Below are 55,486 nucleotides of genomic sequence, written 5' to 3'. Positions count from 1 at the left end.
CAGCCCGCTGCATGCGCGGCTTCTACCGGTGCCGGATCGGCATGTTCGATCGATTCCGAAAAAAATTTGGCGATCATGCCAACCGAATGTAAGCCTAGGGCTAAAACACCCGGCAATGCGCCGAAGCCAACGGCTGCCACGAACAGGATGCCCATGATCAGTTCGGGTATCGATCGCAAAGCGTTTAACAGGCCGCGTGTGGCTTGATACACGAGTGGATGAGGGCTAGTATTCCGCGCGGCGAGCACTCCTAAGGGAATGGATAGCAATACCGCGATTGCCGTGCCGGCGATACTCATGGCCAAGGTATCCAGTACCGGTTTGACCCAGGTGCCAGCCTGCGAGAAGTTCGGTGGGAACATCTCGCCGGCAATTTTTACCAGGCTTGGCATGCCATCCTTCAATCGCTCGGCATCAAATAGGCCGACGTAATACCAGCAACCGATCACAATCGCCAGCACAACGGCAAACTGCAGTATCGTGCGGTTCCATACGCGCTGGCGCTCGGCCAGAATCAAACCAAAATCAGCTTGCATGCTGTCGCTCACTTAGAACTTCGACAGATCGAGCTTGAGCAGTGTGCCAAGGCTGCGCACCACGTCATAGTCTTTGTCGCTGATCGGGCCGAAACCATCGGCTTTGAAAGGTTTCAGGACTTCCGGATCTTTGAGATTCAAGAAGGCTGCACGGATCTTTTCCTTCAGTTCCGGCTTCAGATTGCTGCGCATGGTCCACGGGTATTGCGGATATGGCTTCGATTCGGCAAGAACTTTTACTTTGTTGGGATCGACCAGTCCGCGCTGAACCAGGGATTCAAAAATCGGCTTACTCAAGCCGCCAGCCTGCGCGTGACCGTTTTGCACGGCCATGGCCACCGCGTCATGCGCACCGACAAAGTGTTCGCGATAGTTTTCGCCGGCTTTCAAACCGTTTTCCGCCAATATCGACTTCGGAATCAAATGGCTGGAGGTGGATGCCTTATCACCGTAAGCGACATTCTTGTTGACGATATCACTGATTTTGGCGATGCCGGCGCCAGTATTGGCGATCAATACGGACTGGTAGGTAGTGCTACCCTTTTGCTTCATCGCTGCGAATGGCTCGATGTCGCTCTTTTGCTTAGCCAGCACATACGACAAGGGGCCAAAATATGCCATGTCGATACGGCCGTGACGCATGGCTTCGATCATTGACGAGTAATCAGTGGTAACCACCAGCTCAATTTTCTTTCCCAGCTCTTTTTCCAGATAGATTTCGAGCGGCTTGTTGTTTTTAATTACGGTCGATGCGTTTTCGTCCGGCAGCAGCGCAACTTTGAGCGTTTCTGGATCGGGATTGGATGATGCATGGCCAATGCTGCAGACGGCGGCAAGCAAGACAGACATTAATGCGGATGCGAGTTTTTTCATAATCAATCCTTTACGGTAGCAAGTTGCATGGGAAATGAAGTATCGATAAGCCGTTCCTCTCGAGCGTCTTGTGGAACGCTCAAAGAAGAACGGGGTACTTGTTCATACAGCGTGTCGTAACTGGCTTGATCCAAAGTCTGCGGGGCGGCATCAAAAATGACTCGGCCATGGGACAGGCCAATAATACGGTCGGCATAACGTTGAGCGAGGTCTACCTGATGCAGGCTGACGACCGCCGAAATCCCGTCCTCTTTACAAATGCGGTGCAGCAGACTTAGCACTCGCTCTGCAGTAGCAGGATCGAGGCTGGCTACCGGTTCATCAGCCAACACCAGTTTAGGTTGCTGAGCCAGAGCCCGGGCAATACCGATGCGTTGCTGCTGGCCGCCGCTCAATGCGTCGACACGGCTTAAGGCTTTGTGCAATAAGCCGACTCGGTCCAGACTTTGCAGGCATATGGATTGATCCTTCGCCGGGAGGGGGAATAGACTGCGTAATGCCGTGTGGTAGCCCATTCGGCCCATCGAAACGTTTTGCAAAGCCGTCAGTCGGCCAATCAATTGATGCTGTTGAAACACCATGCCAGTCTGTCGGCGATGCATGCGCAATGCACGCGAGTTCGCCAAATTTCCTAAGCCGGCGACAATGGTGGCGCCGCGCTGCGACGCATGCAGCGAATTAATACAGCGAAGTAGCGTGGATTTTCCAGCGCCGGAAGATCCGAGCAATACGGTGAACTGTCCCTGATGGAGTTTGAGAGTGGTGGGATACAGTGCAATCGCATCACCATAACTGACTGAGACATTCTGTAGTTCGATCATGACACCTCCGGCAGATTTGAATTCGTAATCAAAAATGATGAATTGATTACGAATCTGAATTGCAGCGATGGTAATGTCGTGATATGACACCCTGATGACATCGTTGATGTCATTTTTGTGACATGGTCGCGGGTGCCTGTGAGGGAAATAAGTTGTGCTATCTATGCCAAATATAGACGTCTGCTATCGGCCACGACCGGTCGTTTGCTTACGACAGCTATCGGGTAGGCTGTCGGAAGGAGAAAACAAGACAATGGCACAAGACGCACTTCGGCTCGCTGTACTCATCGACGCGGACAACGCCAGCGCAGCGGTTATCAAGGAGCTGCTGGAGGAGGTCGCGAAGTACGGGGTCGCGACTGTGAAGCGCTCCTACGGTGACTGGACTACGCAAAACCTGGTGGGTTGGAAGGATCACCTCCACCGCCATGCAATCCAACCGATGCAGCAGTTCGCCTACACCAAGGGCAAGAACAGCACGGACAGCGCCTGCATCATCGACGCCATGGACTTGTTGTACGGAGGCAATGTAGATGGCTTCTGTCTCGTCAGCAGCGACAGCGATTTCACTCGACTTGCCACTCGCCTACGGGAGGCCGGCAAGGTCGTTTATGGGTTCGGGGAACGCAAGACTCCAGACGCTTTCATCGCGGCTTGCGACAAGTTCGTCTTCGTTGAGGTGTTGAAACAACCTGCCACAGGCGTAGACCCTGGGTTACCCGTACAGGTGAAAGACGTTCCGCCCCTTCACGGTCTGCTGTCGCACGCAGTGAAAGAGACACAGCGTGACACGGGCTGGTCGTCGCTCTCAGCCGTAGGCTCCTTCATCAGCAAAAACCACGCATCATTTGATCCGCGGAACTACGGCTTCAGCAAGCTCAGCGACCTGGTGCGCAAGCAACACCACTACCTGGAAGTCAAGGAGACCACAGATGCTGCAGGCTTAAATCACTTGCACATCAAGCTGAAGTAGTCCCATTTGGATGACCCAGCCTCCTCATGCGCGCGTGAGTGCTTCCGGGAGGTCAAATCACGCAACTCGCTGGCGGCATTGGGTCGAAAGTGTTAGTTCAACTTTGGACAGTATCGTGCAGTACTAGTTTCTGGGCAGCCCAGCCGTTGGGCAAGGGGCGGCGCATCACCTTCTCCAGCACGGCATCGGGCGAGCCCACCAGCCGTTCCACGACCTCCGGGGCCAGGAGCGTCAGCCGCATGACCCGGCGCACCTGCGTCACGTCCATGCCTTCGGCCTCGGCGATCTCGGCTACTGATGCCGCCCGCTGCTCATCCAGAAGGCGTTGCCAGTGGTGCGCCAGTCCGAGCGCCCGCATCAACGCGGTGTCCTGCGCGGCCGACCGGGCTTCCCGCTCCCGGGTGGCCTCGGACAGGAATTCCTGTGGAGCGTCCAGGGGCGTGATGACCTGCTTCTTCAGCCCCCGCTTCACCAGCGTCCAGGGCACGAAGGTTTCCAGTTGCACGCCGCCTGCTGGACTCGGCAGTTGATAGGTGACCGGATCACCCTTGAACCGGCCCCGGTGCTTCTTGCTCATGCGTCCTCCTCAAAGCGCTTCACGATCTGGCGTTGCGCCTCCCAATCCACCGGCAGCGGGTTGCGCTGGAACCAGATCAGGTTCATCCGGCGAGGCTGCCGCCCGGCCATCAGCAGTTCGAGGATGTCGGGCGCGAGCAGGCTCAGGCGCATCAGTTCGTTGGTGACCGATGGGTGTAAGCCTTCGGCCCGGGCGATCTCCGAGCCACTCTTCATCTCGCCGGTGTCCACGAGGTGCTGCCAGTAGAAACCGCGTGCCACCCCCTCCAGCAACGTCACATCGTGAACATGGCGGTCGTCGGCGGCCACGCGCCGCGCGCCCCGGCGGCGGAATGTCAGTGGCACGAAGGTTTCCAGTGTGTCGTTCATCAGGCCTCCACCTCCACCAGTTCCGCGCCGATGCCTCTCCGGGCGAACTCGCCGATCAGGGCGTCCCAGCCCAGTTCCCGCCACTTCACCTTGATGCCCTGAACCTCGCCGATGTGGACGAGGTCGATGCGCTCGATCATCAGGTTGGCGATGCGGTGGCGCTCGACCGGGAACAGTTGATCCCACACGTCGTTGAGCCGTCCCATCGCCATCACCGTGGTGGCTTCATCGACTTGTCCGCCATTGCGCTGGATATGACGCACCACCGATGCGATGGATTCCGGGCTGGTCAGCACGGTGCGGATCTGGGCCACCACTGCCGCCTCGATCTCCGGCGCAGGTAATCGCTCGTAGCTCTTGCCCGGTGCTCCGAACCGGCTTTCCGACTTGGACACGTAGTAGTGGTACTTGCGCCCGTTCTTGCGTGAGTAGGTCGGGTACATCCGTTCGCCCGAGGGGGCGTACAGCAGGCCGCGCAGCAAGGCGTCGGTGCGCGACCGGATCTTGGTTTCCACCGACCGGGCGTGTCCATCCCTGGCCAGCACCGTGTGGACCTTGTCCCAAAGCTCCTGGTCGATGATCGGCGGGTGAGCGCCGGGGTACCAGTTCCCCTTGTGCGACAACTCGCCCAGGTAGATGCGGTTGCGCAGCAGCTTGTGCAGGTACTTTTTGTCGATGCGCGTGCCCTTGCGGGTCTGGCCCTCCTGCGTCGTCCAGGCCTTGGTAGTGATGCCGTCGGCGGTGAGATTGACGGCGATCTGGGTTGGAGAACCAATGGTCAGCATCTCCTCGAAAATGCGACGCACCACCGCCGCCTCGGCCTCGTTGATGACCAGCAGGCGGTTGTCGACGTCGTAGCCCAGGGGCGGGACGCCACCCATCCACATCCCCTTGCGCTTGGCGGCGGCGATCTTGTCGCGGATGCGCTCGCCGGTGACCTCGCGCTCAAACTGGGCGAAGGACAGCAGGACGTTGAGCATCAGCCGACCCATCGAGGTGGTGGTGTTGAACTGCTGGGTGACCGACACAAAGGACACCCCGTGGCGTTCGAACACTTCAACCATCTTGGAGAAGTCGGCCAAGCTGCGCGTCAGGCGGTCGATCTTGTAGACCACCACGATGTCGATCTGGCCGCGCTCGATGTCCGCCATCAGGCGTTTCAGCCCCGGCCGATCCGTGTTGCCGCCAGAGAAGCCGGGGTCATCGTAGTCGTCGGCCACCGGAATCCAGCCCTCGGATCGCTGACTGGCGACGTAGGCGTGGCCCGCCTCCTTCTGCGCGTCGATGGAGTTGAACTCCTGGTCAAGTCGTTCATCCGAGGACACCCGGCAGTAGACGGCGCAGCGCTTGCGGGCCTTGGTGCTGGCAATATCGCTCATCGCGCACCTCCCTTGCTCAGGCCAAAGAACAGCGGCCCCGACCAGTGCGCGCCCGTGATGTGGCGGGCCACCGCCGTCAGGCTCCTGAAGTTGCGCCCCTGGTACTCAAACAGCCCCTCGGCGGTGACTGTCACCCGATGTTCGCGCTCGCCCCATTCGCGCAGCAGGATCGTGCCCGGCGCGAAATCGAACTCGCGCGGCTTGGCCCGCAGCTTGATCTTGGAGTGTTTTGCGCCGATGGCTTCCAGGCGCTGCTTGGTCTCGGGCGCAAGGCCACCGAAGGCTTCCTCCTGCAGCTTGTAGGCGAGACGGGACTCGACGTGCGTGCGGTTGGGGTAGTCCGGGCGACGCGGGAAATACTGATCCCACACCGTCCAGAGCTCGGACATCGGCAGGCAAGCCAGCTCCGCAATCCGCGCGGCGACGGATGCTTGTTTCTCGTTCATCACAACTTCTCCTCTTGATAGGGGGTTGTATGAACGCGCTGGTCGGGCAGGAAGCCAAGGCCAACTGCTCTCTGTTTTGGCTCATCCGCGACGAGGGTCCGGACGATGGCGGCCGCAAGGATGGCGGCGATTTCGCCAGCACGGGCGCTGGCGCTCATCTCTGGGGGAGATGCGAGTTCGAGGTTCTTCATGACGGCTCCGAGGAATTGCAACCGTCAGGGATAGTGAGCCCGATTTTCCGAAGTAAATCTCAACGCTGATTAATCGGCGCGGCTCGATGGCCGGGCGCTGGTCGCTACGCTTTGACGAATGGCGACAGCACCTGATGCAGAAGATGGCGTGGCGGCGCCTCAGCCAAAATCGGTGCAAGCAAGGCTGACAGTGGCTGCTGATCGACACCCGCCTGCGTGCTCGCCTGCTGCAAGGCATGGGCTGTGTCCAGGATGTCTGCGCCGGTGATCTCATAACCGTGGCCACGCGCAATCCAGCGCAGCGCTGACAGAGCGGCATGGATGGCGAACTGCGGTTGGTCGACTGCGAAGTCTCTGGCGGCGCGGGTCAAGGTCCGGGGATCAGTAGGACTTTGATTGGCGAGTTCAGCGGCGAGCGCAAACAGGCCCGCATCCTTGGCCGCAGCGAACCATTTGCCTTCTGTGCCGGGCGTGCTGGCGACCAGATCCCGCAGTATGAGCTCCGGTGGAACGTGGCTGTACTTCTTGGCGATGGCACGAAAGGTGGCCAGGTTCGTGGTGCCTTGGTTGGCCTCGATGGCATAGCGCCGGTAGGCTTCATCGGCCAAGCCTGACGACAGCAGGATGGCCTCGCAGGCCTCAGCGATCTGCCAGCCCGGATCGTTGAGTCCGCGTGAGTCCTCGGCATAACGGATCGCCTCGGCTTTCTTGCCCATCGCGGCCAAGGCCTTCACCCCCCAGCGTCGGTCGTGCCACCACTTGAACCGCGCCTTGTCGATCAGGGCCAGCAACTCGTCATGACGACCTGCCGCGAACAGCGCGGACAGACAGGCGCTGGTGCCCTTGAAGTAGCCATGCCCAGATGCGCTCGGACTCCACACGCTTTCAACGACAGGGATGAACTCATCGGCCCAGCGCGAGGCCATGTCCGGCGTCACACACAGTTCACCCCAGTGGTCGCCCAGCAGTTCGATGTAGGGTATTTCATCGTCCTGCAACGCCTGCCACAACCGATCCAGCCAGCGTTGCCGCTGTTTGGGCTCGACGTTGGCCTTGACGATGAGGGGCACCAGGGTCTCGATGGCTTTGTTCACGGCGGAGCCCAGCGCCCCGGAGGAGCTGTCTACCTGCTCCAGTGCGGGCGAGATCTTCTCCAGCAAGGTAACGGCACCCTCGGCGGCCAGCACCGGCTCCTTGCGGGCCACCTGCTTGATCTCGGCCAAGGCCTCCTTGATGCGCTGGATGGGCGTGTCCGAACGCCAGCCGAAGGCATGCCGCCGAAACCGTGATGCGAACTGCCATTTGTACGCGACGCCGGTCATGCATCCTCCATGACTTCGGAGGCGGCTTCTGGCTGGTCATCGTCCTCGACAGGGGCGTCAACGGTCGGCAGATTCAATTGCCAGGCATGCGAGCCTTTGACCCGAACGAGGTAGTTGCGCCACGGTGAGTTTTTACTGGTGAACAGGTTGGATGGCGAAGCGCAGCCCGTGTCCTCCATCAGCTTCTTGGTGTTCACGTGCGGCGAGCCCGCTGCATGGGCATCGACCAAACGCTGCAGCACCATGATCTTGGCTTTGTTCGTCACCTTCCACGGTGCTTGTCCAGGGAGGTATAGCGTGGCGGCATACCCATCCGGAGAGAGCTTCAGCGCAACCGAGGTGCCGCCCATGGCAGCCAGTTGCCCGTGGCGATAGGCCAGCTTCAACTGCGCCAAGTCGATGGCCGTCGTTGCACCAGCAGCAGACAGCACGTCCTCGATGGGTATCACCACGTTAGTTCCGGCAAACGGAAAGGGTTCCGATGCCGTGGTCAGCAGGATGCCGGGGACGCTGCGTGGACGCAGGCGCAAGGCGGTATCGACCTTGGCGTACTGGCGCTCGCTGGACATCTTGGCCGCGAAGTACAGCGCAATGTCATGGCCATCGATATCAAGCTCCCCCAGAAAAATCGGCTCTTCGTCCTGGTGCGTGCCACGCACACTCTGCAGTGCAGTGCCCAGCGCCGTGATGATCTCCTCGCGCAGCCAGTTCAGGTGCACCTTCCAGCGCCGGGCGTGCTTGGCGGGCAGCACCACATCCGCCCCCGTCAGTGGATCGCGGTAACGTACCTGATTGCCATCGGCACAGCGCTCCAGTTTGACGCTGGTGTGCTCACCGTTTGCCAGTTCGACGACCTTCTCGATGATCCGGTCACCCTCCGTGATGATGCCCTCGTCCTCGAAGCGGTCGATGTCGATACCAAGTTGCGCCAGGGCGAAGCCGTCCATCGTGTTGGTGGCGTACTCCAGCAGGCGTGCGACCTGCACCACCAGTTTCGGGTCATCGATTCCTGACCCCGGGTGCAGGGGCTTGAGCACGCCCAAGGCTTCGAGCAACTGCGTCCCAGCCTGCCGCAAGCGTGCGTCTTTCTCGCCTTGCAGACTGCATCGGCCGGGCTCGGCCAGCACGATGGACAGCGGCGTTTCAGCCGTTTCGCCATCGAACACCAAGTCGGCCACCAGGGTCACGCCAAGGATGGCACCGGGTTGCGAGAACGGGTGGTTGCTCCAATGTTCATGGATGACTTCGTGCAGTTCCGCGCAGCTGTCGATGTGCAGCGAGACGGTATCGGTCGCGTGCCCGAGCAAGGCCTTCGCTTCAGTGAGATAAAGGCGCTCGACGCGCACGCCATCGAGTTTGGGTTTCGTGTCTTTCAGTGGCAGCGCGAAGCGGGACAGGTCATACCGTGAGCGATTGAGCGGTCGGCTCGACAGCGGAGCCTTGAAACCGTGTTTGGACAGCACATTGGCCAGTGGGGCCCGTGTCGACAGGGTGTGCGCATAGACCTCCACCACCTTGCGGTCAGGGGCGTAGACAAGGGTCGCGTCCCGCGCAGGGAAGTAGCAGAAGCTCTTGCGGCTGCGGTTGAGCATCTGCACAGCCGTGACCTGGTCACCCGCAAAACGCACCACCAGGTAATGCGTCAGCTGGGTGTCGCCGTTTTTCTTTTCTTCGGCCATCTGCACATGGATGACCTCGCAGGGCTCGGCCAGCCGCATGGTGCTGGTGAGCTGCGACTCCAGATCCTTCTTGATGGCGTCGTTCCAGATGAACGGTGGTGCGTCATCGCAGGGGATGTCAAAGGCATCAAAAAGGCGCTTGTTGCCCCGGATGTCGCCGGTGTTCAGGATCGATTCGGCAACATCAAACAGTCGCGCCGCGTCATCGGAGTGGGTGCGCATCCAGACCGAACGACCGATTTCGCCGCCGTCTTCGGCCAGAAAGGCAGCGATCAGCTCGTTGTCGTGCAATTGGTCTGCGACGGTGGTGAGAATCTGCGCACCTCTGGGCGAAGCCAGGCGCAGGATGCGCAGTGCCTCGCGTTCGGCGGGGTCACGTTGCTCTTTGCGAAGGTGCCGGACGTGCTCGATCAGTGCGGTGGGGAGTGTCTCCGCGTCTTGCGACCAGTCAAATCCTCGGGCCAGTGCCTGACACTCCTGCAGACCGCTGAAGCGCTTGAGGTTGGTCACATGCGCCTTCTCGATCAGTTCGAGCAGGCAGTGCGCGTTGGTCAGGGTCTTCTTGCCCATTGATTCTCCCTTCGGCCGTTTACATGGCCACAGTCCATTGGCGCATGACCGCCACCGATTGAGTCAGGCCCTGCGCCTGCAGGGTGTCCAGGTATTCATCTGCTGTCTTGGGCGGGTTCTTGAGTGAGCGCCGATGGTGAGCTACGGCCTCCAACACACCCGCCGGGAACAGATCCAGCAAGTCGACGATGAAGTCGTCGGGGTGTTGGGCCACGAGGTTGTAGGGTTTGAGCGCCTCAGGCGGGAAGTCCTTGAGGTTGAAGGTCACGATCAGGCTCGCGCCCGAGTGAATCGCGGCGGCCACCACATGACGGTCGTCCGCGTCGGGCAGTTGGATCGACGGGATCAGGTACTCAAACCCGGTGACCAGGCTGTCGCGGACATGGCTGTTCATCAGCTGGCGTGTTCGGTTCAACTGCTCGGCTGTGAGATCGGGCCGACTGGCCAGCACGTTGCGCGTCCACTCGTCGTGGATCGTGTCACTCCAGCGCGCCCGGTACAGATCCGACAGCGCCAGATGCATCAACAGATCGCGCAACGGTGCCGGGTAGAGCACGCAGGCGTCATAGACGACGGTGAAGTGCGAACTCATCCAGTCAGTACCCCATGCCGAGTTCCTGGGCCTGGGCCGCCAACTCATCCAGCGCCTTGCGGCGTTCCGCATCGATGCGGTTCTTGTAGGCGATCACATCCTGGTAACGCACGCGGCGATGGGTGCCGATCTTGTGGAACGGGATGTCACCTTTCTCCAGCAACTGGACAAGGAAAGGCCGGGAGACGTTGAGCACGTCGGCGGCTTCCTGCGTCGTCAGCTCCGCATGGATCGGAATGATGGATACGGCGTTGCCCTGGCCGATCTCGGTCAGCACATCAAGCAGCAGGCGCAGGGCCGACGTCGGGATCGACACGGTGTGCACTGCGCCCTGGTCGTCATGGAAGTCGATCTGCTGGGTATCAGCACGGGTCTTGAGGACGGTCGACAGCGCCCGGCCGGACTCTCGGGCCAGGGCAATGTCTTCGGCAGAAGGCAGGGTTTTGGGGATGGCGGGAGCGTTCATAAGGGGTCTCCTCGTCGGGTCAAGGTACGCATTGAAGCCATTATAAACGAAATAACCGAAATCGCAATATCCGAAACAGAGGCGAAGATTCAATATAGATCAACAACTTACAAGAATTGCCGCACGGATCATGCGACGGCTGCTTGCCAGTCAAAGCCAAAAACGGACATGCGCAAGCCCAAGACATGGAGGAATTGAATAGGAACTCCCAAACAAAAGGAGTTCCACCATGCAAAAACACCCTGCACCTGTTCAATCCGCGCGGACCTTCTTTCCGCCGCTGCCAGAGGGTGAGCCACTGCTCGCGCTCAACGAGTTCGAACTCGCCGCCCGCTGGCGTCTGTCCGTCCACACCTTGCGTCGGTGGCGTCAAGACCAGCTGGGCCCGATCTTCTGCAAGGTCGGCTCGCGCGTCACCTACCTGATCTCCGAGATCGAGGCCTTCGAGCGGCGTGTTGCGCGCTACTCGACCTTCGCCCGTGCGTATCAGTGAGGAGGACGGCCATGAGCGATCTGACTATCTTCCCCGCCGACATCGCCGAGATGTCCGTCAGCCAACTGGCCGCACTGCCGCCCGAGCAGAAGCGCGAGATCGACAAAAACCTCGACGCGGCTATCGACTGGCTCAAGAAGGCGCGCACCAAGTTCGATGCGGCGCTCGACGCCGCCTACGGGGAGCAGGCCCGCGCCGCGCTGCGCGAATCCGGCCGCGATTTCGGCACCGCCCACATCAGCGATGGCCCGCTGCGGCTCAAGTTCGAGTTGCCCAAGAAGGTCAGCTGGAACCAGCAGCAATTGACCGAAATCGCCGAACGCATCGTGGCGTCAGGCGAGAAAGTCGAGGGCTACCTCGACATCAAGTTGTCCGTCTCCGAATCCCGCTTCACGAACTGGCCGCCTGCCTTGCAGCAGCAGTTCGCTGCCGCTCGCACCGTGGATTCCGGCAAGCCGTCTTTCACTCTTTCCCTTGATTCGGAGTAATGGCCATGAGTGCAATCATTCCCTTCCAGTTTGAAGCGCACGCTGTGCGCGTTCAGGTCGACGACGCGGGCCAGCCGTGGTTCAACGCCGCCGACGTCTGCGCAGCTTTGGAACTGTCGAATCCGCGCGATGCTCTCGCCAAACACGTCGATTCGGATGATGTCGCAAAACGCGACGTCATCGACAACCTTGGACGCAACCAGCGCGCCAACCACGTCAACGAGTCGGGCCTCTACGCCCTGATCCTCGGCAGCACGAAGGATGCCGCCAAGCGCTTCAAGCGCTGGGTCACCCACGAGGTATTGCCCGCGATCCGCAAGACCGGCAGCTATACCGCTCCCGCTGCGCTGGGGGCCTTGCCTGCACCGACCCATGACCGTGTATCCGCGATTCTGCTGATCGGCGAGGCTGTGGCGAAGGTGCCGGGCGTCAAGCCGGGCATCGCAGCGGCGGCAACGCTCACCTGCATTCAGGAGAACACGGGCATCACCACCGAGGTGTTGCGCCGCGCACTGCCGTCGGCCAATGAGCCGATCTGCGCGCTCAACGCCACCCAGCTCGGAAAATTGCTCAACCGCTCGGCCAAGGCCACGAACCAGTCACTGGCGTCACACGGCTTCCAGTTCCGCAATGACCGTGACGAATGGGAGCTGACCGAGGCCGGTGAACCCAAACCGGCGTCCCTGTCTGACGTCGATGCCCCCACCGCAGAAGAAGGCCGACCGATTCCCGTCGTGTTCGGCACCGTGCTACTGCGTGGCTCCAACGTCGTCTGGTACGGCGATCTGGAAGCCGACCCGATCAAGAAGAAAGGTGGCAAGAAATGACCACTCAGACCGTCATCACCATCGATCACGTGCGCGCCGTGGGCCTGTGCGTGAACGGCACGCGCACTTGGTTTGCGCGTCACGATCTGGATTTCCGGGCCTTCCTGCGCGATGGCTGTGACGCCGAAACCTTGCTGGCCACCAGCGATGCAATGGCAAAACGTGTGGTCGAACACGCCCGCAATCAATCCAGCCAGCAGGAGCAAGACTGATGGGTGGCAGCAGCAAGAAGCAAACCGTCGGCTATCGCTACCGGATGGGGCTACATCTGGCCTTGTGCCAGGGACCCGTCGATGCCGTGCAGGAGATTCAGATGGGCGACCGTACCGCGTGGGGTGATGCCGACCGTGCGCCGCTGTCCAGCGGGCATGGCCTGACCAGCCTCTCGATCAACAAGCCCACGCTGTTTGGCGGCGACGAGCGCGAAGGCGGCGTGGTCGGAACCGTCGATGTGCTTTCTGGTCATGCCGGACAAGGACGCAACGACTACCTGATGAGTCGCCTCGGCAGTTCCATTCCGGCATTTCGGGGCGTGCTGTCCTTGGTGGCACGCAAGATCCTTTTCGCGGCCAACAACCCTTACATCAAGCCATGGGCGGTACGGGTGCGTCGCTTCACGGCGGGTTGGTTCGATGCTCCGTGGATGGAGTGGAACGCTGAAGTCCGCACCTGGGATGAGGACGAAGGCCATGAGATCAGCGTCGGAATGAACCCGGCACACATCCTGGTGCAGTGCCTCACCGATCCGCATTGGGGTATGGGCTATCCGCAGAGCACCATCGGTTGGAGTTTCTGGAACGCAGCGTGGGCCCTGTCGAGCGAGGGCTTCGGCCTCAATCTGATCTGGACGCGCCAGCAGCCCATCGAGAGCTTCATCGGCCAGGTCATCGACCACATTGGCGGCATCCTCTACACCGACCCGGAGCAAGGCACGTTTGAGCTCAAGCTGCTGCGCGACGACTATTGGATCGACAGCCTGCCGCAGTTGGGGCCTGACGAAATTGTGCGGCTGGAACGCTTCGAGCGCGCCCAGTGGGGCGAGCTGCCCAACGAATTAACGGTGGTCTACACCGACTGGCAGACCGGCGGTGATGCTGCCGTCACGGTCGAGAACCTGGCCGCCATCCAGTTGCAAGGCGGCGTGATCAATCAACGCCGCGACTACCCGGGCGTTAACTACGGGCCACTGGCCGCGCGGCTGGCCTTGCGTGACCTGCGTGCCTTGGGTTCACCACTGGCCCGGATGAGTCTGACAGTGGCACGCGACACGCTGGAACGTGCGCCATTGCCGGGTGACGTGTTCCTGCTGAACTGGCCGCGCTTGGGTGTGGATCAGATGGTGGTGCGCGTCACCGGCATCGACACCGGCACCTTGGGCGCGGCCGAGTGGCGCATCGAAGCCATGGAAGATGTGTTCGGGATGAGCAACACCGTGCTGTCGCCCCCGCCACCGCACGTCGAAGAGCCGACCATCGAACCTTTGCCGCCCGCCGTGGTGCTGGCCGTCGAGGTGCCGTATTGGGAACTGGCCCGGCGCTTGTCGCGCGCAGATCTGGCCTACCTGACCGACACGGACACCTATCTCGGTGCGCTGGCCGCCGCCGGTGGCAGCGGGCAGTTGAATTGGCAACTGGCTACCGGCGCGTCCGGCGGCGACCTCACTGCCGTGGTGGGCGAAGACTACGCACCACTGCTGACGCTTGATGCAGCCTTGACTGCCAGCGAGGTCGATGCCATCGGCATGCCGGTGACGGCCATCAGCCAGCCGGAGAGACTGGCCGAGGGCGACTACGCCTATCTGGTGGATGCCAGTGGGGCGATTGCAGAGGCAGTTGCCATCCTAGCCTTCGATGCCGCCGACGCGACCATCGATCTCGCACGCGGTGTGCTCGACACCACACCCCAAGCACATGCCTTGGGGAGTCGGCTGATCGGTGTCGGCGAATGGCTGGCATCGGAAGGTGCCGAACGCGCCCCGGGCGAATCGATGTTTGTGGGCGCGATTCCTCGCACATCGACCGATCAGGGCGATCCTGTGTTGGCCGCCAATGGGCAGCCGATGGTGCTGGCTGGTCGGCAGGCTTTGCCGTATCCACCCGGTCGTATCCGCCTCAATGGCCAGACTGAGCCTGCCGTTGTGGCCGGTGATCTCAACGTCGCGTGGGCACATCGCGACCGCACTCAGCAGACCGCCTAGTTGACGTAGCCGGCGGTGACACCCTCGTCCCACAGCGCAGGGTCGACATAGCCGCGTGCCGCGCGGGAAAGAAACGCCTGTGGGATGCTGAGATTGAGTTGCAGACGGCCAGCGTCGAAGTCCACCGCAGCCTGGTCCAGCAGGTGAGGTAGATCGAGGCAAGCCTCGCTGTTGACGTCCAGCGGCGGCGTGATGGCACTGAGGTTGACGCCGAAATCCTGCAGCATCTTGGCCGTCAGGCACGGCCGCAGCTTGGCGTTGTCGCCATCCTGGTAGAAATCGATGTCTCGACGGCCGACCAGATTGCCGTTGACCTCCACCTCCACACGATAGGTGCCTGGTGGCACGCTGCTGCCCGAGCTCAGCACGGCGCTCAGGTCGGCCGGGCGCCCTTGGCCGTGCAGGAAGCTCGTGTTGTAGGCCAGCAGCGTAGGATCGATCTGCGCAACCAGCGTCTCGCCCTCGGCGGCGCGCGCGCTGTTCATCATCGCCAGACACACAGCCAGATACAGCGGCGTCGCGCTCGGGCGTGCAGCAATTGCTTTTCCGTGGGTCTTTCTGGAGAACGCTTTGGGAGTCCGGCATCTAGACATCGCAATGCTCGCTTCTGGCTTGGTGAATCGGCGGGTGTCACATACGCAAGCTCCGCTACGGTGGGTGCGGGCTAAGCTAGCCCACGCGGGCTGGCACATCGGGTCAGTGGTCGTCGGCCCGATCAGTTACCAGTAGAGACCGGCGTGCTGGGCTGACTGCCGCGCAAGGTGACGCGGTAGCTTTGGCGGCCGCCGTAGTCATTGATGACGTCGTAGCGAAGCTCGGGCTGGGCGGCGCCGTTGCCCGGCAACTGCACCGGCAGCGCTACCGTGGAATGCGGCGCCACCATCTTTGCCTCGATGAGCGGCGCTTCTGCATTGCCCGCGTGCACCTTTGCATCGACCACGGTGACGTGGAACAGACTCGGGTTGCTCAGCCTCAGCATCGCCTTGCCGCCATCCTGGTTGAGTTGCCACTGCAGGCTTGAAGGAGCCTTCTGCGGGTCTGCGGTCAGACCGGCCGGCCGGTAGAACACCTTGATGCGCTGGCGGACAGCCAGTTGCAATACGTTCTCGTTTGGAGCCGCCTGCGGAACCTCCTGCACGTTCAGCCAGAAGGCCGACTCGCGGTCTGTCGGCATACCCACACCTTCGTACAGCACGCGCAAAAGCTGCTGCTGCTTCGCTGCCAGCTTCGCCAGGGGCGGCGTAATGGCAAACGGCAGGTGACCATTCGCGTTGTCCTCAAGCGGATCCAGCCAGGCCTGGATCAAGGCATCGGCACCATCGTTCGTGACGACGACGGACGTTTCCTTGTTGTTGCCGTCAAAGATCAGGCGCGTGGTGCTGAGGGAAATACTGGCGTGACTCGCGGACGCAGCCAACGCGCACGCCAACGCCGCGCCAGCGGCGCATCGTTTTGCTTTCATATCCGGGATGGCCTTTGAACAGATGGGCGGCAGCGGCGGGGGAATAACCGCTGACCGCCGCCGATTGAAGCCAGCCGTGAAGGCTGGCACCAGGCTTACTCGTAGGTGAGCGTGAAGGGCAGGCTGGCGTTGGCGATACCCGGCTTGATCTTGGTCGGGTCTGCGGCCACATACGCTGCAGCGAAACGCACGTTGACTGCGCCACCGGTCGACGGCACCGTCGTCTGTGCCAGCAGGTCGCCGCTGCTCAGGTCGTACGCGTTTGCGCCCGCGCCGGTACCTTCGTACACGGCAATGCCCACGCCCTGGGCGAAACCTGCGGCAGTGTTGCCGTTGTTCACGCGCAGCGTCTTCTTGTCTGCGCTCAGGTCGGCCGCCTTGCCTGCGAACTTCATGCTGACCTTGGCGCCGGTCTTGCAGACCACGTCAAAGTTGGCGGAGCCGGCACCACTCGTCAGACGCTTCGGTGCTGCAACCGTGCCGATGTCGTCGGCGGCGACCTTGCCCATGTCGACGTTGATGGTGCCCGCATCGCCGGTCACCGAAGACACCTTACAGGTGTCGCTCAGAATCGCGCCTTGGAAGTTGATAACGCCATCCACCGATGTGGGCGTCGTTTGCGCCATTGCAGCGGAGGACAGAGCAGACATGGCGACGCCAGCCAGGAACAGTTTTGCTTTCATTGACTTACCCTTAGATTGAATCCGCGGCACGAACGTGCGGGATTTGGTCGAGAACAAATGCCTATCGAAGAAGGCAGGCGCAAGTATTTCAAGCGAGGCGTGCGCGCCATATCGGACTGCTCCGAAAAGCAGGCGAGCCTTATCGATTGCGCGTCTTGCGCCCGGCCATGCGCAGGCTCTCTCGGGAGGAAACGAGCGGTAGATCGACCGGCCCATCGGGAGGTCGCCACCGGACGAGTACGAGGCTCCACGCGGGCGCAGGCACGCTGAACGGCGCCATGCGGGACGGCCGGGTCAGGGCAAGGGGCGCCCCGAGAGGAGGGATCACGCGGGGGCTGTGCCGGCCCCGTGCAAGGATTGGAGTTCTGCGACGAGCGCCTGGATGTCGGCCGTGATGTCGCCGGACGAGGACGCGAGATGGCGCTCGAGCTCGCTTGCCAGATTGTGCGTCGGCAGATCGTCCACCACGGCAGCCGCACCGGAAATGCGATGTGCCGCCCGACGTGCCTGCTCGATGTTTCGATGCACGATGCCCTCGTTCAGCATCTCGAGATCGGTTTTCATGGCCTGTCGATAGACCACGTGCACGTCCACCGTCCGCGCGAGGCCGTGCGCTTCCGGCGCGGCGCTGGCGCCAGAGTCGCCGTGGCCGCACCAGAGTTCGATCAGTTCGCGCAACGCGGCCAGGCGCAACGGCTTGCCGAGAACGCCGTCCATGCCGCTGTCGAAGCAGCGCGTGCGATGCGCATCGTCGGCCGCGGCCGAGATGGCGACGATCGGCGTGCGTTCGGTGCCGCGCTGGCGTTCGATCTCGCGCATGCGCTGCGCGACGGTGTAGCCGTCGATGCCCGGCAGGTTGCAGTCGAGCAGCACCATGTCAAACGCTGCTGAGGCGAACTGCTCGAGCGCCGCTTCGCCGGTGCCCGCGATGGCCGACCGGCAAGCGAGCGCGCTGAGTTGATGCTGGATCGCGTGTTGCACCGCCTCGTGATCGTCGACGACCAGGACGAGCGGCCCCTCGTTCGAATCCCGCGACAGCGGCTTGTGCACCCGAACCGGTGACACCGCCTGTGCCGCAGATGCGGGCGATTCGTCGGCGCCTGACTGCGGTGCCGGCTGCGCATGTGGTTCGCGCGTGGGCAACATGACGGTGAACACCGTGCCGATCTCCGGGCTGCTGCTGACCGTGATCACGCCTTTCATCAGGTCGACCAGTTCACGGCAGATCGACAAGCCCAGCCCACTCCCGCTGGCACCGCGATGGCCCGGGCTTTCCACACGCGCGTAAGGCTCGAAGATATGCCGCTGACGTTCCGGAGGAATGCCCATGCCAGTGTCGCGCACCTCGAGCACCAGCGTGCCCGTACCGCGCCGCCTGCCGGGCAGGTGGTCGACGCGCAGAACCACCTTGCCGGCCGCCGTGAACTTGATCGCGTTGACCAACAGGTTCAGAACGATCTGCCGAACGCGCATCGGGTCGATGTCCACGCTGAAATCTGGCGCGCACGCCACATCGAGGGACAACGCCAGGTTCTTCTCATCCGAGCGCCACCGCACCATATCGACGGTCTGCTGCGCCCACGGCCCGATCCGGGTCGGTTCGGGCGCGAGCGTCACGCTGTGCGATTCGAGGCGCGAGTATTCGAGAACATCGTCGAGCAGCGCCAGGAGGGTTTCCGATGCCGAGACCGCCGCATCGGCCCGGCTGGCCTGCTGACCTGTCAGGTGCGATCGCTGCAGCAGCTCGAGCGAGGCCAGGATAGTGTGCATCGGCGTGCGTATCTCGTGGCTGATGAAGGCGAGGAACATCGCCTTGTCGCGCTCACTGCGCACGGCCGCCGCGCGCGCACGCCACAGCACGTACGCCAGCACCGCAAAGGCGAGCACCACCACGCCAACGAGGGCAACCTGCCGCCCGCGGTAATGGAGGATCGATGCCAGCGACGGGGCGCCGTAGTCCGTGGTTTCGAGCCACCGGTAGCGGATGGCGTCAGCCTCGGGTGCCGGAATGGCGGTGAGCGATTTCTCGACGATGGATGCCAGTACCGGGTTGTCCTGACGCGTTGCCATCGTCAACGCATACGGCCGGTACCAAATGGTGCCCGAGAGGAACAGCCGGCCTTTGAACTGGCGGTGCAACTGCGGAAGGATCGACACGTCAGTGCCCAGCGCTGCGTCCGCCTCGTCATCGGCAACGGCCTGCAGCGCTTGGGCTTCATTCTGGAACGTCAGCAACGTCACCGGAACGCCGCTGTGACGAATCGCGTATTCCAGGCCGCCGCCGCCCCTGATCGCCAGCCGCTTGCCCTTCAGCTGGCGAATGTCTGCAAACAGGTTCTCGCTCTCAGCCGTGACGATCGCGATCGTGCCGACGTAGTACGGCGTGCTGGCAATAAAGCCGGAGCTGTGATGCGTCCGGTCGTCGCTTCTGCCCCAATCGGGCACCAGGTCGATCTCGCCGGACGTCAGCGCTTCGCGCGCTCCTCTCCGGCAGGCGCCATCCACGTATTCGAACCGCAAGCCGCTGATGCTGGAGACTTCGTCGAGAAACGATGGGACGATACCGGCCACTTTCCCGCCGGTGACAAATTCGAATGGGCGCCAATCCGAGTTGACGCAGGTGCGTATCACCGGATGCGCGGCGATCCACGCGCGCTCTTCCGGCGTGAACGGGGAAGGTGCAGCCGCGTGGCTGCCGCCGGACATCCAACACAGCCACACGCCCACGATCAGTGCGCGCACCGTCGCCGCCACCTTGCTCACATCGTCCCCTGTCGCCATATCGGAATCACCTGCTCGGCGCGTCGCGTTCGCCCTGTTGCCCACCATGCCAGTGCACAAGCTTAATTCAGTCCCGTGCCGGCGGCCTGGAAAGTTGATCAAAGGGTCAGAGGGCGTGGCCGGCGAAGGGGCGTCTTGTTGGCACAGAGAAAGAGAAGAGAAAGCCCGCGATGCTATCGCCGTCGCGGCTGCAGTCCTGGCATGCACTGCATGCCGGTCCGGCGCCGGACCGATACAGAATCGACAAAATTGACGTGGTTCTGTACCTGTCGGCCAGGCAACGGCCGGTGCTAGCCTGCAAGCTCCTATTTGCCACTTGCCCATTCCCGCCATGCCCACACTCACCAACCTGCTTACCTTTGCCCTGGTCGCGCTCGGCATGGTACTCACGCCCGGCCCGAACATGATCTACCTGATCTCGCGTTCGATCTGCCAGGGGCGCAATGCGGGGCTGGTCTCGCTGGCGGGCATCGCCACGGGCTTCGTGTTCTACATGCTGTGCGCGGCGTTCGGCATCACGGCGCTGCTGATGGCCGTGCCGTTTGCGTACGATGCGCTGCGCTTTGGCGGCGCCATCTATCTGTTGTATCTGGCGTGGCAGGCGCTGCGCCCCGGCGGCCGCGCGCCGTTCCAGGTGCGAGACCTGCCCGTGGACAGCCCGCGCAAGCTGTACACGATGGGGTTGCTGACGAGCCTGCTCAACCCGAAGGTGGCAGTGCTGTATCTGTCGCTGCTGCCGCAGTTCATCGAGCCCTCGCACGGCAGCGTGCTCGTGCAGTCGGTGTGCCTGGGTATCACCCAGATCTGCGTGAGCGTGACGGTCAATTCCATGATCGCCGCCACGGCCGGCAGCATTGCCGCGTTTCTCTCGCGCAAGCCGAGCTGGCTGTCGATCCAGCGTTACCTGATGGGCTCGGTGCTGACGAGCCTGGCGTTGCGCATGGCGATGGAAGCCCGCAAGTAGCACGCTGGGGATTCTGTAAACGACTGCGGGGCGATCCGGCAGCTTGCCGGATCGCCCCACTGTGTTTGGCGTACCGCGCTCAGAACTCTTCCACGGCCGGCGTCAGCGCCCCAGGCTCGCGGACACGCCTTCAGCGGCGGCGCATGTAAAACGTGAAGACCTTGTCGTGTTCGCTATGCTGGAGCAGTTCGTTGCCGGTCTGCTTGGCAAACGCCTGGAAATCACGCGTCGCCCCCGGATCGGTAGCGAGAATCTTCAGCACCTCGCCGCTCTGCATGTCGGCAAGCGCCTTCTTCGTGCGCAGGATGGGCAGCGGGCAGTTCAGGCCGCGTGCATCAACTTCCTTCTGGAACTCCATGGCTTCCTCTGTGGTGCGGGTGGGCGGCATCGTGCCACCCACGTCAATCATTCGGCTATTGTAGCGAGCCGCGTCGGCTGCCACCGGCGCGGCGGCGGCTCGGCGGGCTCGCCGGTGCGGATGTCGATGTAGCTGACGGGCAGGCCGCGCGCCGTCAGGAAATCGGCCACCGCATAGCCCGTGCCGGCCGTCCACGGGCGCACCTTCTCGAACGGCTTCAGGCGGTATTCGGCAAGCTCTTCCGACAGTGCGATCTCGCCATCGGCAACCACGTGGTACGCGATGATCAGCTCGTTCTTGCGGATGAACTCGTACACACCGATCAGCGAGATTGACTGCGCGTCCAGGTTCGTCTCTTCCTTCAACTCGCGCGCAATGCCCTGTTCCGGCGTTTCGCCATGCTCCATGAACCCGGTGACGAGCGCGAACATGCCCTCCGGCCACTGCGCGTTGCGCGCGAGGAACATCTGTCCGCGATACTCGACCACCGCCGCCAGCACCGGAAGCGGGTTGTTCCAGTGGACGAAACCGCAGGCCGGCGCGGGGCACGCAAGGCGCAGGCGGCCGGCCGTATGCTGCTCGACGAGCGGCGTGGCGCATTGCGGGCAGAAGCGGTAGTCGAAGCTCATGGCGGTGAGATGCTGAACTGGCGATTCAGGCGGCTTGCTCGCACGCTGTGCGAATGTCGGCGGCAAAGGCTTCGACGGTTTCGGGCCGCACGTCCCACGAGCACATCAGGCGGCAACCGCCCGCACCGATGAACGTGTAGAACTTCCAGCCGCGTGCGCGCAGCGCTTCGATGGCGGGCAAGGGAAGCTCCGCAAACACGGCATTCGATTCGGTGGGGAACATGATGCGCACCCCTGGCACATTGGCGATGCGTGCATGCAGCAACTGCGCCATCGCGTTGGCATGACGCGCGTTGCGCAGCCAGACGTCGTTCTCCGGCAAGCCGAGCCACGGTGCGGAGATGAAGCGCATCTTCGAAGCCAGCTGCCCGGCCTGCTTGACCCGATACGCAAAGTCTTCTGCGAGGCGCCGATCGAAGAAGACGACGGCTTCGCCCACCGGCAGCCCGTTCTTCGTGCCGCCGAAACACAGCACGTCCACGCCGGCGCGCCAGGTAATCTCCGACGGATGCACGCCAAGCGACGCCACGGCATTCGCAAAGCGCGCGCCGTCCATGTGCACGCGCAGCTGCCGGCGCTTGGCAATGGCGGCAATCGCACGCACCTCTTCCACCGTGTAGACGGTGCCGACTTCCGTCGATTGCGTGAGCGAAACGACCTTCGGCTTCGGGTAGTGGATATCGGAGCGGCGCGTGACCAGCGCTTCCACCGCATCGGGCGTGAGCTTGCCGTTCTCGCCCTTGGCGGTCAGCAGCTTGGAGCCGTTGGAGAAGAATTCCGGGCCGCCGCACTCATCGGTTTCGATATGCGCCAGCTCGTGGCAGATCACGGAGTGGTACGACTGGCACAGCGATGACAGCGCCAGCGAGTTCGCCGCCGTGCCGTTGAAGACGAAGAAGACTTCACAGTCGGTCTCGAACAGGTCGCGAATGCGGTCGCACACGCGCTGCGTCCAGGAGTCATCGCCATACGCGGGCTCGTGGCCGCTGCCGTTGGCTTCCAGGAAGTACTTCAGCGATTCGGGGCAGAACCCCGCGTAGTTGTCGGAGGCGAAATGCTGGGTGGGCTGCATGGCGGCCGTCATGAGGTGGGGCGCGTTCCTTCGTTACTTCTGTTCAGACCAGAGCACACCGCCCGTGGCCCAGTTCTCTCGCTTGACGTCGTTGATGATGATGTCGACTGCGGCTGGTGCGCAGCCCAGCGTTTCGCACGTCACGCGCGTCACTTCCTCGACGAGCTTTTTCTTCTGCTCAACGGTGCGGCCTTCAAACATCTCGATATGGAAAGTCGGCATGGGGTCTCCGGTCATCAGTCTCGGTAGGAAGCGTCGATTTTATCCAGTTTGCGCAGCAGCGCCGGCCACTCCATCACGCCTTCGATGGCGCCACCATCTTCGAGTTGTCCGGCAGCGCGATCGGCGACTTCCGGTGCGGGGAAGACCACCTCGCCGGCCGTGAGCGCCTGAATCTGGATCTCGCACGCCTTGATGAGCGTGGCCATCAGCACGTGCGCCTCGGCCACTGTGCGCCCGATGGTAAGTGTGCCGTGGTTGCGCAGCAGCATGGCGAACTGCGTGCCGAGCGAGGCCGTCAGCCGCGCGCCCTCTTCCGGCGTAAAGGCCAGGCCTTCGTAGTCGTGGTACGCGATGCGCCTGTGGAAGCGCAGCGCGTGCTGCGACAGCGGCAGCAGCCCATGCTTCTGCGCCGACACGGCAATGCCCGCCGTGTTGTGCAGATGGATCACGCAGTGTGCATCGGGCCGTGCGGCGTGCACGGCGGCATGCAGCGCAAAGCCCGTCACGTTCACGGATGGCCGCGTGGCCGCATCGGGCCAATCGCCGACGAGCTGGCCCGCACGGCTGATCTTGACGAGGTTGGACGCGGTGATTTCATCAAACGCCAGGCCGAACGCGTTGATGAGGAAGTGGTCCGGCTCACCCGGCACGGTGGCCGACAGGTGGGTATAGATCAGGTCGTCCCAGCCGTTGAGCGCGGCCAGTCGATAAGCGGCGGCAAGATCGACACGCACGGCGCGCTCGGCCTCGCTGATCTCGCCCCCGGGCACGACAGCGCCGGGGCGCAGGGCAAAAGACATGGGGCTCCTCCGATGGAGGGGCCATTCTAGAACGTGTGCGCCGAACGAGCACCATGCGTGTCGCAACTTGCGCTACAGGCTGCCGATCATCCACGTATGGGCGAGACGCGCTTGACGGCGAGGAACGTTGCCCCACCCACCAGCAGCGAGACCGCCGCCACGGCCAGCGACGTATGGAACCCGCCGGTGGCCGCAAACAGGCGATTTGCCAGCGGCGGCCCGACGATCTGGCCGATGCCGTAAGCCGCCGTCATCAGCCCCATCAGCCGGGGCGCCGCGTGCGGCCACAGGCGGCGCGCCTCGCGCATGGCAAACAGCGTGATCGCCGTGAACGGCAGGCCGAGCAGCGTGCTGGACAGTGCGAGCCCCGCCACCGTCGGCCAGACGATGCTGATGGTCACGGCCACCGCCTGCATGGCATAGGCGCTAGCGAGCAGCGAGCGGTTGTCGCGCGCCAGGCTGATCCGCGTGGAAAGGAACGCGCCGAGCGCCACGCCGGCGCCGAACATCGGCCAGAACAGGTCGGGCCACACCGACCCGGCCGGCAGCACCTTGCGCGCGATCACCGGCAGGAAGGTGGCGGTGATGATGTAGCCGAAACCGGCCAGGCCGTAGGCGAGCGTGACGGCCGCGGTGGGCGCGTCGAGCCCCGGCGACGCGTCCGACGGTGCCGATGGGGGGGCAGCCGCCGCACGTGCTTGTGGCCGGATGGTCGGCCACACCGCCGCCGACAGCAGCGCCGACAGCACGCCGAACGCCATCCAGGCCCAGGTGGCGTGCCAGCCCAGCGCGACCATGCCGCTGGCCATCAGGCCCGGGATGGCAATGCCCAGCCCCGGCCCACAGAAGATGATGCCGCCCAATGCCGCATGGCCCAGTTCGGTCAGCCGATGCAGGCACCAGCCTGCGGTGAACACGAACACCAGCGCGCTCGCCATGCCGGCTGCAAAGCGCAGCATGAACCACGCCGGCTGGCCTCGCAGCACGCCCATCCCCGCCGTCAGCAGAATCGTTGCCATCAGCCCGATGCGGATCAGCCGTGCCGCATCGCCGCGCACCGCCATGCAGGCCAACGCGCCGATGAAATAGCCGAGATAATTGCCCGTGGCAAGCCAGCTGCCCTGCGCCAGCGTGACGCTGCCGTCGTGCAGCAGCATCGGCAGGATCGGCGTGAAGGCGAACCGGCCGATGCCCATGGCAACGGACAGTGCCACCATGCCCGCAATGGCGACACGCCAGGCAGACACCCGCGCATCGTGCGCGGCGGACAAGGCAGATGAGGACGGCAGCGTGTGCTCCATGGGGACGCCCGGATGAGGAAATCGGCACGTGATCGTACGCAAGCCAGTCCATCCTGAAAAATGAATTATATTGAACAAACCCATTAGAATTTGAGATACATCATGGACCTGGCCTCGCTTGAGATTTTTCGCACGGTGGTACGCGAAGGCGGTGTGACGCGGGCGGCGCAGCATCTGAACCGCGTGCAGTCGAACGTAACCACGCGCATCCGCCAGCTGGAGACGTCGCTCGGGGTGCAACTGTTCGTGCGCGAGGGCAAGCGCATGGTGCTCACGCCCGCCGGCCAGACGCTGCTGACCTACGCCGACGACATCCTGCGGCTGGCCGCCGAGGCACGACAGGCCGTGCAGCCGCGCGAACCGCACGGCCGCCTGCGCATCGCCTCAATGGAAAGCACCGCAGCCAGCCGCCTGCCCGCATTGTTGGCCACGTTGCACCAGCGCTGGCCGCGCGTGCAGCTGGAGCTGGTGACGATGACGACGCGCCAGTCCCTCCAGGCGCTCTCCAACTTCGAGGTGGACTGCGCATTCGTGGCGGAAACCGCATGCATGGCGAACACGCGCGCCGCAGTGACCACGCTGCCCGCCTTTGCCGAAGAGCTCGTGCTGATCGCGCATCGCGCGCATCCGCCCATCCGCCGCGCCACCGACGTACAAACCCCTGCCCTGCTCGCCTTCGAGCCCGGCTGCGCGTATCGGCAATTGATCGAAGACTGGTTTGCAGCAGACGGCGTGGTGCCCGCACGCGTGCTCGAACTCGGCTCGTACCACGCCATCATCGCGTGCGCGGCAGCGGGGATCGGCGTGGCGCTTGTGCCGCGCTCGGTGCTGGAGCTGTACACGAACGCGCCGGAGATCAGCGTGCACGCGCTGCGCAAACCGGGCCGCGTCGACACCGTGCTTGCCTGGCACCGCGACATGGCCGGGCCCGCCCTGCAGGCGCTCGTGCAGGTGCTGCGCGAGCCGCACGCCGCGGCCGTCGAGCCCGCCACGCAGGCCATCGCTGCCTAAACTGAACTGGACGATGCGCTGAGTCCCACACCGACCGTGCCGCCGGTCCAGCGCAGTCGAGCGCGGCAATCACGACGGAGGCGCCATGCGACCGTCAATGCGGATTCGGCAGTGGACGGCCCGGCTGGCCGTAATGGCCGCTGCCGCCTGGAGCGGCCTTGCCACGGCGGCCGCGCCGGTGATGGTGCTGCCGCTGACCGGCGCCATCGGCCCGGCCAGCGCGGCGTACGTCATTCACGGCCTGCAGCAGGCGCGTACACAAGGCGCGCAACTCGTGGTACTGCAAATGGATACGCCGGGCGGGCTCGATGCATCGATGCGGCAGATCATCCAGGCGATCCTCGCCTCGCCGGTGCCGGTGGCGGGCTATGTGGCGCCCGGTGGGGCGCGCGCGGCGAGTGCGGGCACATACATCCTCTATGCCTGCCATGTCGCGGCGATGGCGCCTGCCACCAACCTTGGGGCCGCATCGCCAGTGGCCATCGGCATCGGCGGACATGCGCCCAGCCCCGGCGATGCCGCGAAGCCGTCCAGCGCGCCGTCTGCCGCTGCGAGCAACGAAGACACCCTCGCCCGCAAGCAGATGCACGATGCCGCCGCGTACATCCGCGGCCTGGCACAGCTGCGCGGCCGCAACGCCGACTGGGCGGAACGTGCCGTGCGCGAAGCCGTGAGCCTGGACGCGCCCGAAGCGGCCAGCCAGCACGTCATCGACCTCATCGGCAGCGACATACCCGACCTGCTCAGGCAGGTGGACGGCCGCGCGCTGCACACATCGGCGGGCCTCGTGACCCTGCATACCGCCGGCGCGCAGACCGTCACGCTGGAGCCCGACTGGCGCAACCGGTTTCTCGGCGTCATCACCGACCCGAGCCTCGCGCTGTTGCTGCTGACGGTGGGCGTGTACGCGCTGATCTTTGAATTCTCGACGCCGGGCATGGTGGTGCCGGGCATTCTCGGCGCGGTGTGCATCGTGGTGGCGCTGTACGGCTTGCAGATGCTGCCGATCAGCTATGCGGGACTGGCGCTGATTGCGCTCGGGCTCGGCTGCATGGTGGCCGAGGCGTTCCTGCCGACGTTCGGCGCGCTCGGCGTGGGCGGCATCGTTGCGTTCGTGCTCGGCGCCGTCATGTTGATCGACACGCAGACGCCCGGCTTTGGCGTGCCGCTGCCGTTGATCGTGTCGACGGCGCTGGTGAGCCTGGCGGTGATCCTGTTGCTCTCCAGCATGGCGATGCGCGCGCGGCGGCAGCCGAGCGTGGCTGGTGGCGACACGCTCATCGGCATGACCGGCGAATTGCTGGAACTGGACCCGACCGACCCCGACGACCCCGCCGCCGGCTGGGCACAGGTGCGCGGCGAACGCTGGCGCGTGCATTGCGATGGGCCCGTGGCGCGCGGCGACCGCATCCGCGTGACGGCGCGGCACGGCCTGACCCTCGACGTGGTGCCGGCGTCATCCTAAGGAGACGAACATGATCTACGGATTCTTCAGCGCGGGCGGCCTGATCTTTCTGGTCGTGCTGCTGGTGATCTCGTCGTTCCGGGTGCTGCGCGAATACGAGCGCGGCGTGGTGTTCATGCTCGGCCGGTTCTGGCGCGTGAAGGGGCCGGGGCTGGTGCTGATCATCCCGGCGGTGCAGCAGATGGTGCGCGTGGACTTGCGCACCGTGGTGATGGACGTGCCGCCGCAGGATGTGATCTCGCACGACAACGTGTCGGTCAAGGTCAACGCGGTGGTGTACTTCCGCGTGGTCGACCCCGAGCGCGCGATCATCCAGGTGGCGAACTTCCTGGAGGCCACGAGCCAGCTTGCGCAGACCACGCTGCGGGCGATTCTCGGCAAGCACGAGCTGGACGAGATGCTCGCAGAGCGCGAGAAGCTCAACCTTGACATCCAGAAGGTGCTCGATATCCAGACCGATCCGTGGGGCATCAAGATTGCCAACGTCGAGATCAAGCATGTGGATCTGAATGAATCGATGATCCGGGCGATTGCACGGCAGGCCGAGGCGGAGCGTGAACGGCGCGCGAAGGTCATTCACGCGGAAGGCGAGCTGCAGGCGTCCGAGAAATTGCTGGAGGCGGCGCGGATGCTGGCGCAGCAGCCTGAGGCGATCCAGCTGCGGTATCTGCAGACGTTGACGCAGATTGCCGGGGACAAGACGTCGACGATTGTGTTTCCGTTGCCGATGGATGTGTTGGGGGCGGTGAGGAGGGGGTAGGGCTTGGAGAAATCTCTCCCTCACAGGTCGATCTTCATGCCTAGCTTGAACACCCGCGGCGCGCCCATCGAGAGGCGGTTGTTGCCGACGCCTGCCCAGTAGCGCTTGCCGGTGAGGTTGTCGACGTTGAATTGCAGCGTGGTGCGCTTGCCCGAAATGCGCGTGACGTATCGCACGCCGGCCGAAAAGAGCGTGGTGCCGCCAAGCTCGGCCTGGTTGGCGTCGTTCACGGGACGTGGCCCGAGGTAGTACGCGCCGGCGTTGAGCGACGCCGAGCGCAGCATCGGCAGCGTGTACTCGGCGAACAGGCTGGCGGTGCTGCGCGGCGTGTTCTCGGGCGTCTTGCCGTCGAGGCCGTTGCCGACGCCGCGGAACGTGGCGTCGGTCCAGCCGGCGGACGCCAGCAGCGAGAGGTCGTTCGTCACGCGGCCCTGCGCGGTCAGTTCGACGCCGCGGATGCGCTCGCGGCCGTCCTGTACGAAGACGTTGGCATCGTTCGTGTACGCGGCGGCGCGATCGATGTCATACACGGCGGCCGCAAGCTGCGTGCCGGTTGGCGTTTCGTAGCGCACGCCAACTTCCTTCTGTTCGCTCAAGGCCGGCGGCATGGCCACGTTGGCGTTGACGGCCGTGTTGGGCGCGCGCTGGCCCGCCTCCAGACCTTGCGCGTACGACGCATAGGCCGACAGCGTGGGCGTGAACCTGTAGATGATCGCGCCCAGCGGCGTGGTCTTGCTGGCCTCGTAGCGGTTTGGCACCTGCTCGCTGGTGTAGCGCGTGTACCGCAGGCCGGCGATCACCTGCCAGTGCTGCGAAAGCGTCATGCGGTCCATCGCGTAGATGCCCGTGTCGACGGCACGCTGTTCGGCCGTGAAGCCGGTGCCGGTGGTCGGCAGCCAGCCGAGGTCGATCGGGTTGTACAGGTTCTGCGCACCGGAGAACCGGTCGGAGTACACCGCCGCCTGCCGCATGTCCGATCGCACCACGCCGAAGGTCAGGTCGTGCGTGATCCAGCCCGTCTTCTCGGTGCCGTTGATGTCGGCACGCACATGGCTCGTGTTCCAGCGGCCGTTCTGACGTTGTCCGCTCACCGTGCCCGCGCCCGTCGCCGGATTGCTCAGGCGGAACTCCGAAAACGCCCGCGAGCGCGCCGTCTCCGACATGCCGCCCTCCACCGTCAGCAGCCACGCATCGCTGAGTGCGTAGTCGGCCCGCAGCAGCGCGTTGGTGTTGTTGCCGTCAAAGTCGGCCCAACCCGGAGCGATGCGCCTGGTCGGGTCCGGCATGGCCGGTAGCGTGATGACGCCATTGCGTGCTGCGGGCAGCGTCACCACGGATTGCTCGGTGATGGCCTTGCGCGAATATTCGAGGTCGGCCTTCAGGCTCAGGCGGCTGTTGACCTTCCAGTCGAACGCCATGGCCGCCAGCTGCCGCGTCCCGTCGATGCCGCTGGTGGGCGATTGCAGCGAACCACCTGCGGCGTTGAAGCGGATGCCGTATTGGTTGTCTTCACCAAAGCGGCGGCCCACGTCGACGGTGCCGATGGCCGTGCCGTTGCTGTCGAGCTGCACGCCCAGCGTGGTGACGGGCGTGTTGCCCGCGCGCTTGGTCACCAGGTTCACGACGCCGCCCGGCGTGGTGTAGCCGTAATACAGCGCCGACACACCCTTGAGCACCTCCACGCGCTCCTTGTCCTCGAGCGGGATGGCGGTCAGCGCGGGAATCGGCATGGAACCGTTGAAGCGGAAGTTGGTGCGGTTCTCCATCGTCACGCCCCGGATGGCGAGGTTGTCGAACGTCTCGCCGGAAAGCTGCTGGCGCGTGACGCCTGCCGTATTGCGCAGCGCGTCGTACAGCGACGTGTCTTGCTGCGCGTCGAGCGCCTCCCGCGTGACGACGTTGACGGTGGCCGGGATGTCACGCAATGCCATGCCGCGGAATGCACCCACCTCTGCCGTGCTGGCTGCAAAGCCGCGCTGGCTGCGCGCGGTCACTGTGGTTTCGTCCAGGTCGATCTTTGCCTGGGTGGCAGGGTGGGTTTCGTCGGCGTGGGCCAACGTGGACGCGGCAAGAGGCATGGCGGCGAGCGCGCAGGACAACGCGCGGGCCGTGAGACGACGGGGCATCGCGGACACAGGATTCGAGCAGGATTGACGGAACCGGACGCCCCGGGAACGGCGGCGGAGGACAAAAAAACGCGCCGCAACAGCAAGTGCGGCGCGTCGTCCGTCGGCTGGCAGGTCAGCACCCGCTGGCTCGCCCGGCAACAGCGATGGCCAGCGATCAGGCCAGATGCCCGCTGCCGCCCATCAATTGAGAATGATTATCATTATACGTTTTGAAATCCCGTGTAAGCAACCATCAATTCGAAGGCACCCCCTGCTTCCACTGCGGCCAGCGCTGCACGATATCGTCGAGCAACGGCTTGGCCGCGTTGACGAGGTTGTGCGTGGCCGGCACGAAGCCGCCCTGCTGCGCGTAGTTGATCAAGCCGTCGGAGGCGCTCTGGCCGTCGTACGGACGGTCAAAGTCCGAGCCCGCACGCAGCAGCGCCACGCGGCTGAAGTCGATCTTGCCGGCACGGGCGCCACGTGTAAGGACTTCGAGCGTGGCGTTGTCTTCCTGTGCGGTGGTGCAGTAAGTGCCCTTGTTGTCGGTCATGGTCTTCACCCAGTCACGCGCGCGTTGGCCCAGGTTGCGGCCGGCCCACCAGGTATCGGCGGAAGCCACATCGCACTGGATGACGCCGGGCGGCTGGTTGGCCGGGGCATACGCGTAGTTCTTGCGGAAGGCGATGGCCTCGGGGCTGTCTTCCAGCGTGGCCGATTTCGACAGCGTGTACGCCTTCTGCAGCAGCGTCTCGTTGAGCTGGAACACCTCGGTGCGGTAGTCCATCGGCGGCTTCTGACCGGGGCCCTTGGTGCCGATGCCGAAGTAGCCATACGGCCAGGCGGCCGGCATCTCGCGCGCATCGATCTCATGCGAGAGGCCGTAGTCCACCGCATAGCGCGCCCACGCCACAGACCCGACCGTGCCCTGGGCAGGATCGATGCCGGCAATGCCGGCAATCACGAAGTACGTGTGCGTCAGGTCCAGTTTGCTGCGATAGAGCAGCGCCGAGAGCGTCGCCGCCGCATTGGCGTAGCCCATCCCCGTGGTGATCTGGCAGATGCCGTCGTAGTTGCACAGCATGTTCGGCGCGTCGGGCGACAGGCCGGAGATGTAGACCTTCTCCTTCAGGTCATAACGGTCGATGAAGGGTTGCGCTTCTCCCTCGAACATGTTGATGACGATGACCTTCACGCCGTCGTACGCACAGCTGTTCAAGGTCAGTGCTGCCGCGCCTGCGGCGAGCAACGTGGCAAGGGATCGCATTGGCGTTTTGCGTGGGGAATCGATCATGGCGAGGGCACTCCGTGTTTCCACACGCTCCAGCGCGTGACGATCTCATTGACCAGCGGGCCGCCCGCCAGGTACAGGTTGTTGAGCGACGGCACAAACCCGCCCGAGTTGCTGTTGACCAGCGAGTCGTACGGCGTCTGCCCCGGATATGGCCGATCGAAGTTCGATGCGGTGCGCAGCACGGCCACGCGCTGCAGGTCGAGCAGGCCCGCCTTCGCGCCGCGCGTGAGCGCTTCAAACGTGGCGTTGTCTTCCTGCTGCGTGGTGCAGTACGTGCCCTGCCCGTCCGTCAGCAGCTTGACCCAGGCGGCCTCGCGCTCGCCGAGCCTGGCGCCGTGCCAGTACGTATTGCCGGCAGCGGTGTCGCATTGCACGACCGAAGGCGGCTGGTTGGCCGGTGCGCTCGGGTAGTTGGCCCGGTACGCACGCGCCGTTGCGTTGTCGTCCAGCACCACGCCCCGCGAGAGCGCCAGCGCCTTCTGCAGCAGCGCCTCGTTGACGCGAAAGACCTCGGTCTTGTAGTCCAGCGGTGGCTTCTGCCCCGGGCCCTGCGTGTTGATGCCGATGAAGCCATTCGGCCAGTTGCCGGGAATCTCACGCGCGTCGATCTCCCAGGCGAGATCGCTGTCGACGAGGAAGCGCGCCCATGCGGCCGATCCCAATGTGCCCTGCGACGGGTCGATGCCGGCAATGCCCGCCACCAGGAAATACGTGCGCTGCAAGTCGAACTTGCCGCTGTAGATCAGCGCCGACACCGATGACGCCGCATTCGCCTTGCCCATGCCGGTGGTGAGCTGGCACACGTCGTTGGCGTTGCAATGCACGTTCGGGTAATCGATCGACAGACCGGGCACCGGCACCTCCTGCGTGAGGCCCAGCTTGTCGATCCACGGCTGCGCCTCGGGCGCGAACATGCTGATGATCAGCACCTTGACCTTGCGTGCGTGCGACTCGGGCGCGAGCTGCGCCACGGGCTGCGTCGACGCGCCGATGCCGGCCGCCACCAACGCGCCGGCAGCGATGGTCTTGAGCAATCGTTTGCCAAGCCGCCCGACTAATCGCTGCGGTCGCTGCGGCGGCTGGGCGTCGACCTTGTCAGATAGAGCGCTCATGGTTCTCCTCGGATTTGGGGATGGGGATACGACGTGCACTGCGGGGAACAGCGCCGGCGACCGATGCAAGTTGCCTGCCAGGCGAACGGACCGGTCACGCTTTCCCGGTATAGGCGATGGCGCAGCCACCCTCCAGCCTGCCCCAAACGTGGGCTTGTCCTGCGGGCCCGGACAAGCGGCCATACCCGTGCATGGCGCACGGAATCCGTCCCCAAAACAAAACGGCGCGCGCCCCGTCGGTCGGGAACGCGCGCCGTTCAGCGCATCACGTTGAAAGCGTTACATCACACTTTCTGCTGCACCCACGCAGCCACGCCGGCCAGCGCCTGCGGCAGCTTCTCGGGCTCGGTACCACCAGCCTGCGCCATGTCGGGGCGGCCGCCGCCCTTGCCGCCGACCTGCTGGGCGACAAAGTTGACCAACTCGCCGGCCTTGACCTTGGCGGTGGCGTCGGCCGTCACACCGGCGATCAGCGCGACCTTGCCGTCGCTCACGCTGCCCAGCACGATGGCCGCGCTCTGCAGCTTGTCCTTGAGCTTGTCCATGGTCTCGCGCAGCGTCTTGGCATCGGCGCCATCGAGCTTCGCGGCCAGCACCTTGATGCCCGCCACGTCCACGGCCTGGCTGACGAGCTCATCGCCCTGGCTTGCGGCGAGCTTGGACTTCAGCCGCTCGAGTTCCTTCTCCAGCGACTTGACCTGCTCCTGCACCTGCACGATGCGCGAGGTCAGCTCGGACGGCTGGGCCCGCAGCGCAGCCGCAGCTTCGTTGACACGGTCGTCCAGCGTCTGCAGGTAGTGCAGCACGTTGTCGCCGGTGATGGCTTCCACGCGGCGGATGCCGGCGGCCACGCCCGACTCGCTCACGATCTTGAACAGGCCGATGTCGCCGGTGCGCGCCACGTGGGTGCCGCCGCACAGTTCCTTCGACGAGCCGATCGACAGCACACGCACCTCGTCGCCGTACTTCTCGCCGAACAGCGCCATGGCGCCGCTCTTGACCGCGTCGTCAAAGCCCATCATCTGGGCGGCGGTGGGCGCGTTGGCGAAGATCTCGGCATTGACGCGCGCTTCCACCTCGCGGATCTGCAGCGGCGTCATCGGCGCGTTGTGCGAGAAGTCGAAGCGCGTCTTGTCGGCATCGACCAGCGAGCCCTTCTGCTGCACGTGCGGGCCCAGCACTTCGCGCAGGGCCTTGTGCATCAGGTGGGTCGCGGAGTGGTTGCGCATGGTGCGCGCACGGCGCACGGCGTCCACTTCGGCCGCGACCGCATCGCCAACCTTCAGCACGCCGGTGCGCAGCGTGCCGTGGTGGCCGAACACGTCCGGCAGCACCTTCTGCGTGTCGGCCACGTCAAACCAGACGGTGGCAGCCTTGAGCGTGCCCTGGTCGCCAACCTGGCCGCCCGACTCGGCGTAGAACGGGGTGTGGTCCAGCACCACCACGCCGGTCTGGCCCGGCTGCATGGCATCGACCGACGCGCCGTCGACGAACAGCGCCGTCACGCGGGCTGTCTCGCTCACGAGCTGCTCGTAGCCGTGGAACGTGGTCTTGTCGCCGGTGTAGTCGAGCGTGCCGGCGGCCATCTTGAACTTGCCGGCCGCACGCGCCTGCTCGCGCTGGCGGTTCATGGCGGCATCAAAGGCGGCTTCGTCGACGATGACGTCGTTCTCGCGGCAGACGTCCTGCGTGAGGTCCAGCGGGAAACCGTAGGTGTCGTGCAGCTTGAAGGCGAGTTCGCCGTCGAGCATCTTGCCGCCAGACGTCTTCAATTCGCCCAGCGCGGCGTCGAGGATCGACATGCCGTGCTCGATGGTTTCGAAGAAGCGCGTTTCTTCAGTGCGCAGCACTTCGACCACGCGGTCGCGCGCGTCGCGCAGCTCCGGATACGCCTCGCCCATTTGCGCCACGAGGTCGTCCACCAGCTTGTGGAAGAACGGCGTGCGGCAGCCGAGCTTGTAGCCGTGGCGGATGGCGCGCCGGATGATCCGGCGCAGCACGTAGCCGCGGCCTTCGTTGCCCGGGATCACGCCGTCGACGATCAGGAACGAGCACGCGCGGATGTGGTCGGCAATCACGCGCAGCGAGTTGTTGGCCAGGTCCTTGGTGTTCGTCTCACGTGCGGCAGCGGCGATGAGCGCCTGGAACAGGTCGATCTCGTAGTTGCTGTGCACGTGCTGCAGGATGGCGGCCAGGCGCTCCAGGCCCATGCCGGTATCCACGCACGGGGCGGGCAGCGGCGTGAGCGTGTATTCGCCGGTGGCCGGATCGAGCTGGCGATCGAACTGCATGAACACGTTGTTCCAGATCTCGATGTAGCGGTCGCCGTCGGCTTCCGGGCTTCCCGGGGGGCCGCCCCACACGTCCGGGCCGTGGTCGTAGAAGATTTCCGAGCACGGACCGCACGGGCCGGTTTCGGCCATCTGCCAGAAGTTGTCGGAGGCATACGGCGCGCCCTTGTTGTCGCCGATGCGCACGACGCGCTCGGGTGGCAGGCCGATGACCTTGGTCCAGATGTCGTAGGCCTCGTCGTCGGTCTGGTAGACGGTGGCCCACAGCTTCTCGGCCGGCAGCTTGTATTCCTGCGTCAGCAGCTCCCACGCCCACACGAGTGCGTCGCGCTTGAAGTAGTCGCCAAACGACCAGTTCCCGAGCATTTCGAAGAACGTGTGGTGGCGCGCCGTGTAGCCGACGTTTTCCAGGTCGTTGTGCTTGCCTCCGGCGCGCAGGCAGCGCTGCACGGAGGCCGCGCGCACGTACGGGCGCTTGTCGGTGCCGAGGAAGACGTCCTTGAACTGCACCATGCCGGAGTTGGTGAACAGCAGCGTCGGGTCGTTGCCCGGCACCAGCGGCGAGGAACGCACCACGGTGTGGCCCTTGCCCTCAAAGAAGGTCAGGAATTTTTGGCGGATATCGGAGGCTTTCATGTCGCGGGGTGCCGGAGTCAGCATTGCGCCCGGGGCGAGGCCCGGAAGCGCTGTTGGATCAGTGCAAACCATTGATTATACGGGGTTCACGCCACTTTTACGTCCATTGGTCGCAGGGGGCTGGGGTGACGTGGAAGGCTGGTGTACAGTCCATGCGTTCCAATTGTGTCGATTCGTCAATCCATGGGTGCTCTGAGCCATCTCCGTGTTCTTGACCTGACCCGCGTGCTGGCCGGCCCCTGGTGCGCGCAAAACCTCGCCGATTTCGGCGCCGACGTCATCAAGGTGGAGCGCCCCGGCGCCGGCGACGACACCCGCACCTGGGGCCCGCCCTGGCTCAAGGACAAGGCCGGCCGCGACACCGCCGAAGCCGCCTACTACCTGGCTGCCAACCGCAACAAGCGCTCGATCACCGTCGACATCAGCACGCCGGAGGGGCAGGACATCGTCCGCAAGCTCGCGGCGCACGCCGATGTGGTGCTGGAGAACTACAAGGTCGGCCAGCTCCGTAAATACGGGCTGGACTACGAATCCCTCAAGGCCGTCAAGCCGGACCTCATCTACTGCTCGATCACCGGCTTCGGCCAGACCGGCCCCTACGCCGCGCGCGCCGGCTACGACTTCATCGTGCAAGGCATGGGCGGTTTCATGAGCCTGACCGGCGAGCGCGACGACCTGCCCGGCGGCGGCCCGCAGAAGGCCGGCGTCGCCATTTCCGACCTGATGACCGGGATGTATGCCACCGTGGCCGTGCTGGCCGCACTCGCGCATCGGGACCGCACCGGCGAGGGCCAGTACATCGACATGGCGCTGCTCGACGTGCAGGTCGCCATGCTGGCCAACATGAACACCAATTACCTGGCGAGCGGGCAGGCGCCCAAGCGCTGGGGCAATGCACATCCGAACATCGTGCCTTACCAGACCTTCCAGACGGCCGACGGCTGGATCATCGTGGCGGTTGGCAACGACGGCCAGTTCCGCCGCTTCGTGGAAGCCGGCGGCATGGCCGAACTGGCGGATGACCCGCGCTTTGCCACCAACCCGCAGCGCGTCGCCAACCGCGACGCGCTGGTGCCGATCCTGGCGGAGATGGTCAAGCGTTTCGGCAAGACGGCGTGGATCGGCAAGCTCGAAGCCGCCGGCGTGCCGTGCGGACCGATCAACAACCTCGACGAGGTCTTCGACAATGAACAGGTGCAGGCGCGCGGCCTGCGTGTCGATCTGCCCCACCCGAGCGCCGGCACCGTCAAGCTGGTCGGCAGCCCCGTCAAGATGAGCGCGACGCCGCCGAAGGCCGCAAGCCATCCGCCGCTGCTGGGCGAACACACCGATGCCGTGCTGCGCGACGTGCTCGATCTGAGCGCCGAGCAGATCGCGTCGCTCCGAGACCGCGGCGTGATCTAGCTGCTTCATCGCCAAACCGTTTCCCCACCCTCACGAGGTCAACATGTGGTCCGATGCGTTGCTGGCTTATCTGCATTACATCTCGATCTTCACGCTGATCGTCTTCATCACCGCCGAAGCGGTGGTGCTGCGGCCCGGCATGACGCCGGAAATCCGCAATCGCCTCGCGCGCTATGACGCGGTGTACGGTGCCGCTGCGGTAGCCGTGCTGGTGACCGGCCTGCTGCGCGTGTTCTACGGCGCCAAGGGGTACGCGTTCTACGTCCATAACCCTGTGTTCCACATCAAGGTGGGTCTGTTCATCCTGGTGGGGCTACTGTCCATCATGCCGACCGTGACCATCCTGCGCTGGAAGAAGCAAGCCAAGACGCTGCCCGATTTCGTGCCCACGCCGGCCGAGATTGCCAAGACGCGCCGCTGGGTCATGATCGAATCGCACCTCATCGTGTTCATCCCGCTGGCGGCGGTGCTGATGGCGCGCGGCATCGGCATCTAGATCGCGCGGGCTGAGCTCGAACGTTGTACGGCCCCCAATCCAACGCTAGGGACAAACCCTGAACCGTTTGCGGGCGCACCGCGCCAGTGCGTCGATGCGCCCGCTGCCCCTACTGCAAGGTGCTTGAAAGCCGGTCTGCTTAGCGTGCAAACTTGGTCGCCAACAAGGCGGCCCGCCACTCCAGGCGCAGCGCGCCCATACGAGGAGACCACTCTTGCAGAACGATCCACAAGATCGTCCGGTGATCCGCAGTCACCAGGACTTTGCATCGGGCATCATGTTCATCGTCGCTGGCGCGGCGTTCGCCATCCTGGCGCGCAGCTACCGCATGGGCACCGCGAGCAGCATGGGACCCGGCTATTTCCCCTTCTGGCTTGGCATCGTGCTCGTGGCGCTGGGCGTTGTGGTGCTGCTGCAGTCGCTGTCGCGCAAGGGCGTGGCCGACCGCATCCCGCGCTGGGATATCAAGACGCTGCTGTGGATCCTTGGCTCGGTGGTCCTGTTCGGGCTGCTGCTGCAGCCGCTTGGGCTGGTGCTTTCGCTGGTGGTGCTGGTGCTGGTTTCGAGCATGGCAAGCCATGAATTCTCTTGGAAGGGCGCCGTCGGTACGGCCATCGTCATGGTGCTGATGAGCCTGGCGGCATTCGTGTACGGGCTCAAGCTGCAGTTCCCGGTGTGGCCCGCCTTCATCGGCAATTGAGGAGCACGACATGGACCTCTTTGCCAATCTCGCGCTCGGCTTCTCCACCGCGCTGTCCATCCAGAACCTCGTCTACGCGTTCATCGGCTGCGTGCTCGGTACGCTGATCGGCGTGCTGCCGGGCCTCGGCCCCATCGCCACGATTGCGATGCTGCTGCCGGCCACGTACGCGCTGCCGCCGGTGGCCGCGCTGATCATGCTCGCGGGCATCTACTACGGTGCGCAATACGGCGGCTCGACCACGGCCATCCTCGTCAACCTGCCGGGCGAATCGTCGTCGGTGGTCACCACCATCGACGGCTACCAGATGGCGCGACGCGGGCGCGCGGGCGTGGCGCTCGCTACCGCCGGCCTCGGCTCGTTCTTCGCCGGCTGCGTGGCCACGCTCGTGCTGGCCGCGTTTGCCACCCCACTGTCGGAATTCGCGTTCAACTTTGGGCCGGCCGAGTATTTCTCCCTGATGGTGCTCGGGCTGATCGGCGCGGTGGTGCTGGCCTCCGGCTCGCTCGTCAAGGCCATTGCGATGATCGTGCTCGGGCTGCTGCTGGGCCTCGTCGGCACCGATGTGAACTCAGGCACCGCGCGTTATTCATTCGACGTGCCGGAGCTGGCCGACGGCCTGAACTTCGTGTCGGTGGCGATGGGCGTGTTCGGCTTTGCCGAGATCATCGCCAACCTCGAGCAGAAGGAGCACCGCGAAACCTTCATCGACCACGTCCGCAACCTGTGGCCCAGCCGCGAGGACTTCAAGCGCATGATCCCGGCCGTGCTGCGCGGCACGGCGCTCGGTTCGGTGCTGGGCATCCTGCCCGGCGGCGGCGCAACGCTGGCGTCGTTCGCGTCGTACTCGCTGGAGAAGAAAACTTCGAAGTATTCGAGCGAATTCGGCAAGGGCGCCATCGAGGGCGTGGCCGGTCCGGAATCGGCCAACAACGCCGCGGCGCAGACGTCGTTCATCCCACTGCTCACGCTCGGCATCCCGCCCAACGCCGTGATGGCGCTGATGGTGGGCGCGATGACGATCCACAACATCCAGCCCGGCCCGCAGGTGATGACCAGCAACCCCGCGCTGTTCTGGGGCCTCATCGCCTCGATGTGGATCGGCAACCTGATGCTGATCGTGCTGAACCTGCCGATGATCGGCGTGTGGGTGCGGCTGCTGAAGGTGCCGTATCGCTTCCTGTATCCGGCCATCCTGGTGTTCTGCTGCATCGGCGTGTATTCGGTGTCGAACACGACGTTCGATATCTTCCAGACGGCGCTCTTCGGCCTGATCGGCTACATGTTCGTCAAGCTGCGCTGCGAACCGGCGCCGATGCTGCTCGGCTTCGTGCTCGGGCCGATGATGGAAGAGAACTTCCGCCGCGCGCTGCTGCTCTCGCGCGGGGATTTCTCCACCTTCGTCACGCGGCCGCTGTCGCTCGGGCTGCTGATTGCGGCGGCCGTGCTGGTGCTGCTCGTGGCCATGCCGGTCATCAGCAAGAAGCGCGAGGAGGCGTTCCAGGAGGAATAGCCCGGCCGCATGCTGCGTCGCACACTACAGAACCGGAGGCCTGCCCTCCGGTTTTTTGTTTGCGGGCGCGGCGCCGCAGCATTAGAGCCAAACCTCCACTTCGGTTGACGTTGGATGGCGCGCCTCGGATAACGGAGGGCGATCGGCCCGCAGAGGCCGGCCACAGTCCAATGTCCAGGAGACAAACCGTATGTCAAAGCCTTCCCCGCTCCGCGCCGTGCGCCGGTTTCTGCGCACGCATGCTGCAGCCGCCGTCGTGGCCGCCTCCACCGTCACCATCGCGGCATTCGCGCCGGCACAGGCCGCAAGCGCCTATGCAGCCACCAAGTACCCGATCGTGCTGGTGCACGGACTGTCGGGCACCGACAAGTTCCTCGGCACGGTCGACTACTGGTACCAGATTCCCGAAGACCTGCGCGCCAACGGGGCCACGGTGTACGTGGCCAACGTCTCGGCCTTCAATGACGAAACGGTGCGCGGCGAGCAGCTGGTCAGCCAGATCCGCAGCGTGCTCGCCACCACCGGCGCCGCCAAGGTCAACCTGATCGGCCACAGCCAGGGCGGGCTGACTTCTCGCTACGCGGCCGCTGTCATTCCTGACAAGGTGGCCTCCGTCACGACCATCGGCACACCGCACAAGGGCTCCGAGTTTGCCGACTTTGTCGAGAGCGCGCCCGATCCGCTCAAGGCGCTGCTCAACATCGGCGCCGACCTTGCCGGCACCGTGCTCTCGTGGTTCAACGGCAACAGCAATCCGCAGGACGGCTATGCCGCGCTGCGCATCCTGTCGACCGCCGGGGCGGCGGACTTCAACACCGCCTTCCCGAGCGCCGGGCTGGCCAGCGGCTGCAACACCGGCAGCAGCACCGATGTGCGCAACGGCAACGTGCAGAAGCTCTATTCGTGGACGGGCCGCTCGACAGCCACCAACATCCTGGATCTGTTCGATCCGGCGCTCGTCTTTACCGGCACGGTCATGCAGGCGCGCGGGTCCGGCACCAACGATGGGCTCGTCTCGGTGTGCAGCGCGAAGTTCGGGCAAGTGCTGTCCACCGACTACGCGTGGAACCACCTCGACGAGGTCAACCAGTTGCTCGGGCTGATCGGCCCGTTCGCGGCGGACCCCGTTGCCGTGATCCGCACGCAGGCCAACCGGCTCAAGACGGCCGGTCTGTAAGGGCCACCCATGAAGACCCGCCCGTCGCCCATGCAGCCGATGACGTTTGTGGCGGCCGTGCTCGTTGCGGTGGCGACGGCGGGCGGGGTCTACTGGTGGCATGCGCGGGAGGCTGCGCCCGCAGTGGCACCGGAACCGCCCCGCCCCACCGCAGGCGCCTTCATCGGCAGCATCAACGCCACGCCAGCGCAAGAGGCGGCCGCCAACCCGCCGACGGAGCTGGCCGACACGCAGGTGCCGGATGGGCTGCGCGTCGATACGCACGGCCACCTCATCGTCGAGGCCGCCAACCGGCAAGTGTTCGACTACTTTCTCGACGTGCCGGCCTCGCTGCCTGAAGCGCAGCGCGTGGCGATGGCGCAGGCGCATCTGCGTGCCAAGCTGGTATCGCCCGCGCTGGCGCAGGCGCAGGCGCTGTTGCAGCGCTATCTGGCGTATCGCCAAGCCCTCGCGGCGCAAGGCGGTGGCGGCCGCAGCAAGCCCACCGTCGACCAGCTTCAGCAGCGCCCCGACATGATGGCCACGTTGCGCCAGCAACTGGCCGCGCGTGCCGAACTGCGGCGCCAGGTGCTCGGCGCCGACGTCGCGCAGGCCTGGTACGGCGATCAAGACGCCATTGACGCCGCTGAACTGGACCGCCTGGCCGTGATGAGCGATGCATCGCTGTCGCCCGAACAGCGCGCCGCCCGGCTGGCCGCCATCGAAGCCGGGCTGCCGCCCGCCGTGCAGCAAGCCCGGCGCGAGGCCTCAGCCCCGATCAAGCTCGCCAGCGCGATGGACGCGTGGATCCGGCAAGGCCTCACCGACGCGCAGATCCGCCAGCAATTGGCGGCGCAGGGCGTGGACGGCATCGTGGCCGACCGCCTCATCCGCGGCAACCGCGAAGAAGCCGATTGGCGCAGCCGCTACGACGCCTACGCCCGCGAGCGCGACCGCATCAGCCACGCGCCCGGCCTCGCCGAAGCGGACCGCACCGCGCAGATCACCCAACTGCGCGCACAGACCTTTGCCGCGCCCAATGAGCTGCTGCGCGCACAAGCGCTCGACGGCTTGGCGCAGCGCAAATAGGCCGGACCCGGCGCAGACGGCCGGGCACGGTAAAATCACGGGATTGCCGAATCACGCACTCCCATGAGCCAAGACAACGCCAGCGGCGCGGGCACCTCCGCCGCATCCACGTCCAACTTCCTGCGCCAGATCATCGAGGGCGACCTCGCCCAGGGCACCTACGCCGGCCGCAAGGACGCCGCAGGCCAACCGATCCCGCCCGTGGTGACGCGCTTTCCGCCCGAGCCCAACGGCTACCTGCACATCGGCCACGCCAAGAGCATCTGGGTGAACTTCGGCCTCGCCAAGGAATACGGCGGCCGCTGCCACCTGCGGTTTGACGACACGAACCCCGTCAAGGAAGACACCGAGTACGTCGATTCGATCATCGACGCCGTGCACTGGCTCGGCTATTCATGGAACGACGCCGGCGGCGAACACCTGTACTACGCGAGCGACTATTTCGAGCAGCTCTACGGCTTTGCCGAGGTGCTGATCCAGCGCGGCGTGGCCTACGTCGACAGCCAGAGCGCCGAGCAGATCGCCGCCAACCGGGGCGACTTCACCAAGCCCGGCACGCCGTCGCCGTTCCGCGACCGCTCGGTGGACGAGAACCTCGCGCTGTTCCGCGACATGCGGGCCGGCAAGTACAAGGACGGCGAGCATGTGCTGCGCGCCAAGATCGACATGGCCGCGCCGAACATCGTGATGCGCGATCCGGTGCTGTACCGCATCCGCCATGCGCATCACCATCGCACCGGCGACGCGTGGTGCATCTACCCGATGTACGACTTCACGCATTGCATTTCCGATGCGCTGGAGAACATCACGCATTCGCTGTGCACGCTGGAGTTCGAGAACAACCGCCCGCTGTACGACTGGGTGCTCGACCACCTGCGCGACGCCGGCGTGTTGCCCAAGACGCTGCCGCACCAGTACGAGTTCGCGCGCCTGCACCTGACGTACGCCATCACCAGCAAGCGCAAGCTGCTGCAGCTGGTGACCGAAAAGCGCGTCGACGGCTGGGACGACCCGCGCATGCCCACACTGGTGGGCATCCGCCGCCGCGGCTATACGCCCGAATCGATCCAGCTGTTCTGCGAGCGCGTGGGCGTGTCCAAGGCCGACAGCTGGATCGACATGAGCATCCTCGAGGCCGCCGTGCGCGACGACCTCGATGCCCGTGCGCCGCGCTCTGTGGCGGTGCTGGACCCGGTCAAGCTCATCCTCGACAACGTGCCGGCCGACTTCAACGAGCCGTGCTCCGCGCCCGTGCACCCGAAGCAGCCGGAACTCGGCCGGCGTGAGTTCCCGCTCACGCGCGAGCTGTGGATCGAGCGCGAAGACTTCACCGAGACGCCGCCCAAGGGCTACTTCCGGCTGTTCCCGGGCAACAAGGTGCGCCTGCGCTACGGCTACGTGATCGAATGCACCGGCTGCGACAAGGATGCCGCCGGGAACGTCACCGCCGTGCACGCCAACATCGTTCCGGATACCAAGAGTGGCACGCCGGGTGCTGACAGCGTCAAGGTGAAGGGCAACATCCACTGGGTGAGCGCGGCGCATGCGCTGCAAGCCGAGGTGCGCCTGTACGACCGCCTGTTTAACGACCCGCAGCCGGATTCGGGCGACAAGAACTTCCTGGATGCGCTCAACCCGGACTCCAAGAAGGTCGTCACCGCATACCTGGAGCCCACGCTGGCTGCCGCCCGCCCGGAAGACCGCTTCCAGTTCGAGCGCCACGGCTACTTCGTGGCCGACCGCATCGACTCGCAACCGGGCAAGCCCGTGTTCAACCGCGTCGTCGGCCTGAAGGACAGCTGGGGCAAGTAAGCACAGGCCCATGCGTGCGTGGGCCCCTGAACAAGGAGGCACCATGCGTGCATGGATTCTGCTGCTGGCCGCAGTGCTCGCCACGCCCGCCTTCGCGGCGCCGTTTGCGCCGGACCTGGCACACACCTCGGTCTACTTCGGCGCGTCGCATTTTGACCGCACCACGATGCGCGGCCGCTTCGACAAGATCGACGGCGCCATCAATTTCGATGAGGCAACGCACCAGGGCGGCTTCGATTTCACCGTCGATGCCGCCTCCATCAACACGCGCCTGCGGGTGCTGGACGGCGTGCTGAAATCGGAACAGTTTCTGGATGCCGCGCAGTTTCCCGTCATCCGGTTGCGCAGCGACCGCTTTGTCGTCGAAGGCGGCAAGCTCGTCGCCATCGAGGCGAGCCTGACGCTGCACGGCGTGACGCAGCCGGTGCGGCTGGACGTGCGCCGCTTCAGCTGCGGCGACGAGAAGCTGCCCGGCAGCACGCGCCACGTCTGCGGCGGCGATTTCCACTTCGCCATCGCACGCAGCGCCTTCGGCATGACGCGTTTCCTGCCCGACGTGGGCGACCGCGTCGACATCGACATCAGCGTGGAAGCCACGCCTCAATAAGCCGCGCCATCCATCCTTCTATGCCCAATATCGATTTCACCCTCACCACCGACTACATCGAACTGCACAAGCTGCTCAAGCTCACCGGCGTGGTGGACAGCGGCGGCGCCGGCAAGGCGGTGGTGGCGGATGGGGCCGTCACCGTCGACGGTCATCCGGAGCTGCGCAAGACGGCCAAGATCCGCGCCGGCCAGGTCGTGATGCTGGGCGACGTGCGCATTGCCGTGCACGATGCCGAATAGCGCCGCAGGTGTTTGAAAACGCACGGCGTGCTAGCGTGCGCCGGTCCCCCCTCCAGGAGATTGACCATGCCGATCGCACTCTGGTGCGTGTTGATTGCGGGCGTGTTTCCGCTCGTGTGTGCCGCCGTCGCCAAGGCGAGCGGCCAGAAGTACGACAACCACAACCCGCGCATCTGGCTCGCCCAGCAAACCGGCTTTCCCGCCCGCGCCAACGCCGCGCAGCAGAACCACTTCGAGGCATTCCCGTTCTTTGCCGTGGCCGTGCTGGTGGCCATCCTGGGCGGGGGCCTGATCGACCGCGTCAACCTGCTGGCCGTCGCCTTCATTGTTGCTCGGCTCCTGTACACGGTCTGCTATTTCGCCGACTGGGCCATGCCGCGTTCGCTGATGTGGCTGGCCGCTTATGGCATCACCATCGCACTGTTCGTGCAACCGGCCTTCGTTCACTGAGCCGGCGACGCCCTCCCGCGCCCGCTGCAAACAGGGGCGCCGTTGTCGTTTCGGCGAGGCTGTTGGCCGATGCGCTGAGCGATGCCGTTACGGCGATGCGTCGGGCGGCGTTGCAGGCGTCTGGAAGAGCTTCCATGCCATCGCCGCCAGCACGGCCACGGCGGCCACCAGTGCACCCCACAGGATCCACTGCCGTGTCCGTCCTGCGGGCGGCTCAGCCGTGAGTGCATCGGCCGGCGAATCCGTCATCGCGCCAAGCTGCGCAGGCGCAATGGCGGGCGATGCGCCAGCCAGCAGATCGTTGCGTGCGACGGGGTTGCCGCGCGCCACCTCCCCGATGGCCAGCGAGAACGGCACGCTGCCGCGCGCAGCATACGTGACCGTAGCCGGACGCCAGCCTACTGACAGCTGCGGTGCCCCGGCGCCGAGACCGCCGCTGCGCGTGTCCACCTGCAGGCGCCAGTAGCGATCCGCCGTTGCCGGCACGCTGATGGGCGCGTTCTCCTGTTCCGCCTGGCCCCCTGCGCCCGCCAGCCGGTAAAGGCGGGCCGACGTGATGATCCGCCACGGCGCCTGCGCATCGGCGCGCGCGTAGAGGGTGGCCTGCGCGACGGTGTTGGCCTGGGGCAGGCTGACTTTCACGCGCTCCACCGGAAACACACCGCCGGTATCGAACTGGTAATCCCCGGCAGACGGCGTCTGCACCGGCGCCAGCCCCGCGCGCCACTGGATGGCGCTGTCTGCCGCTGCCACCCGCCCCCCCATGGCCACTTCGGCGCGCACGGCTTCGGGCGCGGGCGGCTTGCCCTGCCAGGTCAGCCGCAGGTACTTTGCCCGCAGCCCCGTGAATTCGACGCGATCCTGCACGAGCGTGCTGCCCTGGTTCGACAGCCGGAACAGCGTGGCCTGCGCGACGGGGCTCCAGTGCTGCAGGTCATCGCTCGCCTGCACGTTGACGCCGCTCTGGAACTCCACCGCGGGCAACACCACCACGAGCGCCGTCACCGTCGCCGTTTTTCTGTCATGCAGCTGGCTCAGGTCGACCAGCCATGCCCGCGTGGTCTCCTGCGGCGCGGCCGTGCCGGTGGCGCGCAATACGCCGTCTGCGCCGAGCACCACGCCGGCTGTGCCGGGCTTCCGGGCATCATCCACGGGGGCTGCGAACCAATGCACGTCGTGCAGCGTGCGCGCCTGCGGCGGCGCATCGCGCGGGATGTCAAGGCTGAATGGCACCGGTTCGCCATCGCCGTTGAGGACGCGCAGATCCGCGAGGCTCGCCTCGTGTGCGTGGGCATAAACGTCTTCGTTGAGCGTGACGGCGTAATAGGCGGCACCCGGCGTACCCGTCAGCGCAAACCGCTCGGCCCATGCCGACGCCGACAGCAGCGAGGCCGCGGCCATCGCAAGAACAACCTTCTTCACAGAACCTCCCCGGTTTCGCCAGCCGCCTTGGCCTTGGGGGGCAACGGCGACAGATAGCCGATCAACAGCAGCAGCACGCCAATGCCGATGAATGACACGATGCGCTCGACGCCCGTCACGCGCGACAGGTCAAACAGGAACAGCTTCACCACCGTCACACCCAGCAGCGCGCCGCCGGTGAACCACAACGCCCGGCTCGCGCGGCGCGTGGCCAGCACCATCACGACCAGCGCCAGCACCGTCCAGAACATCGACAGCGAGGCCTGCACCAGCATCGAGCCGCCCAGCCCTTCCGGCGTGTACGGCACGTGGGCCCAGTGGTGCAGCGTGCGCAGCAGCACCGCGTTGGCCCAGATGAACAGTGTCGCGCCGATTGCATAGCCGATCACCAACGGCTCCGGCACGAGCTTGTGCAGTGCCACGCGGCGCATCCACAGCGCAATGGCGAGGAAGACGAGCAGCTGCGCCACATCGAGCGGGTTGAGAACGGGCAGGTAGAACAGCGGCGCGGCGTCGCCATCGCTGGCGGCGCTGGCCAGGCTCCACAGCCAGAGCAAGGCGGCCAGCGGTGCCGCGCCCCACAGCAGATAGGCGCGCTCGAAACGCGCGATGGGCCAGCGGATGCGCCAGCCGGCTCCCGCCAGCAAGGCAAGCAGCGCGCCATAGGCATAGGCCCACGCGGCAAAGCTCCATGTGCCCTCCGGCACGTAGGCGTCGAGGCGCCAGTAGCCTTCGGTGGCCAACATGCCGCAGATCAGCCAGAACAGCACGGTATGCAGCGGCGCGAGGATGACGTCCTTCACGTCGCGCTCCTGGCGGCGCAGCAGCACGAAGGCGAGCACGACCGACGCGATCCACACGAGGCCGCCCCACCCCGCCAGCGGCGACGGGCGCCAATGCTCGATGGCCGCCAGCGCCACGACGGCAAGCGCTGGCGACAGCGCCAGGGCCGACCACTCGGCCAGCGTCCAGTCGAGCCTGCGGCGCAGCGCGTGCGCAGCCCATGCCGTGAGCACGGCAAAGCCGGCGTACAGCGGAATGTCCGGCCGGTCGATGGTCTGGCTGGCGATGCGCCAGGCCCAGCGGTCGATCTCGTTACTGCCGCTGCCGAGCCACCAGAGCAATCCCCACACCGATGCGGCAATGCCCAGCGCGGGCGCTGCCTTCAGCCACGCGCGCGCCGGCGCCCTGCCATGCAACTGCCAGCCGGTGAACACGCCCGCCAGCGCCATCAGCAGCCCGCCGATGTAGCGGCGATTGAGCACCGGCCAACCGGTCGCAGGATCCCAATCGAACCATGTGCTGCCGGTCAAGGCCACGCCCGCGGCCACTTGCAGCAGCAGGCCAACGGCCAGGGCCAGGCGCCGCTGCTGCTGCACGCCGAGCCACACCACCGCCGCACCCTCGAGCGCCCACACCGCACTGGTGGTGCGCCCATCGCAGGCCAGCGGAATCGCCAGCGTGATGAAAATCACGGCCAGCGCAAACATCGCCTCGTACAGCAGGCCCAGGTTCGCGCGCCGCGGCGCCAGCCAGGCTGCCATGCCCAGATAGAAAGCCGCCAGCGCCGCAGCGCTCCACGCCATCGCAAACGGAATGTGGTGCACCAGCCCGGCCTGCAGGCCCATCGCCACGAGCGGCGTGCCGAACACCAGCGTGCCGTCGACATAGTGGTTCAGGCTCACGCGGCGGCGCAGCGCATACAGCAGCGCGATGCCTACGTACATCAGGAAGAAGAGGATCAGGAACGGCTCGGTGCTCGACAGCAGCGACGGCTGATACCGCAGCACGCCCCACGCGGTAGCGATGCCGAACGTGAAGACAAAGCCGAGCAGATTCAGCGCCCGCCACGCGCGGAACCACGCAATCGCAAAGATGCCCGCGTTGAGCAGCGCGTAGTAGCTGAACAGCGCCACGTGGCTACCCTGGCCTGTCGAGATCAAGATCGGGGCAAGGAAGCCGCCGGCGCTCCCGGTGAATGCCAGCGCCGGCGCGTTCTGCCTGACAGCGAGGCCGGCCGCCAGCGCGCAGATCAGCACCAACACGGGAAATGCCATCCCCGGAGACAGCAGCGGCACCATGCGCGTGGCCGCAAACACCGTCAGATAGAGCACCCCCACGCCGCCGCCCTGCAGCACCAGCGCGTATCCCGGGCGCCTGTCGCGCAGCCGCCAGCCGATGCCCAACAGCACGATCGCGCCGACGGCCACGCCAGCCAGGCGGGACTCGACCGGCAGCAGGCTGTTGTCGGCGGCATATTTGAGCAGGAAGGCCACGCCAAAGAACAGGATCAGGATGCCGACCCGCACCACGCTGTTGCCGCCCAGCAGCCAGTCACGAGCAGCACCCACGGCGCGCTCGACCCAGTCCGGTTCGTGCGGCGCCATCGGCGGCATGGCAGGCTGCCCGACGGGCTCCGGCTGGGGCTCGGGCGCCGGCGGCGGGCTCGCCATCGGCGCCTGCGGCGCGGCTACGGCTTCGATACGCGGCAAGGTTTCGGCCAAGGCAGGCGCTGGCGCAACGTGCGGCGGCGTGTCGGCCACGGCGTCCGGCTGCGGTGCGGCAGACGTCCCACCCCGGATCTCCGCCATCTGGCGGCGCAGCAGCGACACCTCGTGCTCGAGTTGGGCCACACGTTCGTGCAGCGTCATCGTCGCGGCAGTGACCGTCGGCCGCGCGGCATCGGGCTCGGGCGGATGCGCCCACTGCGAGCTCGCGCGCTTGTCCATGTACAGGATCAGCGACGCCAAGCCCACGCCGACCAGCACCCCGAAGAACGCCCCGACCACGCCCCCCGACAGGCCTCCGAGCACCAGGCCCACGATTCCGAATATCCAACGCATCGTTCTGATTATCCTTGTTTGGATAGGAGAAGCATGCGCAGAACCGCGCACGCACCGCTCGTATACCGCAAACAGCGGCCGAAGGGAATGCGGCGGCCTCGTCTTGCACGCGGCCGCATCGCTGCCGCCGGCCCGTGCGACAATGCGCGCTTTGCTGAAAACCGCCCCTCCGCTGACCCCGCATGGCCCTCAAATCCACGATCTACAAGGTCGATCTGCAGATCGCCGACATGGATCGCCACTACTACGCCAACCACGCGCTGACCGTCGCCCGCCACCCGAGCGAGAACGATGAGCGCATGATGGTGCGCGTGCTCGCCTTCGCGCGCCACGCCAGCGAAGCGCTTGGCTTCACGCGCGGCCTGTCCGAACCGGACGAACCCGAGCTCTGGCAGCGCGACCTGATCGACGCCATCGAACTCTGGATCGACCTCGGCAACCCTGATGAAACCCGCATCCGCAAGGCATGCAACCGCGCGGGCCAGGTCGCTGTATATACGTATAGCGGCAACGCGAGCCGCGTGTGGTGGCAGCAGACCGAAACCAAGGTCGCGCGCTTTGCCAACCTGTCGGTCTACGAAGTCGCGCCCGATACCGTCGCTGCGCTGGCCGGCATGGTGGAACGCACCATGCGCCTGCAGGTGACCATCCAGGACGGCGATATCTGGATCGCCAACGACGCGGACAACGTCCACGTTCAGCTCGATACGCTCAAGGCCGCGCAAGCCTGAGCTTTTCCCTCACCGTGTCATTACCCACGAGGCTCACCATGACCACCACCACCGCAAGCGGCCTGCAATACGAAGACGTCGTCGTCGGCGACGGCGCTGAAGCCACGGCCGGCAAATACGTCACCGTGCACTACACCGGCTGGCTGTACGAAAACGGGCAGGCCGGCAAGAAGTTCGACTCCAGCAAGGACCGCAACGACCCGTTCGCCTTCCCGCTGGGTGCCGGCCACGTCATCAAGGGCTGGGACGAAGGCGTGCAGGGCATGAAGGTCGGCGGCACGCGCAAGCTGATCATCCCGGCCGCGCTGGGGTACGGCGCACGCGGCGCCGGCGGCGTGATCCCCCCGAACGCAACGTTGCTTTTCGAGGTCGACCTGCTCGAAGTCTGATCCTGCGCTAGAATCGCGCCCGGCCTGCGATGCGTCACACGATGCATCGCGGGCCCTCCCCCGGGCGGGGTGGCAGAGTGGTCAATGCTGCGGCTTGCAAAGCCGTATAAGACGGTTCAATTCCGTTCCCCCGCCTCCACATTCCTGGCCGTGCAGACACCACCGTTGCGGCCGCGCCATAGTCAGACCTTCCTCAAGCCCGGCAACGCGCTGTTTCCGCAGCATCGGCCGTCCGCCTGCGTGACCAGGCGTAACGATTGCTCTATGCTTGCGACATGGCCGTCACCCGAGAGGATCTCGAACAGAACCGGTTGCGCGCCGCCCTGGGTGATTCGCCCGTCGCGTCGTCGCTGCTGACCGAGGCTGCGCTGGAAGCGTCGCTTGCATCGACGCTCGCGCGGCTGTCGAGCGCGCCCTGCGAAGGCCAGGACGCATGGGTATTCGGCTACGGCTCCCTCATCTGGAACCCGATGATCTTCCACACCGAGGCGGCGCCCGCCACGGTGCACGGCTATCACCGCGGCTTCTACCTGTATTCCCGCATCAACCGCGGCACATGGGACAACCCGGGCCTCGTGCTCGGGCTCGACCGCGGCGGCAGCTGCCGCGGCGTCGCCTTCCGCGTGCCACGCGAGCATGCCGAGCGCGAGTTCCGCGTGCTCTGGCGGCGCGAGATGCTGACCGGCGCCTATCTGCCGCGCTGGCTGCCGACCGAAATCCACGGCCAACGCGTCTACGCCCTCGCCTTCGCCATGAACCGCGCGCACGAGGCCTATGCAGGCCGCCTGCCCGACGAACGCGTGGTCGGCTGCCTACGCCAGGCGGTCGGGTTATACGGCCCGGCACGCGAATACCTGCAGCGCACGCTGATCGGGCTGGCCAGCAATGGCCTGCGTGATGCTTATCTCGACCGCCTGTGGGCGCGGCTGCAGGCGATGGATGCCGCCAACGCCCCCGCCGCGGCCGAACCGGCGCCGCAGGCCGACCCCTACCTCAGCGCCTGAGCCCTTACGCCATGCTCCTCGCCCCGCATCCCGCGCTCAACCAGGTGATTGGCGTCATGCTCGGGATGGCACTGGCGGTGGGCGACATGGCCAACGCCTGGCAGGAGCAGCATCTGCCGAGCCTGCGCGTGGCGGCCAACGCCAGCGCCAAGGTCGCGCCCCCCGCCGGCAGCACGCCCGACGCCCGCCCCACCCGCCGCAGCGACCCCGCCACGCGGGACCGTGACCTGATCGTGGCCGCGCAAACCGGCAACACGATGGCGATTCAGTCATTGATCGCCGAGGGCGCCAACCTGAAGGCGCGCGATGCCGAAGGCCGCACGGCCCTCATCGCGGCCGTGTACGCCCACATGGGCGCGGCGGCCCGCCTGCTCATCCAGGCCGGCGCCGACGTCAACCTGCAGGACAACGCGCAGAACAGCGCCTTCCTGCTTGCCGCGGCCCAGGGCGATGCGGAGACCGTCCGGCTGGCGCTGTCGCACGGTGCCAACCTGCGCGCCACCAACGCCGACGGCGACACCGCGCTGATCCCTGCCGCACGGCGCGGCTACGTGGAGGTTGTCAACGAGCTCGTCAAGGCGGGCGTGCCACCCGACGCCACGAACAACCTGGGCCTGACGGCGCTCATCGAAGCCGTGGCCCTGGGCGACGGCAGCGAAAAGTACGAGAAGACCGTGCAGATCCTCCTCGACGGCGGCGCCGACCCCAACCTGCCCGACCGCGGCGGCATCACGCCGATGCGGCATGCGCGGCAGCGCGGTTTCCACGGCATCGGCGCATTGCTCTTCAAGGCGCGCGGGCATTGAAAAAGGGGCCGCCGGGGCCCCTTCTGCCTTACGCTGCGGCCGGTTTCTCGGCCGCCTCGTTCCTCGCGTTTTCCTGCTCCTGCAGCGTGCGCCACATCACCTTGCCGGTCCCGGACTTGGGCAGCGCATCCACAAATTCGACCACGCGCGGATACTTGTAGGCCGCCATGTTGTCGCGCGCCCAGTTGATGATGTCCTCTTCGGTCGTCTTGCCCTTGGCGTGGGCCTTGAGCACAACCACAGCCTTGACCGACTCGCCGCGATACGCATCGCGCGTGCCGATGATGCAGGCTTCCTGCACGTCGGGGTGCTTGTACAGCAGGCTTTCCACCTCGGCCGGCCACACCTTGAAGCCCGACGCGTTGATCATGCGTTTCAGCCGGTCAGTGAGGAAGAAATAGCCCTCTTCGTCCATCTTGCCGAGATCGCCCGTGCGGAAGAACGTCTTGCCTTCGAATTCGATGAAGACCTCGGCGGTGGCCTGCGGCTTGCCCCAGTAGCCGAGGAACACCTGCGGGCCGCTGACAATGATCTCGCCCACTTCGCCCGGCGGCAGTTCCTTGAGCGTCTGCGGGTCGACGATGCGTGCGTCGGTGTTGAACACGGGGATGCCCAGGCACTGCTGCTTGGGTCGGTCGGCCGGGTTGCTGTGCGTGGGCGCAATCGTTTCGGACAGGCCGTAGCCCTCCTGGTACGCCAGGTTGAACTCCTTGAGCAGGCGCTCGGCCACCGCCTGCGGCATCGCCGCCCCGCCGCCGCCGATGTAGACGAGGCTCGACAGATCGAACTCCGCCAGCTGCGGGCTCGCCAGAAAGTCGATCACCATGGTCGGGATGTTCGTCCAGTGCGTGACCTTGTAGCGCGAGATCAGCCGCCCGGCCACCTCGCGGTCCCAGCGCGGCAGCATCACCACCGTGGAGCCCATGTAAATCGGCGCGTTCATGCCGTACTGCATGCCGGTCACGTGGAACAGCGGAATGATCGACAGGCTCACGCCTTCCATCGTGCCGCCCGACCACAGCGAGCCGCCCACGATGTTGTGCATGACGGTGCGGTGCGGATGCATGCAGCCCTTCGGGAACCCCGTGGTGCCCGACGTGTACGGCATCACGGCGAGGTCGTCGGGGCCGGCCGTATGCGGGCCGGGCTGCAGGCGCTGGGCCAGCACGTCTTTCCACGCCACCGCACCGGGCTGGGCCGGATGCTCGGCCGTAATCCAGGCGGGGGGCGCGTCTTCGGGATATTCATGCGTGGCGGGCAGCGCGTCGGCGTAAGACGTGACCAGCAGATGCTGCGTGCGCTGCCCCTCGGGAAGGTCGGCGTTGGCCGCCGTTACGTTGACGGCAAGGTCGGCACTGCAGATGACCGTGGCCGCGCCCGCATCGGTGATGTAGTGCTTGAACTCCTCGGGCCGGTTCATCGGGTTCACCGGCACGACCACCGCATCGGCGCGCAGGATGCCGTAGTACGCCGCCATGAACTGCGGGCAGTTCTGCATGTAGAGCAGCACGCGGTCGCCCTTCTTCACGCCCGCCGCCTGCTGCAGCCAGCCGGCCACGGCCACGGCGTCGTCATGCAATTCGCGGAAGGTCGTGTGCCGGCCGTAGAAGATGATGGCGTCCTTGTCCGGATAGCGTCGCGCGGACACTTCCAGGTTGTACCAAAGGCTGGTCTGCGGCGAGTGGATGTTGTGCGGCAAACGCCGGGGCCAGAACTGGAAGTGCGGTCGTGTCATGCCATGTCTCCGAGAATGTATGTGTTGTTTTTACCGGATGGTATCCGAACGATCGTTCTATTTTCAACCGTTGCCAGGACACACATTGTTGGCCCTGAAAACGGCCGGAATGCCCCCAAGTAGAATGGACGACGCCCGCCGGTGTTGCGCCGGCCGGCTTTTCTGCTGTCTTTCTGAGGAGAACCCCGACGATGAGCGACGTCACCTTGCAGAATTTCGCGCAGGAAGTGATCGAAACCTCTCGCAAGATCCCCGTGCTGGTCGATTTCTGGGCGCCCTGGTGCGGCCCGTGCCGCACGCTGGGCCCGATGCTGGAAAAGCTGGAGGCCGAATACGCGGGCAAGTGGAAACTCACCAAGGTCAACTCCGACGAAAACCCCGAGCTTTCTGCGCAGTTTCGTGTACGGAGCATCCCGTATGTGGTGGCCTTCGTGGATGGCCAGCCCGTCGACCAGTTCGTCGGCGTCCTGCCCGAGCCGCAGCTGCGCGCGTTCCTGGATCGCGTGATTCCGCAGCCCGCCGAGATCGCCTACCGTGAAGGGCTGGCTGCCGTCCAGGCCGGCGACGCGGTGCTGGCGCGCGACGCCTTCCAGAGCGCGCTGGCGTTCGACCCGGGCTTTGACGCCGCGCGCTTTGCACTGGTGAACCTGCTGCTCGACAGCGGTGACGTGCAGGCCGCGCAGGACGAATTCGCCCTGCTCTCGCCCAAAGCGCCGCAGGACGAGCGCTACGCTGCGCTGGAAACGCGCCTGAAGGCGACCGAGCGCGCCGACGCGCTTCCCGATGCCGATGCACTGCGCACGCAGATCGACGCCGAGCCCGACAACCTGCAGGCGCGGCTCGATCTGGCCCAGCTGTACATCGCCGGCCGCCAATACGAAGCCGCACTCGAACAGCTGCTCGCCATCGTCGAGCGCGACCGCACGTTCCGCGACGACATCGCGCGCAAAACCATGGTGTCGGTGTTCGACATGATGGCCGACGCCCCGCAGGCGGTATCGCACTGGCGCCGCCAACTCGCGTCCAGACTGAACTGAGGAAGCCATGCGACTGATCTACGTGGCAGACCCGATGTGCTCGTGGTGCTATGGCTTCGGCCCGCAGCTGGCCGACCTGCGCGAGCGGCTGGGCGACACGCTCGCCGCGCCGGTGCCCGTCACGCTCGTTACCGGCGGGCTGCGGCCGGGCCAACGCGAGCCGCTGGCGCCCGAGAAACGCGACGAAATCCTCCAACACTGGCACGCCGTTGCCGAGCGCAGCGGCATGCCGTTCGACCAATCGCCGGAGGTGGCCATGCGCCGCGAGGGCTTCGTCTACGACACCGAACCCGCCTGCCGCAC

55 protein-coding genes and 1 tRNA gene (2 of these 56 running past the window's edge) are annotated in these 55,486 nt (G+C 65.2%); 27 read left to right on the top strand and 29 right to left on the bottom strand.

Annotated features, from left to right (window positions below):
* The 3 genes in view from phnE to phnC are tightly spaced (at most 12 nt apart) and all read right to left on the bottom strand, a layout consistent with a single transcriptional unit that may run on beyond the window.
* Positions 1 to 536 carry the 5' portion of a phosphonate ABC transporter, permease protein PhnE gene (phnE, locus tag KHN96_RS06670; protein ID WP_009238668.1) on the bottom strand. The gene continues 262 nt to the left of window position 1, outside the view, so only the first 536 of its 798 coding nucleotides appear in the window; its start codon is at positions 534 to 536; the stop codon falls past the left edge of the window.
* 12 nt (positions 537 to 548) lie between these two features.
* Entirely contained in the window at positions 549 to 1,409 is an 861-nt protein-coding gene (gene phnD / locus KHN96_RS06665; protein ID WP_024973167.1) for a phosphate/phosphite/phosphonate ABC transporter substrate-binding protein, read from the bottom strand.
* 2 nt (positions 1,410 to 1,411) lie between these two features.
* Positions 1,412 to 2,230, bottom strand: a complete 819-nt coding sequence (gene phnC / locus KHN96_RS06660) for a phosphonate ABC transporter ATP-binding protein (RefSeq protein ID WP_115044001.1) — start codon at positions 2,228 to 2,230, stop codon at positions 1,412 to 1,414.
* A gap of 253 nt (positions 2,231 to 2,483) precedes the next feature.
* Here phnC and KHN96_RS06655 point away from each other — a divergent pair, with 253 nt between their 5' ends.
* Positions 2,484 to 3,203, top strand: coding sequence for an NYN domain-containing protein (locus KHN96_RS06655; RefSeq protein WP_115044003.1), 720 nt, complete (start codon positions 2,484 to 2,486; stop codon positions 3,201 to 3,203).
* A gap of 97 nt (positions 3,204 to 3,300) precedes the next feature.
* Here KHN96_RS06655 and KHN96_RS06650 read toward each other — a convergent pair whose 3' ends face one another.
* The 9 genes from KHN96_RS06650 to KHN96_RS06610 all read right to left on the bottom strand — a co-directional run bounded on the left by KHN96_RS06650 (position 3,301) and on the right by KHN96_RS06610 (position 10,793).
* The gene (locus KHN96_RS06650) at positions 3,301 to 3,780 is read right to left on the bottom strand and encodes a hypothetical protein (RefSeq protein WP_004629233.1); all 480 of its coding nucleotides are present in this window, start codon (positions 3,778 to 3,780) and stop codon (positions 3,301 to 3,303) included.
* Entirely contained in the window at positions 3,777 to 4,148 is a 372-nt protein-coding gene (locus tag KHN96_RS06645) for a hypothetical protein (protein ID WP_004629235.1), read from the bottom strand. The genes KHN96_RS06650 and KHN96_RS06645 overlap by 4 nt, the downstream gene beginning before the upstream one ends.
* A complete protein-coding gene (locus KHN96_RS06640) occupies positions 4,148 to 5,527 on the bottom strand; it encodes a recombinase family protein (protein WP_115044005.1) in 1,380 nt (459 codons plus the stop codon). Before KHN96_RS06640 ends, KHN96_RS06645 begins: the two co-directional genes overlap by 1 nt.
* Positions 5,524 to 5,973: a DUF2924 domain-containing protein gene (locus tag KHN96_RS06635; protein ID WP_024973170.1), complete on the bottom strand. Its 450-nt coding sequence runs from the start codon at positions 5,971 to 5,973 to the stop codon at positions 5,524 to 5,526. Before KHN96_RS06635 ends, KHN96_RS06640 begins: the two co-directional genes overlap by 4 nt.
* The gene (locus tag KHN96_RS06630; protein WP_115044007.1) at positions 5,973 to 6,164 is read right to left on the bottom strand and encodes a hypothetical protein; all 192 of its coding nucleotides are present in this window, start codon (positions 6,162 to 6,164) and stop codon (positions 5,973 to 5,975) included. Before KHN96_RS06630 ends, KHN96_RS06635 begins: the two co-directional genes overlap by 1 nt.
* Positions 6,165 to 6,268: 104 nt before the next feature.
* Positions 6,269 to 7,486, bottom strand: coding sequence for a hypothetical protein (locus KHN96_RS06625; RefSeq protein WP_115044009.1), 1,218 nt, complete (start codon positions 7,484 to 7,486; stop codon positions 6,269 to 6,271).
* Positions 7,483 to 9,735, bottom strand: coding sequence for a hypothetical protein (locus tag KHN96_RS06620; protein WP_115044011.1), 2,253 nt, complete (start codon positions 9,733 to 9,735; stop codon positions 7,483 to 7,485). The genes KHN96_RS06625 and KHN96_RS06620 overlap by 4 nt, the downstream gene beginning before the upstream one ends.
* A gap of 19 nt (positions 9,736 to 9,754) precedes the next feature.
* On the bottom strand, positions 9,755 to 10,327 hold the full coding sequence (locus KHN96_RS06615) for a PIN domain-containing protein (protein WP_115044013.1): 573 nt from the start codon (positions 10,325 to 10,327) through the stop codon (positions 9,755 to 9,757).
* 4 nt (positions 10,328 to 10,331) lie between these two features.
* Positions 10,332 to 10,793, bottom strand: coding sequence for a helix-turn-helix domain-containing protein (locus KHN96_RS06610; protein WP_004629250.1), 462 nt, complete (start codon positions 10,791 to 10,793; stop codon positions 10,332 to 10,334).
* A gap of 229 nt (positions 10,794 to 11,022) precedes the next feature.
* Between KHN96_RS06610 and KHN96_RS06605 the strand changes: the two genes are divergently transcribed.
* The 5 genes from KHN96_RS06605 to KHN96_RS06585 are packed head-to-tail and all read left to right on the top strand — an operon-like array spanning position 11,023 to position 14,798.
* Positions 11,023 to 11,286 carry a MerR family transcriptional regulator gene (locus tag KHN96_RS06605; RefSeq protein ID WP_004629251.1) on the top strand — a complete coding sequence of 88 codons (264 nt, stop codon included), beginning with the start codon at positions 11,023 to 11,025 and terminating at the stop codon, positions 11,284 to 11,286.
* A gap of 11 nt (positions 11,287 to 11,297) precedes the next feature.
* Complete coding sequence (locus KHN96_RS06600; protein WP_004629253.1) at positions 11,298 to 11,774, top strand: hypothetical protein; 477 nt, start codon at positions 11,298 to 11,300, stop codon at positions 11,772 to 11,774.
* 5 nt (positions 11,775 to 11,779) lie between these two features.
* Positions 11,780 to 12,601 carry a BRO-N domain-containing protein gene (locus KHN96_RS06595; RefSeq protein ID WP_115044407.1) on the top strand — a complete coding sequence of 274 codons (822 nt, stop codon included), beginning with the start codon at positions 11,780 to 11,782 and terminating at the stop codon, positions 12,599 to 12,601.
* Complete coding sequence (locus KHN96_RS06590; protein WP_181817644.1) at positions 12,598 to 12,813, top strand: hypothetical protein; 216 nt, start codon at positions 12,598 to 12,600, stop codon at positions 12,811 to 12,813. Before KHN96_RS06595 ends, KHN96_RS06590 begins: the two co-directional genes overlap by 4 nt.
* Positions 12,813 to 14,798, top strand: a complete 1,986-nt coding sequence (locus KHN96_RS06585) for a phage tail protein (protein WP_244855847.1) — start codon at positions 12,813 to 12,815, stop codon at positions 14,796 to 14,798. The genes KHN96_RS06590 and KHN96_RS06585 overlap by 1 nt, the downstream gene beginning before the upstream one ends.
* Here the strand turns inward: KHN96_RS06585 and KHN96_RS06580 are convergent.
* The 4 genes from KHN96_RS06580 to KHN96_RS06565 form a co-directional block, all read right to left on the bottom strand.
* On the bottom strand, positions 14,795 to 15,283 hold the full coding sequence (locus tag KHN96_RS06580; RefSeq protein ID WP_244855846.1) for a FimD/PapC N-terminal domain-containing protein: 489 nt from the start codon (positions 15,281 to 15,283) through the stop codon (positions 14,795 to 14,797). The two genes, KHN96_RS06585 and KHN96_RS06580, sit on opposite strands and share 4 nt — an antisense overlap.
* A gap of 230 nt (positions 15,284 to 15,513) precedes the next feature.
* Positions 15,514 to 16,350, bottom strand: a complete 837-nt coding sequence (locus KHN96_RS06575) for a fimbrial biogenesis chaperone (RefSeq protein WP_233902534.1) — start codon at positions 16,348 to 16,350, stop codon at positions 15,514 to 15,516.
* Between the two features lie 5 nt (positions 16,351 to 16,355).
* Complete coding sequence (locus tag KHN96_RS06570; protein ID WP_238587597.1) at positions 16,356 to 16,910, bottom strand: fimbrial protein; 555 nt, start codon at positions 16,908 to 16,910, stop codon at positions 16,356 to 16,358.
* 357 nt (positions 16,911 to 17,267) lie between these two features.
* A complete protein-coding gene (locus tag KHN96_RS06565; RefSeq protein ID WP_062739409.1) occupies positions 17,268 to 19,724 on the bottom strand; it encodes an ATP-binding protein in 2,457 nt (818 codons plus the stop codon).
* Positions 19,725 to 20,055: 331 nt separating this feature from the next.
* On the opposite strand from KHN96_RS06565, the gene KHN96_RS06560 reads away from it, so the two are divergent.
* Positions 20,056 to 20,688: a LysE family translocator gene (locus KHN96_RS06560; protein WP_062739410.1), complete on the top strand. Its 633-nt coding sequence runs from the start codon at positions 20,056 to 20,058 to the stop codon at positions 20,686 to 20,688.
* Positions 20,689 to 20,818: 130 nt separating this feature from the next.
* Here the strand turns inward: KHN96_RS06560 and KHN96_RS06555 are convergent, their stop codons facing one another.
* The 6 genes from KHN96_RS06555 to KHN96_RS06530 all read right to left on the bottom strand — a co-directional run bounded on the left by KHN96_RS06555 (position 20,819) and on the right by KHN96_RS06530 (position 25,070).
* Positions 20,819 to 21,046 (bottom strand): sulfurtransferase TusA family protein, encoded by a 228-nt coding sequence (locus tag KHN96_RS06555; protein WP_062739440.1) that lies wholly within the window; start codon positions 21,044 to 21,046, stop codon positions 20,819 to 20,821.
* A 47-nt stretch (positions 21,047 to 21,093) separates the two neighbouring features.
* Positions 21,094 to 21,675: an NUDIX hydrolase gene (locus KHN96_RS06550; protein WP_062739411.1), complete on the bottom strand. Its 582-nt coding sequence runs from the start codon at positions 21,673 to 21,675 to the stop codon at positions 21,094 to 21,096.
* Positions 21,676 to 21,700: 25 nt separating this feature from the next.
* Positions 21,701 to 22,747: a threonine aldolase family protein gene (locus KHN96_RS06545; protein ID WP_115044411.1), complete on the bottom strand. Its 1,047-nt coding sequence runs from the start codon at positions 22,745 to 22,747 to the stop codon at positions 21,701 to 21,703.
* 33 nt (positions 22,748 to 22,780) lie between these two features.
* Positions 22,781 to 22,969 (bottom strand): 4-oxalocrotonate tautomerase, encoded by a 189-nt coding sequence (locus KHN96_RS06540; protein ID WP_045786320.1) that lies wholly within the window; start codon positions 22,967 to 22,969, stop codon positions 22,781 to 22,783.
* Positions 22,970 to 22,983: 14 nt separating this feature from the next.
* Entirely contained in the window at positions 22,984 to 23,769 is a 786-nt protein-coding gene (locus tag KHN96_RS06535; protein WP_045786319.1) for a class II aldolase/adducin family protein, read from the bottom strand.
* A gap of 86 nt (positions 23,770 to 23,855) precedes the next feature.
* Positions 23,856 to 25,070, bottom strand: coding sequence for a YbfB/YjiJ family MFS transporter (locus KHN96_RS06530; RefSeq protein WP_062739412.1), 1,215 nt, complete (start codon positions 25,068 to 25,070; stop codon positions 23,856 to 23,858).
* Positions 25,071 to 25,172: 102 nt separating this feature from the next.
* Between KHN96_RS06530 and KHN96_RS06525 the strand changes: the two genes are divergently transcribed.
* From KHN96_RS06525 to KHN96_RS06515, 3 genes are all read left to right on the top strand, one after another.
* A complete protein-coding gene (locus KHN96_RS06525) occupies positions 25,173 to 26,081 on the top strand; it encodes a LysR family transcriptional regulator (RefSeq protein ID WP_062739413.1) in 909 nt (302 codons plus the stop codon).
* A gap of 85 nt (positions 26,082 to 26,166) precedes the next feature.
* On the top strand, positions 26,167 to 27,546 hold the full coding sequence (locus KHN96_RS06520; protein WP_062739414.1) for an NfeD family protein: 1,380 nt from the start codon (positions 26,167 to 26,169) through the stop codon (positions 27,544 to 27,546).
* A 10-nt stretch (positions 27,547 to 27,556) separates the two neighbouring features.
* Complete coding sequence (locus KHN96_RS06515) at positions 27,557 to 28,306, top strand: slipin family protein (protein WP_062739415.1); 750 nt, start codon at positions 27,557 to 27,559, stop codon at positions 28,304 to 28,306.
* Between the two features lie 20 nt (positions 28,307 to 28,326).
* On the opposite strand, the gene KHN96_RS06510 is transcribed toward KHN96_RS06515, so the two are convergent.
* The 4 genes from KHN96_RS06510 to alaS all read right to left on the bottom strand — a co-directional run bounded on the left by KHN96_RS06510 (position 28,327) and on the right by alaS (position 35,747).
* Positions 28,327 to 30,432: a TonB-dependent siderophore receptor gene (locus KHN96_RS06510; protein ID WP_062739416.1), complete on the bottom strand. Its 2,106-nt coding sequence runs from the start codon at positions 30,430 to 30,432 to the stop codon at positions 28,327 to 28,329.
* A gap of 235 nt (positions 30,433 to 30,667) precedes the next feature.
* On the bottom strand, positions 30,668 to 31,708 hold the full coding sequence (locus tag KHN96_RS06505; protein WP_062739417.1) for a purine-nucleoside phosphorylase: 1,041 nt from the start codon (positions 31,706 to 31,708) through the stop codon (positions 30,668 to 30,670).
* Positions 31,705 to 32,820 (bottom strand): purine-nucleoside phosphorylase, encoded by a 1,116-nt coding sequence (locus KHN96_RS06500; protein WP_062739418.1) that lies wholly within the window; start codon positions 32,818 to 32,820, stop codon positions 31,705 to 31,707. The genes KHN96_RS06505 and KHN96_RS06500 overlap by 4 nt, the downstream gene beginning before the upstream one ends.
* Positions 32,821 to 33,104: 284 nt before the next feature.
* Entirely contained in the window at positions 33,105 to 35,747 is a 2,643-nt protein-coding gene (alaS, locus tag KHN96_RS06495) for an alanine--tRNA ligase (protein ID WP_062739419.1), read from the bottom strand.
* A gap of 183 nt (positions 35,748 to 35,930) precedes the next feature.
* Here alaS and KHN96_RS06490 point away from each other — a divergent pair, with 183 nt between their 5' ends.
* From KHN96_RS06490 to KHN96_RS06445, 10 genes are all read left to right on the top strand, one after another.
* Positions 35,931 to 37,151 (top strand): CaiB/BaiF CoA transferase family protein, encoded by a 1,221-nt coding sequence (locus KHN96_RS06490; protein ID WP_045786310.1) that lies wholly within the window; start codon positions 35,931 to 35,933, stop codon positions 37,149 to 37,151.
* 43 nt (positions 37,152 to 37,194) lie between these two features.
* Positions 37,195 to 37,647, top strand: coding sequence for a DUF2214 family protein (locus tag KHN96_RS06485; RefSeq protein ID WP_045786309.1), 453 nt, complete (start codon positions 37,195 to 37,197; stop codon positions 37,645 to 37,647).
* A 277-nt stretch (positions 37,648 to 37,924) separates the two neighbouring features.
* Positions 37,925 to 38,347 (top strand): tripartite tricarboxylate transporter TctB family protein, encoded by a 423-nt coding sequence (locus KHN96_RS06480; protein WP_233902540.1) that lies wholly within the window; start codon positions 37,925 to 37,927, stop codon positions 38,345 to 38,347.
* A gap of 10 nt (positions 38,348 to 38,357) precedes the next feature.
* A complete protein-coding gene (locus tag KHN96_RS06475) occupies positions 38,358 to 39,860 on the top strand; it encodes a tripartite tricarboxylate transporter permease (protein WP_062739421.1) in 1,503 nt (500 codons plus the stop codon).
* Between the two features lie 190 nt (positions 39,861 to 40,050).
* A complete protein-coding gene (locus KHN96_RS06470) occupies positions 40,051 to 41,037 on the top strand; it encodes a lipase family alpha/beta hydrolase (RefSeq protein WP_062739422.1) in 987 nt (328 codons plus the stop codon).
* A gap of 9 nt (positions 41,038 to 41,046) precedes the next feature.
* Positions 41,047 to 42,105, top strand: coding sequence for a lipase secretion chaperone (locus KHN96_RS06465; RefSeq protein ID WP_062739423.1), 1,059 nt, complete (start codon positions 41,047 to 41,049; stop codon positions 42,103 to 42,105).
* A 63-nt stretch (positions 42,106 to 42,168) separates the two neighbouring features.
* The gene (locus tag KHN96_RS06460) at positions 42,169 to 43,917 is read left to right on the top strand and encodes a glutamine--tRNA ligase/YqeY domain fusion protein (protein WP_062739424.1); all 1,749 of its coding nucleotides are present in this window, start codon (positions 42,169 to 42,171) and stop codon (positions 43,915 to 43,917) included.
* A gap of 43 nt (positions 43,918 to 43,960) precedes the next feature.
* Entirely contained in the window at positions 43,961 to 44,524 is a 564-nt protein-coding gene (locus tag KHN96_RS06455; protein WP_062739425.1) for a YceI family protein, read from the top strand.
* 20 nt (positions 44,525 to 44,544) lie between these two features.
* On the top strand, positions 44,545 to 44,766 hold the full coding sequence (locus KHN96_RS06450; protein WP_045786302.1) for an RNA-binding S4 domain-containing protein: 222 nt from the start codon (positions 44,545 to 44,547) through the stop codon (positions 44,764 to 44,766).
* A gap of 66 nt (positions 44,767 to 44,832) precedes the next feature.
* Positions 44,833 to 45,216 carry an MAPEG family protein gene (locus KHN96_RS06445; RefSeq protein ID WP_045786301.1) on the top strand — a complete coding sequence of 128 codons (384 nt, stop codon included), beginning with the start codon at positions 44,833 to 44,835 and terminating at the stop codon, positions 45,214 to 45,216.
* An 87-nt stretch (positions 45,217 to 45,303) separates the two neighbouring features.
* Here KHN96_RS06445 and KHN96_RS06440 read toward each other — a convergent pair whose 3' ends face one another.
* The gene (locus KHN96_RS06440) at positions 45,304 to 46,638 is read right to left on the bottom strand and encodes a DUF3999 domain-containing protein (protein WP_062739426.1); all 1,335 of its coding nucleotides are present in this window, start codon (positions 46,636 to 46,638) and stop codon (positions 45,304 to 45,306) included.
* On the bottom strand, positions 46,635 to 49,481 hold the full coding sequence (locus tag KHN96_RS06435; RefSeq protein ID WP_062739427.1) for a DUF2339 domain-containing protein: 2,847 nt from the start codon (positions 49,479 to 49,481) through the stop codon (positions 46,635 to 46,637). The genes KHN96_RS06440 and KHN96_RS06435 overlap by 4 nt, the downstream gene beginning before the upstream one ends.
* Positions 49,482 to 49,663: 182 nt before the next feature.
* Here KHN96_RS06435 and KHN96_RS06430 point away from each other — a divergent pair, with 182 nt between their 5' ends.
* The 5 genes from KHN96_RS06430 (at position 49,664) to KHN96_RS06410 (ending at position 52,411) form a co-directional block, all read left to right on the top strand.
* Positions 49,664 to 50,212: a YaeQ family protein gene (locus KHN96_RS06430; protein ID WP_062739428.1), complete on the top strand. Its 549-nt coding sequence runs from the start codon at positions 49,664 to 49,666 to the stop codon at positions 50,210 to 50,212.
* Positions 50,213 to 50,250: 38 nt separating this feature from the next.
* Positions 50,251 to 50,601, top strand: a complete 351-nt coding sequence (locus tag KHN96_RS06425) for an FKBP-type peptidyl-prolyl cis-trans isomerase (protein WP_045786297.1) — start codon at positions 50,251 to 50,253, stop codon at positions 50,599 to 50,601.
* Between the two features lie 63 nt (positions 50,602 to 50,664).
* Positions 50,665 to 50,740: transfer RNA gene (locus KHN96_RS06420), tRNA-Cys, on the top strand.
* Positions 50,741 to 50,876: 136 nt separating this feature from the next.
* The gene (locus KHN96_RS06415; RefSeq protein ID WP_115044015.1) at positions 50,877 to 51,605 is read left to right on the top strand and encodes a gamma-glutamylcyclotransferase; all 729 of its coding nucleotides are present in this window, start codon (positions 50,877 to 50,879) and stop codon (positions 51,603 to 51,605) included.
* Between the two features lie 11 nt (positions 51,606 to 51,616).
* Positions 51,617 to 52,411 carry an ankyrin repeat domain-containing protein gene (locus tag KHN96_RS06410; RefSeq protein ID WP_052698600.1) on the top strand — a complete coding sequence of 265 codons (795 nt, stop codon included), beginning with the start codon at positions 51,617 to 51,619 and terminating at the stop codon, positions 52,409 to 52,411.
* A gap of 28 nt (positions 52,412 to 52,439) precedes the next feature.
* On the opposite strand, the gene KHN96_RS06405 is transcribed toward KHN96_RS06410, so the two are convergent.
* On the bottom strand, positions 52,440 to 54,146 hold the full coding sequence (locus KHN96_RS06405) for a long-chain fatty acid--CoA ligase (protein WP_045786295.1): 1,707 nt from the start codon (positions 54,144 to 54,146) through the stop codon (positions 52,440 to 52,442).
* A gap of 191 nt (positions 54,147 to 54,337) precedes the next feature.
* Between KHN96_RS06405 and trxA the strand changes: the two genes are divergently transcribed.
* On the top strand, positions 54,338 to 55,183 hold the full coding sequence (trxA, locus tag KHN96_RS06400; protein WP_045786294.1) for a thioredoxin: 846 nt from the start codon (positions 54,338 to 54,340) through the stop codon (positions 55,181 to 55,183).
* 7 nt (positions 55,184 to 55,190) lie between these two features.
* Positions 55,191 to 55,486 carry the 5' portion of a DsbA family protein gene (locus KHN96_RS06395; protein ID WP_045786293.1) on the top strand. The gene runs 370 nt beyond the window's last position, so 296 of the gene's 666 nt are visible here — the first part of the coding sequence; its start codon is at positions 55,191 to 55,193; its stop codon lies off the right edge, out of view.

Source organism: Ralstonia mannitolilytica, from assembly GCF_905397375.1.
Lineage (GTDB): Bacteria > Pseudomonadota > Gammaproteobacteria > Burkholderiales > Burkholderiaceae > Ralstonia > Ralstonia mannitolilytica.
Note: the sequence above shows the minus strand (reverse complement) of the source record. Positions and strands in the feature narration are given on the sequence as shown.

Bases quoted from the DNA above. Each gene is read 5' to 3' on its own strand.
- phnD (WP_024973167.1), bottom strand. From the start codon at position 1,409: ATGAAAAAACTCGCATCCGCATTAATGTCTGTCTTGCTTGCCGCCGTC.
- phnC (WP_115044001.1), bottom strand. From the start codon at position 2,230: ATGATCGAACTACAGAATGTCTCAGTCAGTTATGGTGATGCGATTGCA.
- KHN96_RS06655 (WP_115044003.1), top strand. From the start codon at position 2,484: ATGGCACAAGACGCACTTCGGCTCGCTGTACTCATCGACGCGGACAAC.
- KHN96_RS06650 (WP_004629233.1), bottom strand. From the start codon at position 3,780: ATGAGCAAGAAGCACCGGGGCCGGTTCAAGGGTGATCCGGTCACCTAT.
- KHN96_RS06645 (WP_004629235.1), bottom strand. From the start codon at position 4,148: ATGAACGACACACTGGAAACCTTCGTGCCACTGACATTCCGCCGCCGG.
- KHN96_RS06640 (WP_115044005.1), bottom strand. From the start codon at position 5,527: ATGAGCGATATTGCCAGCACCAAGGCCCGCAAGCGCTGCGCCGTCTAC.
- KHN96_RS06635 (WP_024973170.1), bottom strand. From the start codon at position 5,973: ATGAACGAGAAACAAGCATCCGTCGCCGCGCGGATTGCGGAGCTGGCT.
- KHN96_RS06630 (WP_115044007.1), bottom strand. From the start codon at position 6,164: ATGAAGAACCTCGAACTCGCATCTCCCCCAGAGATGAGCGCCAGCGCC.
- KHN96_RS06625 (WP_115044009.1), bottom strand. From the start codon at position 7,486: ATGACCGGCGTCGCGTACAAATGGCAGTTCGCATCACGGTTTCGGCGG.
- KHN96_RS06620 (WP_115044011.1), bottom strand. From the start codon at position 9,735: ATGGGCAAGAAGACCCTGACCAACGCGCACTGCCTGCTCGAACTGATC.
- KHN96_RS06615 (WP_115044013.1), bottom strand. From the start codon at position 10,327: ATGAGTTCGCACTTCACCGTCGTCTATGACGCCTGCGTGCTCTACCCG.
- KHN96_RS06610 (WP_004629250.1), bottom strand. From the start codon at position 10,793: ATGAACGCTCCCGCCATCCCCAAAACCCTGCCTTCTGCCGAAGACATT.
- KHN96_RS06605 (WP_004629251.1), top strand. From the start codon at position 11,023: ATGCAAAAACACCCTGCACCTGTTCAATCCGCGCGGACCTTCTTTCCG.
- KHN96_RS06600 (WP_004629253.1), top strand. From the start codon at position 11,298: ATGAGCGATCTGACTATCTTCCCCGCCGACATCGCCGAGATGTCCGTC.
- KHN96_RS06595 (WP_115044407.1), top strand. From the start codon at position 11,780: ATGAGTGCAATCATTCCCTTCCAGTTTGAAGCGCACGCTGTGCGCGTT.
- KHN96_RS06590 (WP_181817644.1), top strand. From the start codon at position 12,598: ATGACCACTCAGACCGTCATCACCATCGATCACGTGCGCGCCGTGGGC.
- KHN96_RS06585 (WP_244855847.1), top strand. From the start codon at position 12,813: ATGGGTGGCAGCAGCAAGAAGCAAACCGTCGGCTATCGCTACCGGATG.
- KHN96_RS06580 (WP_244855846.1), bottom strand. From the start codon at position 15,283: ATGAACAGCGCGCGCGCCGCCGAGGGCGAGACGCTGGTTGCGCAGATC.
- KHN96_RS06570 (WP_238587597.1), bottom strand. From the start codon at position 16,910: ATGTCTGCTCTGTCCTCCGCTGCAATGGCGCAAACGACGCCCACATCG.
- KHN96_RS06565 (WP_062739409.1), bottom strand. From the start codon at position 19,724: ATGGCGACAGGGGACGATGTGAGCAAGGTGGCGGCGACGGTGCGCGCA.
- KHN96_RS06560 (WP_062739410.1), top strand. From the start codon at position 20,056: ATGCCCACACTCACCAACCTGCTTACCTTTGCCCTGGTCGCGCTCGGC.
- KHN96_RS06555 (WP_062739440.1), bottom strand. From the start codon at position 21,046: ATGGAGTTCCAGAAGGAAGTTGATGCACGCGGCCTGAACTGCCCGCTG.
- KHN96_RS06550 (WP_062739411.1), bottom strand. From the start codon at position 21,675: ATGAGCTTCGACTACCGCTTCTGCCCGCAATGCGCCACGCCGCTCGTC.
- KHN96_RS06545 (WP_115044411.1), bottom strand. From the start codon at position 22,747: ATGCAGCCCACCCAGCATTTCGCCTCCGACAACTACGCGGGGTTCTGC.
- KHN96_RS06540 (WP_045786320.1), bottom strand. From the start codon at position 22,969: ATGCCGACTTTCCATATCGAGATGTTTGAAGGCCGCACCGTTGAGCAG.
- KHN96_RS06535 (WP_045786319.1), bottom strand. From the start codon at position 23,769: ATGTCTTTTGCCCTGCGCCCCGGCGCTGTCGTGCCCGGGGGCGAGATC.
- KHN96_RS06530 (WP_062739412.1), bottom strand. From the start codon at position 25,070: ATGGAGCACACGCTGCCGTCCTCATCTGCCTTGTCCGCCGCGCACGAT.
- KHN96_RS06525 (WP_062739413.1), top strand. From the start codon at position 25,173: ATGGACCTGGCCTCGCTTGAGATTTTTCGCACGGTGGTACGCGAAGGC.
- KHN96_RS06520 (WP_062739414.1), top strand. From the start codon at position 26,167: ATGCGACCGTCAATGCGGATTCGGCAGTGGACGGCCCGGCTGGCCGTA.
- KHN96_RS06515 (WP_062739415.1), top strand. From the start codon at position 27,557: ATGATCTACGGATTCTTCAGCGCGGGCGGCCTGATCTTTCTGGTCGTG.
- KHN96_RS06510 (WP_062739416.1), bottom strand. From the start codon at position 30,432: ATGCCCCGTCGTCTCACGGCCCGCGCGTTGTCCTGCGCGCTCGCCGCC.
- KHN96_RS06505 (WP_062739417.1), bottom strand. From the start codon at position 31,708: ATGATCGATTCCCCACGCAAAACGCCAATGCGATCCCTTGCCACGTTG.
- KHN96_RS06500 (WP_062739418.1), bottom strand. From the start codon at position 32,820: ATGAGCGCTCTATCTGACAAGGTCGACGCCCAGCCGCCGCAGCGACCG.
- alaS (WP_062739419.1), bottom strand. From the start codon at position 35,747: ATGAAAGCCTCCGATATCCGCCAAAAATTCCTGACCTTCTTTGAGGGC.
- KHN96_RS06490 (WP_045786310.1), top strand. From the start codon at position 35,931: ATGGGTGCTCTGAGCCATCTCCGTGTTCTTGACCTGACCCGCGTGCTG.
- KHN96_RS06485 (WP_045786309.1), top strand. From the start codon at position 37,195: ATGTGGTCCGATGCGTTGCTGGCTTATCTGCATTACATCTCGATCTTC.
- KHN96_RS06480 (WP_233902540.1), top strand. From the start codon at position 37,925: ATGTTCATCGTCGCTGGCGCGGCGTTCGCCATCCTGGCGCGCAGCTAC.
- KHN96_RS06475 (WP_062739421.1), top strand. From the start codon at position 38,358: ATGGACCTCTTTGCCAATCTCGCGCTCGGCTTCTCCACCGCGCTGTCC.
- KHN96_RS06470 (WP_062739422.1), top strand. From the start codon at position 40,051: ATGTCAAAGCCTTCCCCGCTCCGCGCCGTGCGCCGGTTTCTGCGCACG.
- KHN96_RS06465 (WP_062739423.1), top strand. From the start codon at position 41,047: ATGAAGACCCGCCCGTCGCCCATGCAGCCGATGACGTTTGTGGCGGCC.
- KHN96_RS06460 (WP_062739424.1), top strand. From the start codon at position 42,169: ATGAGCCAAGACAACGCCAGCGGCGCGGGCACCTCCGCCGCATCCACG.
- KHN96_RS06455 (WP_062739425.1), top strand. From the start codon at position 43,961: ATGCGTGCATGGATTCTGCTGCTGGCCGCAGTGCTCGCCACGCCCGCC.
- KHN96_RS06450 (WP_045786302.1), top strand. From the start codon at position 44,545: ATGCCCAATATCGATTTCACCCTCACCACCGACTACATCGAACTGCAC.
- KHN96_RS06445 (WP_045786301.1), top strand. From the start codon at position 44,833: ATGCCGATCGCACTCTGGTGCGTGTTGATTGCGGGCGTGTTTCCGCTC.
- KHN96_RS06435 (WP_062739427.1), bottom strand. From the start codon at position 49,481: ATGCGTTGGATATTCGGAATCGTGGGCCTGGTGCTCGGAGGCCTGTCG.
- KHN96_RS06430 (WP_062739428.1), top strand. From the start codon at position 49,664: ATGGCCCTCAAATCCACGATCTACAAGGTCGATCTGCAGATCGCCGAC.
- KHN96_RS06425 (WP_045786297.1), top strand. From the start codon at position 50,251: ATGACCACCACCACCGCAAGCGGCCTGCAATACGAAGACGTCGTCGTC.
- KHN96_RS06415 (WP_115044015.1), top strand. From the start codon at position 50,877: ATGGCCGTCACCCGAGAGGATCTCGAACAGAACCGGTTGCGCGCCGCC.
- KHN96_RS06410 (WP_052698600.1), top strand. From the start codon at position 51,617: ATGCTCCTCGCCCCGCATCCCGCGCTCAACCAGGTGATTGGCGTCATG.
- KHN96_RS06405 (WP_045786295.1), bottom strand. From the start codon at position 54,146: ATGACACGACCGCACTTCCAGTTCTGGCCCCGGCGTTTGCCGCACAAC.
- trxA (WP_045786294.1), top strand. From the start codon at position 54,338: ATGAGCGACGTCACCTTGCAGAATTTCGCGCAGGAAGTGATCGAAACC.